Consider the following 57,671-nt stretch of genomic DNA (forward strand, 5'->3'; position numbering starts at 1 on the left):
ATAGTTTCGCCCTATTTATGATACGGTGAACCGTATCATAAGTAGCGGCGTAGTCTGAGTGTGATTGTTATTAGTGATCTGCTTAGTAAAAAGCACCTTCAGTTTCTGGACAATTAGTTCGTTTGTCATCAGTTTCTTTCCGCTTGGTCTTTCAGCCATTGTTCGACCTCCTCGTCATGCGCTGTGGCCTGCCTGAACCTTTTAGGTTAGTTGCTCATGATAGTGGAAGCATATCTTTCATTATTAATGTTGGTAAATATAAGCATAAAATTTTTCAAACACGAGCTGAAGATGGATTTGAGGGCAATGGCTATGATTGGGGTTCATTAGCAGCCGTGTTTCTTGAAGAGAAAATGCTTCACTTAGTTGATATCATACGATTTGACCCAGAAGCTGATATGTTCGCTGATTATACAGACAATAAAGAAGCAATATTTAGTTTAGCAATCACCTTTAAAGAAGCATGTGAAGATGACTCATTAATAAGAGACCTATTTACACGAGCTGTATTAGATTGATTGGAAATATCAAGGTACAACAGTATTCTTTGTTGCATCAAAATGACGTTCGCCATCTCTATGAAAAAGGCATTGCTACACTATAAGCAAAATGAAAGCCTATACAGTGAAAAAGTTTCTTAGAAAACGATTACTAGATTAAATAGCTTATTAGTCCTCAACAAGTAGCTGTATGTATTAGAAACTTAAGATATAAAGGGGGATTTATTATGAATATTGTTGTTGCGGAACATTGGAATCTTGAAAAGCATGAACTGCCCGGCGTTAATAGCATCATCTTTCCAAATGGCACTGTAACAATCTTAAGTTGTTACAGCACATATAACCCCAACACAAATGAAAGTAAATTTTATTGCTCTCCCTTGTGTGACACAACCATTGAAAGCATATCAAAGTATAATTTTGAATGTTGGACGATCGTTGATGAATGGGTCAGTATTGATTATCAAGATGGGAAAATCTGTGGCGGTGATGGTCAAATGGGAAATGAAGGATTTATTGCTTGTATGGATGCTGAAGACTGGTTGGTATGGGGAATATTTTTTGAAAATTCAAACCCTATAAAAAGCTTAGAAATTAAAGATAAAATCCTAATCGCTATTAATGAACATACCGAATTACAAATTGAAATCAACTTAGAAAACATCACCCAAATTAAAATGACTTCCATTAAACCAAATACGAGCCAATGAATTGATAGTTCCATGAAACACAATACGGCGAGGTGACGGACTTCTCGCTGTAGAGTTTCTGCACGGCTTCCCAGACATTCTGCTAGATAATCGCTTCATGTTCACCTTTCTCAATAATGGGATTTGAATTGGTTTCTTTCCGCCATTTTCGCCCCAATTTTCACGGACATTATATCTAAGGCAGCAGAGTATTTTGCGGACATGATAAATAAAGGGCAACACTTTAGCGAATGTAGGCATTTATGATTTGTTACCTGTTAAGGAGCGAAACCGAATGGATAATGAACGTATTAAACAAGGGCTATACAGTCTTTCTATTGCGACAAATGCAAGTGAAGTTGTTGAAGCTTGGGTAATGATGGGGGAGTCAACGGAAGATAAGTCATCAATTATCTCTTTAGACAACTATCACAAAAGTGTATACCCTACTGAGTTGAATAAATTAATCAACAATATCGATAGCCACTTCATTCCTTACTTTGAGACCGACAAGCTATACTTTATTGATGACGAGTTATTGATTGAAACTGTTAAAAACGGGGAAAAGGACACCACATTTGGTCTTGACTACTCAATAATGCTGGACACAAATTATGCCAGCTAAATACATAATTTTGTAAGTAGGGATTATTCAACTTTAAATAATGAGATATTTACTTCAATTGACCTGCTCATTAGGAATGGTTTTAATTATGATCATATTTTTTATATGATAGAAAACTATAAAAATTCGTTTGTAAATATAGAAGGTGAGGATGAAAAGACCAAAAGAGATAAAAAGGCCAAGTTATACCTTAATTTAGTCAGCCTCGAACTTTTCAAAAGCATTAATAGAGAAGAATATATTAAAACAGGAAAGTTGCAATATGGGATTACAGAAAATGAAGCACAATTGCAAGCCGATCAAATCTTTAATGGAATTTTCAATTCTGCTTATGCACAAGAGTTGATGGATTATTACTTAAGAATACAGAGGTATATGGTACTATTCATAATAGGGTTAATGCAGATTAAGTTCGAATCAAAAACAACTGTACACAAGAAAGTCCAGAAGCTCTTTGAGTTTGCAACTAATATTGTCGGTATATATTTTGATAGAGAGTTTGTTATTGCTCATAAGTATTTCACTACACAAAACGATGTTAAAATGCTTAATAAAATCAATAAAGGAATGAGTCCCAAAAAGGTGCTTCAAATTATTGAAAATATAGCCTGGGATTTCTCTGTACCTAGGATTATGGAGCGACAGCTGTTACACGGTGGAAATGGACGTTATTTCATTCCATTTTTCCTAAGTAATGATCAAAACTTAAGAGAGTTATTACGACTTTTTAAAGTCAAAGGAATTATGTACAGTAAGTCAGATGACTTTTTTATTCCATTTACTAAAATCATTACTCAAGAATATTTTGACGCTCATAACTACAATGTTGAAACTTACTTTACGGAAGAAGCACTTACCCGTAGGGCAGCAACATATGAGCGTAACAAAGATAGCCTTCCGCAAGTTATCGAAAGAGAATTTAAAAAGTTGACAGAAATAATGGGTTTATAAGTTATAAGTACTGTACGCAGTTAGCGTCACACGGCGGTGAATAGTGGATTTGGTCATCCGCGGACCCCCTGTCTGATTTGTGGACAGGGGGTCAACATGCCCGCAAAAATTTTGAAAATGGCCCACCTTGATCTTGAATAGTCAGCCTTTTTGCTGTGATAGAAAAAACCTACCGTTACAGCTAGCGCGGTGAACCTTATCATAAGTAGGGCGGAGTTGTTTACATTAACAATAAAAATTAATCTATATCTACTCGATAATAGTATCGAATTTGACGATTATGCTTTTCCTTAGATAATAACCCGCATCGATGAATCTGTCCGCTTAATTTAGCAGTTTTGCTGTCGGACTCATGTTTTACTTTAGATTAACTTGATATTTCTCTTATAACTATGTTACTATTTAATCGACAGACAGTCGGTCTATGCAGTAGGAGGTGCAAAAATGAGAGTTGTAAAAGAAGCAGATGAACGCAGGAACGAGATCCTTGATGCGGCGGACGAGCTTTTCGCTCAGAAAGGCTTTGACGGCACAAGCACAAACGATATTCTCGAGAAGGTCGGAATTGCGCGAGGAACGCTATATTATCACTTCAAATCGAAGGAGGAAATTCTGGATTCGCTCATAGAGCGGTATAATGTCCGTCTTTTATGCGCAGCCCAGGAAGTGGCTTCTGATAAGAGCATCCCCATAGTTGAGCGGATTATTCGTGTTGTTATGGCACTGAACATAAGCGGCGGAAGCAGCGAGGAAATTATGGATCACATTCATAAGCCGCAAAACGCGCTGATGCATCAAAAAATACAAAAGGTCATTATCAATGGCGTTCCGCCGATATTGACGGAAATCATCCTTGAAGGCATTGAGCAAGGAATGTTTAATACGCCGTTCCCGTATGAATGCATGGAAATGGTTGTGATCTATGCGACTACTGTTTTTGATGATGACATGATTACGATGACGAACGAGGAACGCTTTTCACGAATGGTTGCTTTTATAAGCAATGTAGAAAGGCTGCTTGGCGCTGAAAGCGGCAGTCTAATGGAAACCTTGAAGATGTTTGGAGTAGAGGATGAAGAGGCATGAACAGGGGTGTCTTATGTATAACAGAATAATTCGCAATGATATTTCTAAAAGCAAGCTGATCACGTTGACCACCATGATATTTATTGCCGCTGCAGCTATGCTTGTTTCACTTGCGGCGATTCTTATTGTGAATCTATCAGGCGCGATAGATACGCTTATGAAGCGGGCGGAAACTCCGCATTTTTTGCAGATGCATACAGGGGAAATAGATACGTCAAGGTTAACGGAATTTGCCCAAAAGAACAGTTCTGTCGATAAATTTCAAGTGCTGGAATTTCTCAATATTGATGGCGCGCAGATTAAATTAGGCGATAGCTCGCTGGCAGATAATGTTCAAGATAATGGATTTAGCGTCCAAAGTGAAAAGTTCGACTTTCTTCTTGATCTTGATGGAAGCATCATAAGCGTATCCGACGGCGAGCTTTATGTGCCCGTTCATTATATGAACGATGCTAAGCTCGGCGACAAGGCCGTAATAAGCGGCAAGGAATTGACCATTGCGGGATTTCTGCGCGATTCGCAAATGAATTCTATGCTGTCCTCCTCCAAGCGGTTTCTTGTTAGCGCAAATGATTACGCAGAAATGAAAAGCTTAGGAAACACAGAGTATTTGATCGAATTCAGATTAAAGGATTTGTCTGCGTTAGGGGCATTCGAAGCAGCCTATACCGCTGCAGGGCTTGAAGCGAACGGACCAACCATAACCTTTCCGCTGTTCAAAATGCTTAACGCTATTTCTGACGGAATGATGATTGGGGTTATTTTGCTGGTAAGCGTGCTGGTCGTTGCAATCGCTTTTCTGTGCATACGTTTCACGCTCCTTGCGAAAATAGAAGACGATTATCGTGAAATTGGCGTAATGAAGGCAATAGGGCTGCGTGTTTCTGACATTAAGAAGATGTATATTGCCAAATATGCAGTGATTGCGGCGGCAGGCAGTATAACAGGCTTTGCACTTTCATTTCTTTTCAAAGGTATGCTTCTCGAAAATATCCGGCTTTATATGGGGGAAAGCGACCATTCTTCTTTTGCGTCACTTTTCGGAATGCTCGGTGTATTGCTAATATTTATTGCCATCATTGCTTACGTAAGTGGAGTGCTTAGGCGGTTTAGCAAAATATCCGCTGCTGAAGCTTTACGCTTTGGCGTTTCACCCGAAAAAACGGCGGGAGCAACGTATTTGCGTTTAAGTGAGAACAGGCTGCTTAATACGAATGTTTTTCTGGGAATAAAAGATGTTCTCGCTAGGAAAAAGCTTTACGCTACTATGCTTTTGGTATTAATACTTTCATCCTTTATTATGATTGTTCCGCAAAACCTGTACAACACGATTTCCTCAAAAAGCTTTATCGAATATATGGGGATTGGAAGCTATGATATGCGCATTGATCTTCAGCAGACGGATCGTATGCCCGAAAAAGCCGCTGAAATCATACAGCGTATGAAAAGCGACAGTTCCATTTCAAAGTATGCTGTACTTACAACAAAAACGTTCAGAGTAAAGGCGGAGAACGGCATACAAAAAAGTATTAAAGTTGAGCTTGGCGATCATTCAGTGTTCCCTATAGCCTATTCACATGGCAGAGCTCCCGCTGCAGAAAATGAAATCGCGCTGTCAACGTTGAACGCAGACGAGCTGGGCAAAACGACCGGTGAGCACCTTACTCTTATAATCGACGGGGAGGAAAAAGTTTTCTCAGTAAGCGGTATTTATTCCGACATCACGAATGGCGGCAAAACTGCAAAAGCTGTTTTTAACGACAACTCGGCAAATATGCTATGGTTCGTTATTTGCGCGGAGCTTGCGAATAAAGCGCTTGTTGACGAAAAAACGGCTGAGTATGCGGATAGATTTACTTTTGCAAAGGTGTCAGACATTGAGCAATTTATTGCGCAGACGTTTGGCTCGACAATAGACGCTGTCAAAAAGGCCTCCTCTGCCGCTATTGCTGTTGCGCTGATCATATCGGTATTAGTTAGTGTATTGTTCATGAAAATGCTTGTTGCTAAGGACAGATATTCGATAGCTGTTTTGAAGGCACTCGGTTTTAGAAATGGGGATATTCATGCGCAATATATGGCACGCTCGATATTTGTTCTCATTATCGGTATTGTACTCGGCACGCTTCTAGCAAACACGCTTGGAGAAAAGCTTGCGGGCACAGTCATCTCCTCCTTTGGCGCTTCGACGTTTCAGTTTGCGGTTAATCCACTTGCGGCGTATGTGTTTAGTCCGCTGATGCTAATAGGCTCAGTGCTTATCGCAACCATAATCGGCACATCGGGGGCGGGACAAGTCAAAATTTCCGAACATATGAAGGAGTAGGCACATGAAGAAGGTAATTATCGGTGATCGGATCGTAAAATCTGTCGGGGAAGGAAGTGACAAGCGCAATATCCTCGACGGTGTGAACGTTGAAATAAAGGAGGGTGAGTTCGTTGCGGTTATGGGACCCTCTGGCTCAGGGAAATCGACGCTGATGTTGGCACTAAGCGGGGCGGATCGCATTGATGGCGGAAAGGTTGTTTTTAATGGTAGAGATTTATCATCGGTTGGGGAGAATGAGCTTGCCGATATACGCAGAACTAAAATCGGATTTGTCTTCCAACAGCCGACCATGCTGAGAAATTTGAATATTCTTGATAACATTATTCTTCCTTCGATCCGGGATAACAGAAAAAACGTTGCAAAAATAACAGAAAAAGCAAGAGCGCTTATGAAAAGGACAGGCATTGCTGAGCTTGAAAAACGCGACATAACACAGGTATCAGGAGGCCAGCTGCAGCGTGCAGGATTATGCAGGGCGCTTATGAACAGTCCGGCAATCATTTTCGGAGATGAGCCTACAGGTGCGCTCAATTCAAAATCAGCGCAAGAAATTATGGAGCTATTAGGGGAGATCAATACGGACGGTACAGCGGTTATGCTTGTCACTCATGACGCCAAGGTTGCCGCAAGGGCGGATCGTATTATGTTTATGCGGGACGGAACAATTGTGAGTGATTTGAAGCTTCCAAGGTATGACGGGACGAATATGAATGGCAGGATGGAGAAGGTTTCGGTGAAAATGAGGGAAGTAGGCATATAGAAAGCCGATAGACCGTTCAAAAACCCACTTCCGTTAAGGAGTGGGTTTATATGGATTTAATTATTATTAGAAATAGTTGGTGAGAGAGAATTTGAAATGTCACTATATGGAAGGGATATGGTGAAGATAAAAGTTCCATCCGTATGTGTCAGTTTTAATGTCCCCCCATGCATTTCAATAATGTTTCTTGCAATAGATAGACCCAATCCAGCACCAGATTGGATGCCTTCACTGCTCCGTGAAAAGTCAACTTTATAGAAACGCTCAAAAAGCTTAAGTTCTTGTTCTTGCGAGAGTGGTTGCCCTTGATTTTCAACTTCAATGTAATAACGCAGCTCGTCGGATCTTAGTAAAACAGAAATCCATCCCGGCTTAACGGAATACTTAAGGGCATTCATGAGAAGATTATCGATAGCTCTGGCAAACTTACCACTATCTATTAAGGATATGACAGGGGTATGGCCTATCCTTTTAACAACTTGGATGCTGTTTTCTTGAGCAAGCGGTTCAAATTCAAACAGCATCTGATCTAGAAGTTGATGAATATCAACCATATTTAAGCTTAATTGGATGTTGGAATTCGAAAGGCGCGTATATTCAAATAAATCATCCAACATTTTTTTTAAGTGAATCGCTTTATTATACGAATTATGCACAAATCGTTCATACTCGGCTTGATTCTGAAATGTATTCGTTCTTAAAAGATCCAAATAACCTATTAGGCTTGTGAGCGGTGTTCGCAAATCATGAGATACGCCTGTTATAAGGTTGATCTTCGATTTTTCCAAGGCGCGCTCTTTCAGCATTTGTTTCTCTAACTTTTCGGTCATTACGTTTATACCAAGGGCTACTTTTCCAAGCTCATCCTCCCGATGAATACGTACCCTATAGTCAATATGACCTTCTGAAATAATCTTAAGCCCTTTCTCTAAAAGGATAAGGTCCTTAATAAAATTTCGCGTCAACATAAAAAAAGATAGAATGAAGACTAGCACGTATACTGCGGAGTTAAGATATGGAACGTACGAGTAATTTACGAATTGACTAATTAATCTAGAGAAAAATATTAAAAAAACAAATGAAATCAATAAACTTAACCCGAAATTCCATAACATATCGGCCCGAATACTCTTTTTCCTTTTTATAAGGTTAGACAGTTTACGTTTCAATTTTATAACCAACTCCCCATACCGTTTTAATGTATCGTGGGTCTCTTGGATTTTCCTCAAGTTTTTCACGCAAATTCCTAATATGAACCATCACCGTATTATCTGAATATCCAAAAGGCTCTTTCCATACGCTTTCGTAAATTTTCTCAGCACTGAATACTTGTCCGGGGTGGCTGGCTAACAGCTCTAAAATAGAAAATTCCAATCGAGTAAGCGAAACTTCATTGCTTTTCAACGTTACGCTATGTTTTGCGATGTCGATCATGAGATCTTGAATACGTATTGTAGAGTCACTTTCTTCATTAATGGTGAAAGTCTGTCGACGCAATTGTGCCTTTACTCGGGCGAGCAATTCTAACGGATTAAAGGGTTTCGTAATATAATCATCGGCTCCAGTAGTGAGCCCTATGATTTTGTCAATATCCTCTTCTTTTGCAGAGAGCATAATAATGGGAATGGTTGATGTCTCCCTGATTTTCAGGCATGTTTTTATACCGTCCATTTTAGGCATCATAACATCTAAAATAATAAGTTGGACTGAGTTCGACTTTAACATGTCTAATGCTTCCTGACCGTCGGCAGCTTCTAATACCCGATATCCCTCATTACGCAAGTATACATGAATAACATCGCGTATCTCCGAATCATCATCTACAATGAGCACTGTATACAATTAAATTCTGCTCCTTTCTATACGGTGTAAGTAACAAAAGTTAGCATCCCTACTATACCAAGCCATGTGGTAAAGAAGAGAGAAGGAATCAATCACAATGTGCAGAAATTAATAAGCCTATCGTATTCATTTTAAATCCTCTTCTTTTTTCCGGCATAAATAAACAAAAGCAGGAGGAAAATTAAGCGGCACCAAATCGATTTTTTCAATAACAAACTTTCTGGATAAGTGTTTTTTCATTTGTAGGGAATACTGAAAGGCAATAAAATAACCTCCTGGCTTTAAAGCCTCGTTAACTTGATTAATCAAGCTTTCCCGTAAGTCGTCCTCAAAATTAAAAAAGGGCAATCCGCTTATCACACAATCCAGTTGTTGAATACCTTTGTGTTTCATTACTTTAGTCAAATGTAAAGCATTGGAATGACAAGAGAAGTCCGGGTAAATGGTTTGTAGGTGGTTCTTCATCCGATCATCCATCTCGAACAATAACACCTTTGCCTCTCCTTCTACTCGCGATTGGATTAAATTTGTGATTGCTCCTGTTCCGGATCCCAGCTCTGCAAGTGCTGTAACTTTATTCCAAGGCACAGATCGAACCATTTTTTCTGCCAGAAATCGTGAACTTGGTGTAACACTACCAACACGCTTGGGGTTTTTCATAAACGTTTGCATGAACATAACTCTCTGATTAAAAGACAATTGGCTCTCCTCCAATGTTTTTATTATCTTCATTCTCTTACTGGTTCATTCAACAGAGCTGACTTGAGAAATTCAGATTCATACCTTTTGGTTGTAATTAAAATGCCTACAGCTATTATCAAGAAGGTGATCGATCTAGTATCAAGTAAATGTAAACCTGCTAAAATATAATCTCCAAAAAAAATTTACCGAAAGCAAAAAACATGGCGGTCCAAACACAAGCGCTGGAATATGAAATCAAACAAAATTTCCTGAACGTGATACCGCTTAGACCAATAAAGACAGGGACAATATATCGAACAACGGGAAATAAGATTCCTAGGAACATTGCGATATTTCCATACTGTTTATAAAATTTGTCTGCTTCTTGAAAATGACCATTGTTACGGTATTTTCTTTTCAACTTTTCTCCAAAAATTTTGCCTACAAAAAAGGTACATGTAATAGCCGTTAATAAGCCGGCGAGAATATGAGTGTATATCATCCACGGATTTAAAATACCGCTGTTACTCAAAATGCTGCCCGTTAATATAGTTATTTCATTAGGAACGGGAATTCCGAATGGGCCTAGGCAGAAAGCTAAAAAAAATATTAGATACCCGTAGTGATCGACTAGCTGTATGATGGAATGGCTGATCATAATTTAACCTCCTTGTTGATGTCGATGGCACTATATTAAGTAATAAATCTAAGGAACCAACGGAGATATTTCTAAAGAAAATCTAAAGAACAATATTTAATATTGAAACTAAACTCCGTGTAAAGCCGGCTTCTCAAGCTAAAGTTCAATCAGAGGGAAGGATGCCAGTGCACCAAAATTCATATTACTCTATAGGACAGGCGGCCAAGATTTGCAATATTTCCATCCAGACGCTGCGATATTATGACAAGATTGGCCTTATGAAGCCTAGTGAAATTGATAAAAGCTCAGGCTATCGGTATTATTCCAATCTGGATATCCTGCATATTAAAATCGTTCAAGATATGAAATCGCTCGATTTTTCACTTGAGGAAATCCGCCATGCCTTACAAAGCGGGAGTCTGAACCGAATCAAAGGGTTGATGAAAGCCAAACATGAGGAAGCACTACAGGAATTACGTCGGCTGGAGCGCATTACGACTTCCATTGAACAAAGAATCACGCAAATTGACTCTCTATTGGAGATGAATAGGGGTACAAAGGATTCCGAAGTTCTTATCGAGTTGAAAGAACTTGAAGATCGTTATGTCGCTTATGACCGGAAGCGGTCCGTTTGTGGAATGGAGACGATGGTGCTGAAGTTTACCGAGCTGTTTGGAACGATCTATGAAAACGGAATGACCCAAAACGGATATATGATGACCATCTACCATGAGAATATTATGACGTTCGATCGGAACGATACCGATCTTGAAGTTGCTATTCCCATCAAGAGGGTCGAGACAAACCACAACTTCACACGCGTGATACCAGGGGGGACTTATATTACGGCAATGTACACCGGGATTCCTACGGAACAAACGTACAAATGCATTTATGGGAAATTGCTGGAATGGATGACCAAAAACGGCTACTGTGAGGGTGGTCCGGCAGTGGAGCAATATTTAGTTGATATGACACAGATGGCGAAGCAAGAAGATTATTTGATCGAGCTTCAAGTGCCTGTTAGTCAAAGAGATTGACCCTATAGCTGCTATAGGGTTTATTGTATTTGGCAGGCAGACATGAGAGGGGAGAATACCATGCATGTAATATTGGGAACGGGGCCATTAGGAAGGTCCATCATGAGAGAGCTTGTCGAACAGGGAGAGCCCGTAAAAATGGTTAGCTATAGCGGGAAGGCCGCACTGCCTTCTGGTGTGCTGCACGAGAAAGCCGATCTCTTGGATGAAAAGCAAGCTGTACACATCATGCAAGACGCCACGGTCATCTATCACTGTGCTCAGCCGGCATATCATCAATGGGGAAAGCTGTTCATGCGAATGCAGGATAACATCATATCTGGTGCGATGGCTGCTGGGGGAAAGCTGGTTGTGGCCGAGAACCTGTATATGTATGGGCTGGTCAAGGGAAGTATGCACGAACAATTGCCCCATGCGGCAACGACCAGAAAAGGTGTTCTCCGGTCCGAAATGTCCCGCAACCTGCTGAAGCTGCATCAGGATGGCTTGCTTCAGGTCGTCATCGGAAGAGGGTCCGATTTCTTCGGATCAGGTGTTCTTGGTTCTGCGGTTGGGGAGCGCTTCTTTAAACCAATTATAGCGGGAAAGCCTTGTACGGTGTTTGGCGATCCAGACAAGTTGCATACCTATACGTACATCCACGATTTCGGTAAGGCGCTTATCGCATTGGGAGGTCAGGAGGATGCCTATGGTCAAGCCTGGCATGTACCCAATGCAGACGCCGTTACGACGAGGCAGTTTGCCGAAATGGCTTATCGTGCTGCCGGATTTCCGGCATCCATTCGCACAATGGGCAAGGGCATGCTCCGCATAGGAGGATTGTTTATTCCAGAGGCACGAGAAACGATTGAGATGACGTATCAATTCGAGCATGATTTTGTCGTGGATAGCAGCAAATTCAGCGCGAAATTCAAGCTTCCTGCCACGCCGCTGGAGTATGCGATTGCCCAAACGTTGGAATGGTTTCAATCCGAAAAATCCTAAAGCGTTGGCATATATTCGAAGTATCGATCAACTCTGGCAGACAACGCATTCACGAGTCGGGCATATTGTTTCAATTAAAGGGCTTATCCTAATCTGATGCCGCTTCCCGGCGGTTTAACAATTGCCGGGAAGCGGTATTTTTGTTGCGCGCATATATTGACAATGATTATTATTATCAATAATGTGAAATAGACGAGAGTCCACTTGTACTCTTTCAGGAATCCCGCAAACTACTATTGAAATGAGGTATGCAACGTGAAAATAGACGTCAATCAGCTAGCAGAGCATTTTGCGCGCATTCCTTTTCAAGTAGAAGGAATATATCGATATGCCAAACATCCAGGTGTGCCTGACGCTGACTATACAGATACAGTTCCCGGCTTTGTATTTCCTCTTACTGGAAAGGTTCAGTTTCAATTTGATGGCACGCCTTATATCCTCACGCCAGGTAAAGTGGTGCATGGGGGCGCCAAAATGAAGCTTGCTCAAAAAATGTTTGGCAACACCAACTGGGAATACATTCTTGTGTTATACCGGATATGCAACTCAGAGCTAGAAGAGTCAAGCTTATCTCATCAGCATTTTGAATTATTAACGGGGCAATCCCCTCGTCTGATCGAGCTCATTAAGCGTCTTTGGCATGTGTATAATCAGCCTGGAGGCATTTCCAAGTTTCAGACCGAGATGCTGTTTCGCGATGTACTGAATGAAGCCTTATTATGTGTAGTGAATAGACAGAACAGCCGTGAATCCCATACTTTATTCGAACGAGTATCGAAATATATTCATGAGCATTATGATCAGAGCCTTACCATAGATTCGCTTGCAGAACAAAATAATGTGAATCGAAATCGACTTTCTTATGTATTTAGAAGACATGCAGGTATGGGACCAGCGGAATATGTATTAAAATATCGTATCAACCTGGCCCAAGAAATGCTGTTTGCAAGTGATGCGTCTGTACAGCAAATTGCAGAAACGGTTGGCATAGCGGATCCCTATTATTTTAGCAGAGTGTTCAAAAAACAATTTGGGATCTCCCCTACTCAATATCGAGAGCAGTTCATTAATAATCCATGTGAAGTTCAACAGGCATCCATTCTCATCTAAAAACGACTTTATTATACTAGTGGCAAAGGTATTAAAACATATTGCTGGAGGAACGTCGTATGCCCAAAATGAAAGGCCTGCTGCTCGCAATGCTACTGCTAGCAGGCATACTAGCAGGCTGTAGTGGCACACCTGCTGAACATAAAGGCTCAACAACAGAAGGCGCACCTGCATCATCAGCTAACGCAGAGGCGGAGTGGCCAAGAACATTTAAGGATGCTCTAGGCAAAGAGATTGTGATCAAGGAAAAACCGGAGAAAATAGCCTCGCTATGGTATTTTTACCCAGAAATCTTAGTTGCATTAGGCGAGCCGCCTGCTGCTTCTACTGAAAAAGAGTTTTTGTCTTCTTTATCTTATTTAAAGGGAAAGATGGATTCAGCAGAAGAATTAGGAGATAAGGTATCCCCTAGCATTGAAAAGATTCTATCTATTGAGCCTGATTATATCCTGGCAACCGAATATCATGACAAAAATTACGATTCACTCGAAAAAATAGCACCCGTCATTACGTTAAATACCAAGGATATTTATGAAGATTGGCAATATGGGCTCCGTACTGTAGCCAAGATTATTGGCAAAGAAGACGAAGCCGAACAAGTCATTGATAAGATGATGAGCGACATTGCAACTGGACGTGAAGCCCTAACATCGATTCAGGGAGAGTCAGTCGCCCTTATCATTTCTTGGGATGGAAAAACGTTCAATGTTCTAGGTGAAGGCAACCCTGTCTATACTCTTGCCTTTGATAAAGAAAAAGGACTAGGACTTACACCAGACGATACCTTTGTAGGGACGAATAATGAATTTACGGCGTTTGAAGGAATGTCCACGGTACAAGCAGACCATATTTTCCTTATTGGCGACATTACCAAACAGGAAACGCTAATGAATGAACTCACACAAAGTAAGGTCTGGAATAATCTGAATGCCGTAAAGAAAGGCAATGTCTATTCCATGGATACTTCCGCGATTACGGGCGGCCCATTAGCAATGGAATACGCTTTGCAAAACATAACGAGCGCCCTGCGCTAGTTCTTACAAGTTCTTATAAGTAGAGCAACCTGCCATATAAAACAAACCAGCATCATGAAGGCAAAAATGAGGAGGGATTACGATGGACTATCAAGCGATTAATTTGAGTGAGAAGCTGTCTCAATTCAACGAGCTCTGGTCTCCGAAAGTTGTTGGCGAAATTCACAACTTTCAATTCAAGCTGGTGAAAATTGAAGGGGAATTCATGTGGCATGAGCATCAAGGCGCCGATAAAGTATTTATGGTGCTCGAGGGAGAGATGTTCATTGCATTTCGTGATGGTCAGGTCAAGATTTCCAAGGGCGAAATGTTTATTGTCCCAGGGGAAGCTGATCATAAGCCTTTCGCTGAAAAGGAATGCCATATCATGCTGGTGGAGCCTAAAAGTGCAGCAGCCAATGGCGGTACGGCGTCCGAGTAAGCAGCAGCCAATGCTGCTCACATCTAGTATTGATGACTAATAAGCACTCTATCGGATAACGAACCTTTGATTCATTAAAAATACCTTCAGGCATGCAGCCGTATCTTACGACATGGCAGCATGCTCTTGAAGGTGTTTTATTTTATTGTTATATTCCCGGAAGTTGTTTTGATCTCTACTTTAAATGAGCCATCCCCGGTCTTACCCTCTGTCTTACGTTTACTTTGCTTGCTATCATCTAAAGGAATATTTACAGATCTTTTGCCGCTGCCAGACTCCAAAAGCCAGTTAGCATTAGACTCCTTGTCCTCCAGATTCACAACAACGTTGCCACTTTTGACTGAGACATGAATATCATGATTGATATTAGGATAGTCAAGCGTTACATTACCACTTTTTCCAATAATACTGAGTTTTTGTGATTGCAGATTTTTTACATTTGCGTTGCCAGAAGAACCGTCAATGGTTACCTTTCCCTCATAAGTATTTGGTAAGCGAACGGATAACTCAGGCATTTTTCCGATGTTAATAATATTTCTCAGATCACTTTTTAACCGAATATTGATTTGATCGCCCTCTTCATCAACTATAATTCCTGGTCCATTGATATTGAGCCAGGAAGCTTCAAACGAATCAATATCTGCTGATTCTACGATTAATGATGTGCTGCCATGATCAATATTGAGACTTTCTATTCCCGCAATTGACATTGTTTGCGAATCTGCATCACTAGAACACGCACTCATAAGTAGAATGCCCACCAATAGTAAACAAACGTAATATTTTTTCATTTTCCCACCTCTTCATGATAGTAAAACTGATTATATAAGGTTACGTAACGTCACTTACAAGTACTTTTTTTCTGATTCTTAATAGATGAATTAACACTTGAAAGTGACGTTACGTCATTTCGTATAATGGAGCCAATGATTAAGCTCCTCATGCGTGAAGTTCATTTATTCAGTGCAGGGGAGGAGACATTACACCAAGGGGATGTTAGCTATGAAACAAGGAGATATCATTATTTATGCATGTGTCATTATAGGAGCAGGGATTGGACTTATGCTGGATCAAGCATTTCCCGGCGTACTAGTTGGTCTGGGCTTAGGATATTTAATCAAAGTAGGTATCTATAAAGACAAAGATAAGTAATATTAATGTTCTCAATCGATGGAGGTGAATGTGTGTGATCCATATTCATGAAGTTGCGAAACTAACGAAGATAACGGTTAGAACCCTAAGGTACTATGATCAGATCGGATTATTGACAGCCACTTCAAAAACAGAAGGGGGGCATCGTTTATATTCGGAGGAGGATATGAAAAAGCTTCAACAGATTCAATTTTTAAAAGGGATGGGTTACCGCTTGCAAGATATTAAAGAGATGTTGTGTGACGCTAAATGGAATTGGCCAATTAGTTTGAAAAGTCAACTAGTATATATCATGGAAGAGCAAGAAAGGTTAGGAAGTATAGAGTCCTCTCTAAGAGAATTGATAAATAGTATTGCAATAGAAGGTGGAGATGACCATCTAGCCATCCAGAAACTTATCCAATTATCGAATCAAAATAAAACAAAATTGCGAACCTTCAGAGAGAATATGTTCAATGACAAACAACTAGAGCTGTGGACAAGGCTTCCGAAAATGAAGGGAAAAGATCCTGATTCTCTGGAATGGATTGCTCTGCTAGGCCAGATAAAACGTCATATGAAGGATGATCCAGCATCGTTAAGAGTACAGAACATTATCCGGCGCATGCTAGAAAAGCAAATGGAAGAATTCGAAGGTGAAGACGAGTTTATTAATAAATTATGGGAGTTAAGAAAGTCTCCAAGCCAATCGGAGAAGCTTGGACTTTACCCAATCGAACAAGAGGTATTAGAGTTCATGGAGCGAGCCTATGAAATCTACATGTCTTCCGAGCACAATGGTTCCACCCAGCAAGGAGGAGTATTATGAGTGCTGAGCTGCTTCTTTCTGTAGGGGGGTTAGCCTTATTAGATATGCTTAGTCCTACAACTTTGGGCGTCACAATTTATCTATTATTAACGGAAAAAGAACAATTGAGTTCGCGTTTAATGACCTATTTATTAACAGTCGCAGCATTTTATTTTTTAGTAGGTATTGCTTTTATGTTAGGCCTAGATGTTTTACTTGTTGTTTTCTCCTCCATTTTTCAAAATCGAATCGTAAGTTGGGCTATGTTTGTCATTGGAATGCTGCTGTTTATCGCTAGTTTTTATTATCCTAAGAGTAAACGATCTGATTTGCCAAGGCCGAAGACAAAAAGTAAGATGTCCATGATTGCGCTGGGGTTTACGACGTCATTAATTGAAGTAGGGACGGCATTTCCTTATTTTGTGGCGATTGGCCTTATGTCTACCTCACATTTAGCCGTTTATCAGTGGCTGCCAATATTAGCTGGTTATAATATTATGATGGTACTTCCGCCATTCATCGTGTTTATCTTGCATTTATTATGTGGGAGAGTCATGCAAAGACCCTTGGAAAGGCTTCGAATCAAGCTTTCGAAGCACTCGGGATCGGCGATTTCATGGATAATGAGTATTGTGGGGCTGATTTTGATTTTTAATAGTTTGGACTATTTGTAGAGAATCTTTAGTATGCAGCTTTGTATCTTAATACAAGCCGTCGCCAGATAAATTAGCTTCATATAAACAGGATAGAAGGAAGGAGTTGCTATGGCAGCTCCTTTCGCATTTCGACGAAAGGCATAGGCTCGTTAAGCCGAACCGCATCTTAAGTATCAGTGAACTCTGATGAATAAATTTGGTATAATGTCGACACGAAGCAGAGGCGTGAATTTACCCTAACATAAGGATGATTGGGATATGAAAATATTATTAGTCGAAGATGATAAGACGATCGCGTCGGGTCTGGAATATTCACTGCAGCAGGATGGTTATGCAACGGTTCTGTGCCATGATGTCTCCTCAGCCCACAAGGTGCTTGCTGAAGGCATCGATCAATTCGCTTTATGCTTATTCGACCTACAGCTTCCGGATGGAAGCGGGTATGAATTGTGCAAGATGGTGAAAGAGCGGAGAGACATTCCGGTCATCTTCCTAACGGTAATCGACGATGAAGTCAATGTTGTGATGGGGCTAGACATGGGAGCCGACGATTACATTACCAAACCGTTTCGGGTTCGGGAGCTGCTCTCCCGGATCAAATCCGTCTTGCGGAGATATCAGAAGCCGTCTCAGGCTAGAGCTGTCATCGATATTGACCATGTTCGAATCCATACGCTGGAAGGAAAGGTGCATAAAAACGGCGTCGAAATCCCTCTGACCGCCTTGGAATATCGTTTATTGCTGATCTTCGGCAATCATGTTGGACAGGTTTTGACGAGGAATCAGCTCTTAGAGCAAATTTGGGACGCAGCCGGCGAATTCGTGAACGACAATACGTTAACCGTGTATATCAAAAGGCTGAGGGAAAAGCTGGAGGATGACCCATCACAGCCGACTTTGATCAAAACAGTACGGGGTTTAGGCTATAAGGTTGGTGATTAAATGCTGCGCAATCGGGAAATTCAACTTTTACTGCTCGTTATGGTCACAATCAGCTTAACGGCGGTCGTCGTCGCTGCTTTTATGTCGCCTGCAACGATAGCGATCGTTTTCCTTCTATCTGTACTGCTTATTGGCAGCAGTTTATTATTCACCAGATGGAGATACCGCGAACTGGCGAAGCTGTCTGTTTACTTGCGAGACATTAGCAGCGGCAATGACTCTCTTGACGTCCGTGATAATCAAGAAGGCGAACTTAGTATTTTAAAGAATGATATATATAAAGTGACGCTCATGCTATCGGAGCACCGGTCGCTTCTGCAGCGGGATAAAGTTCAATTGACGGATGCCATCTCCGATATTTCACATCAGCTCAAAACGCCGCTCACCTCAATGACAGTGATGGCGGATTTGTTAAGCGCCCCGGACCTGCCTCCGGATAAAAGAACGGAGTTCACCCATCATATTCGCATCCAGCTTGAACGGATTGATTGGCTTGTTTCTTCCTTACTAAAGCTATCGAAAATGGATGCGAAAACCATCCCATTCAAAAAAGATCAAATACGTGTTAAAGAGCTTATTCATAAGGCGATAGAGCCGGTTATGATTCCGATGGATATTAAGGGACAGACGTTTTCCATCTTGGGTGATGACGAGGTCTCTTTTGTCGGTGACTTCAATTGGACGGTCGAAGCAATTATCAATCTGTTGAAAAACGGTGTGGAACACACGCCTGAAGGCGGAGCAATCGCCATCACATTTTTCGAAAACGCGTTATTTACGGAAATCATCATTGCTGACAATGGAGGAGGCATTCCGAAGGCGGATTTGCCTTATATTTTCAAACGTTTCTACAAAGGAAAGAATGCTAGCGAAGGGAGCATTGGCATAGGGCTTGCAATGGCTCACAGCATTATTTCCAGCCAGAACGGCGTGATCGATGTGACAAGCGATAGCGGGAAGGGGACGCAGTTCCGGATTAAATTTTATAAGCATGTCATTTAACAGCACGCCGTATGTGACTGAATTGTCACCTCCATCGTCACGGGAAAGTCATTTTACATAGATAAAATGATAGTCATCAGATGATCGATGGAGGTAAGACCATGCAATTGAAGCAGCACCGAAAAATGATGTTGGCGATAACTATATCCTATACCCTTTTGATTCTATATTTTTTGTTTTTTGCTTTTGGGAGGTTAGACAGGGCAGGTCATACCACCGAGTACACCTTTATGTTCGTGCCGGACGATTTTTTTAGGGTTCCAAGCCTATCTGATCTGCTACATCCTACGGTGATGGATGCTGTAGGTATTGGGAACATCGCGGCCTTCATTCCTTTTGGCATCTTGATTCCACTGTTGTATCGAACCCGTTTTGTTCGCTTCATGGCTTTGTTCATCCTATCCATTCTTGTGCTGGAGACGACTCAGGCCTTAACGTTTCTGGGGAGCTTCGACATGAATGATGTCATACAGAACGCATCGGGCGCGGCCATCGGATTCGGGGCATACAAGCTTGGCTTCCGTACGAACAACGACTGGAGAAATATTGCTGCTGCAGGCATTGCCAGTGTTTTCCTCATGCTTGGGGTATGGGGAGTCTTTGGGATGGCCAGCCAAGTGTTCACCAAAGAAATGGGTCCTTTTGTAGCGATAAACGATTGGAACGATAGCAGCGGTAGTCCATCCGCAGGAACCAAACTGTACCGTTTCAAGATTGGGGGTCAAGACGTGGAACCCCAATATAATGTGTATAGTGCCGAAGGCAAAAGCAAGGAGACGTACACGTATACGTTAGGCAGCAAGAAGGAATTGTACCTTTTCTTGAATTATGGGATTCCCGATCAAAAGGATGGCCATGGAAGCATCAGGGTTACTGTCGATGGGCATGAGTTCCTGTCCGTAACTGCAGAAGCCGGGCGCCATGAAGCAGATATGAGCTTCATTTTTCTCCCGCAGGCCAATGAGCTTGCGATAACCATTGAGGGGAATGTAACCCTATGGGATGTTGGATTTAAAGAGATGGTCTATACCTGGAATTGAGCATAAAGGGAAGGAGGTATGACGATGGAAATCTTAAGAATCGATCATCTGTCTAAAATATATGGCAAAGGCGAATCCGCAGTGAAGGCGCTTGATGATGTTTCCTTTTCGGTTCAAAAAGGCGAATTCGTGGCGATTATCGGGCCATCTGGTTCGGGAAAATCGACGCTCATGCATATGCTTGGCGGTGTGGATAGGCCAACAAGTGGAAAAGTATTTGTTGATCATACAGACATATATAACCTGAATGAAACGCAGCTTGCGATATTTAGGCGCAGGCAGATCGGCCTGATTTATCAGTTCTATAATCTGATTCCAGTTCTGACGGTTGAAGAGAATATCACGCTTCCCTTGCTGCTTGATGAACATAAGGTGGACAAGAAGCACCTTGATGATATCGTAACAACATTACATCTACAAAATCGCTTAAATCATTTGCCGAATCAGCTTTCCGGGGGACAGCAGCAGCGGGTTTCAATCGGCAGAGCGCTGGTTAGCAATCCTGCCATTATGCTGGCCGACGAGCCGACAGGTAATTTGGACAGCAAGAATAGTGGAGAAATTATCGACCTGTTTAAAATGTTTAATCGAACCTATAACCAGACGTTGATCATCATTACACATGATGAACGGATTGCGTTGCAAGCGGATCGAGTGATTGCGATTGAAGATGGGAGGATTGCCAAAGACGAGGTGATCCGCCGATGAATATTGTCAATAAACTAACGATAAGACATTTGAAACAGAACAAAAGACGGACGCTTGTTACTATTATTGGCGTCATTATATCCGTTGCGATGGTGATGGCTGTTGCAACTCTTGGCATCTCTTTTATGGATGTAATGCAAAGACAGTCGATCGCAGACAACGGAGAATGGCATGTTCTTTATAAAGATGTGAACAAAGCTCAGCTTGAAGCGGTTAAAGCAGATGATGCAACACAAACGGTAGTAATCTCAAGGGATCGAGGCTACGCTTCTTTAGAAGGGGGACGCAATCCCAATAAGCCCTATTTATTTATCAGGGAGTATAATACACAAGGCTTTGAACTGTTTCCGATTGAACTAAGTCAGGGAAGATTTCCGCAAGCAAGCAATGAGGTCGTTATTTCGGAGGAAATTGCAAAGAGTGCTAAAGTGGATTACAAGATTGGTGATTCTTTCACACTTGAAGTTGGTGAGAGGTTTTCAGAAGACAAAGAGGATATACAGCGAGCACTTACACAGAATGATCCCTTGCGAGACGGGGATAATCAGAATGGGGAAATCTTAAAGAATACCTGGTCAGCAAGTTACACGGTAGTAGGCGTCATCAAGCGTCCGGCATGGGAACAGACATGGGCTCCTGGTTATACCATCCTATCTTATTTTGATGAAAGTATGATTGGTGCTAGTGACAAGGTAAATGCAGCGGTTGTCTTAAACAAAGTCAAAAGTACCTTATATACGCATGCTGGAGATTTAGCTAAGGCCAATACAATTGATCCAGAGTCTGTTGCATTTAACAATAGTTTATTGCGTTATTACGGTATAACGAATAATGATGGCTTGCGCAGGACGCTTTATTCCTTGACTGCAATCATTATGACGGTCATTGTTATTGGCTCCGTTTCGTTGATCTACAATGCATTTGCGATTTCCGTTTCGGAACGTTCACGTCATTTAGGTATGCTTTCAAGTGTGGGGGCGACCAGAAGGCAAAAGCGAAACTCGGTATTTTTTGAGGGAATGGTCATCGGTGTAATCTCTATTCCTATTGGAATCATCAGTGGCCTTGTGGGAATTGGCATCACCTTTATGTTCATGAATGCCATGATTCAGGGGGCATTATGGACCGATGTGAAGCTGAAGCTTATTGTCACGCCGCTATCGCTCTTGATTACTTGTCTTGTATCGATGCTGACGATTTTCATTTCGACGTATTTCCCTGCGATCAAGGCATCCAAGGTATCCGCGATGGACGCGATTCGCCAGACTGCCGACGTTAAGCTTACCGTCAAAGCTGTGAAAACGTCAAAGTTCATTCGCAAGCTATTCGGACTCGAAGCGGAAATCGGATTGAAAAACTTAAAAAGAAATAAACGGAGATATCATGCCATCGTATTTTCGCTCGTTATCAGCATCGTGTTGTTTCTGACAGTGTCGTTCTTTACAGCCGGCATGACACAATCGCTGGAACTGTCACAGAAAGGCGTTAATTACGATATTGAAGTGTCATACAGCAATGGAAAGAGAATAGACGACCAGTTGATGCAAGCGATTGTATCTCTGAATGACGTCACGGCGTACAACGTGATTCAAGAGTTCTATATGAACGCTTGGGTCGATGAAGCGTTCATTGCCGATGAATTGCAAGACAGGGTTCAGAAGGATAAGTCTTTACTTCAAGACGGGAAGTATTCTTACGATATTAAGATTCATGCTGTAGACGATTCGAGTCTTCAAGCCTACGCTAAAGCCGTTGGCGCAGATTACGAACAGCTTATGAATCTGGATCAACCGGCTGCAATCGTGATGGATAGGATTCAATACAAAGATAAGGAAACAGGAAAATATGTTCAGACAAAGGCCATCTATACGAGTGTTGGTCAACGTATCGAGTTAACCCATTCCTATAAAGAGAATGACGAAGAAACGAAAGGTAATAAAGTGATCATTGCTGCGTTGACGGATCAGGCCCCTATGGGCATGAACGCGACAGGAGTAGGCGGGCTGAATATAATCATGCCGAAGCGCGTTATGAATCGACTTGCAGACGACGAGGATCTGATTAACGCTTCAACGTATCTCCATTTGAAAAGCACGGAACCGATGAGAACGCAGCAGGAGATTGATGAGTTGCATGAGATCAATCTGAATGTGAACAATGTCTATCAATCCAGAAGAAGCGAAGAACAACAGATTGTATTGATGTCTGTCTTTTCTTACGGCTTTATCCTATTAATCTCTGCGGTTTCCATTGCAAATATTTTCAATACCATCTCGACAGGCTTAGCTCTTCGCAAAAGGGAATTCGCGATGCTGAAATCCGTTGGCATGACACCAAAAGGCTTTGCAAAAATGATGAACTATGAAAGTATTTTTTATGGGGTCAAGTCTTTGTTGTTTGGACTGCCTGTTAGTCTCGTCGTGATGGTTTTGATCTATAACGCATTTTCAAACAAATTCAGCTATGGGTTCACCCTTCCTTGGATGAGCATGGTGTCTGTCATTGTCGCCGTATTTGTCATAGTCGGTTCTGCGATTGCTTATTCCGGGGCGAAAGTAAAAAAGGAAAACATTATCGATGCATTAAAGCAAGAGAATATTTGATAAAGCAATTAGAATATGAATATGGCTTCTCTCCTTTGCATATGGAGAAAGGCTATTATTTGAAACATAGAAAAGAGGGTAGAGATGCCTACGATACTGGTTGCTGATGATGATGCGAATATTCGCGAACTGGTCTGTTTATTTCTACGCAACGACGGCTTCACGACAGTGGAAGCTTCAGACGGCAAGGAAGCGCTAGACGTCTATGCTTCAACGCATGTTGATCTGGTCGTTCTCGATATTATGATGCCGGTTATGGATGGCTGGACGTTATGCAAGGAGCTCAGACGAGCCAATCCGGATCTTCCTTTGCTTATGCTGACTGCGAAGGGCGAGACATGGGAGAAGGTAAAGGGCTTCGAGCTTGGCACGGACGATTACTTGACGAAGCCCTTCGATCCGTTGGAGCTCACGGTACGTGTGAAGGCGCTGCTGAAGCGATACCGAATTGGCTCGACGCAGACGATCCAGTTAGGAAGCGTCACCCTTGATCGGCAGAGCTACAAGGTCACAAGAGGGACAGATTCAATCACACTGCCACTGAAGGAGTTTGAATTGCTGTACAAGCTTGCTGGAACACCCGGACAAGTCTATACGCGCGAGCAGCTAATCGATCAGATCTGGGGAATGGATTACGCTGGAGATAATCGAACGATTGATGTTCATATTAAGCGCCTGCGCGAACGGTTCGCGACTGCTCCCGACTTCCGCATCGAGACGGTGCGAGGGCTTGGCTACCGGCTTGAGGCTTACGAATGATTCGATCGTTGTATACACGAGTCGTCCTGATCTTCCTGGTCTCGGTCATTGGGGGCACGCTCCTTTCTTTTTTTATATCCACATGGCTATTTAAAGAAAAATTGCACGAGAACATGCAGCTTCCTTTGTTGTACTTCGGGCAGGACGTTGCCCGGGTATACGAGACGCTTCCGCTCAAGGAAGCGGACAAGTTCGTAAGTGAAATGAGTCAGCTCCATTCCTATCATATCCGGATATACGATGAGACAGGCCAGTTTCAGTCATACGGATCGCTTAATGGGCACACGCCTGCTGCCGTGACGATGGAACAGGTGAGACAGGTGTTGGCTGGGGAAGTGGTTCATGTTAATCGGACAGGTCTAGCTACCACTCTATTAGGGCTGTCATTTTCAACGGAGACAGGTACGAAGGCGATGTTCATCGAACCGATTGATCTGCCTTCCGCCTCTTTTATTACAAAATGGATATGGAACTTTACCATTTATTCGTTAACAGCAGGAAGCCTAGTGATTCTGGGGGCTGCGATATTCCTGGTCAAGCCGATTCAGAAGCTGACAAAGGCCACGAAGCGAATAGCAGGTGGAGATTTCGACGTCAAGCTGAACATTAAGCAGAAGGGCGAGCTGGGTACCTTGGCGCGAAGCTTTGAAGATATGACGCATGACCTGCAGCAGCTGGAGCAAATGCGAAGGGACTTTGTATCCAATGTATCTCATGAGATTCAGTCGCCGCTGACCTCGATATCCGGCTATGCCATGGCTCTTAAAAAAGTAAATCTTGCTGAATCAGAGCGAAGCCGTTATCTCGATATCATCATCGCTGAAGCAGATCGGATGTCCAAGATGAGCGATAGCCTGCTTAAGCTCAGCTTGCTTGAATCACAGTCACAGCAGCTGCGGTTGGACACGTTCAGCCTTGACGAACAGATTAGACGGGTTATCGTTGCTATCCAGCCGCAATGGTCGGCGCGCAACATTCGCTTCGAACTCGACTTGAAGACCGTTCAAGTAAAGGCTGATTTTGATTTATTAAGCCAAGTTTGGACAAACATCATTGGCAACAGCATCAAATTTTCCAAAAATGACAGCGTGATTCGCATCAGCCTCATGCAAGATGCAAAAAATGCAACAGTCCACATCTCCGATACGGGTATTGGAATCTCCCTCGAAGACCAGCAGCGCATCTTCGAGCGATTCTTCAAAGCCGATCGCTCCCATAGTCGAAAGTATGGCGGCAGCGGTATGGGACTTGCCATCGTCAAGCAGATCATATCGCTTCATCAAGGTGACATCCGAGTGGAGAGCGAGCTCGGCAAGGGAACCACTTTCATGGTCACCTTGCCCATTACAACGCCATCGCCGACAGGGTAATGGGCAGGGAGCTGTGCGATTCGTTTGGGTGAATAGCAATCCTCCAGCTATCCATATGTTGAATACAACGTGCAATCTGCTCCTAGACGTATGGTGCTGCAATTTTTTTTTGCTTGTTCATACTCCGTTCATATGACCGTCACAGGGAGTCCATCTTCGTCATATAAGCTTGCCTTAACAGCTGATTAAGACAGCTGCAAAGCCGACGGAGATAGGAGAGGATATGAGTGGAACAAAGAGAAGCAATAAATAAAGGATTAAGTCCGAGAATGAAAAAAACACTACGTGTGATACTTATAGCCATAGCAGGCATAGTTATTGCAATCGGACTTTTTTTAACCATTGTGTTTATCGTAAATATGATTAGCAGCCAAGCAGAGCAAGCAAAAATTGAACCTTATGGGCAGCTTGTATCGGTAGATGGGAAAAAGATGAATGTTGCGATTCAAGGAAATGGCGAGGAAACCGTTGTGCTTCTCCCTGGTTATGGTACGGCGGCACCAGCTCTGGACTTTAAGCTTCTCGTGGATGAGTTATCTCCCTATTATAAAGTTGTCGCAATCGAGCCCTTCGGTTATGGCTTGAGCGATGAGACCGATAAAGAGCGGAGCACGGATAATATCGTAAGTGAAATCCATGAAGCTCTGCAGCAGCTTCAGATTGATCGTTACATCTTGATGGGCCATTCCATAGCAGGCATTTACGGGATCAACTATGTGAACCAATATCCGAATGAAGTGCGTGCATTTGTTGGCATTGATAGCAGTGTCCCGACACAGCCCGGCATGGATGTGGAGTTCCCATTGAAGACATTCGAGTTTCTCAAAAAATCGGGTCTTCTCAGATTGGGCATTAACGTAAGCGGCGACCCTTACGCTGCCTTACCCTTTGATGAGCATACAAAAGAGCAAATGATCATGCTGATGAAAAAAAACGCGAACAGTGACACGATGTTAAATGAAATGAAACATATTTCTGCTAATTTCAAAGGAGCGCAGCATCTAACATTCCCTAACAAGCTTCCTGTTCTTTTATTTATTGAAGACAGTAATACAAGTGTTGCAGGATGGGAAGCCTTGCATGAAGAGCAGGTGAAAGATGCTGAGTACGGGAAAGTCATAAAGCTGGAGGGAGATCATTATCTGCATCATACGCAATCCAAGGCCATTGCAGACAGCTTTCGGGCATTTATGCAAGAAATAAAATAAGCGCAATATGTCCATCAATCGGAGTCTAATATCAATGGACTTTGCTCCGAAAAATTGAATAAGCCGTTATTAGCCGTAGGATGAAAGTCCCTACGGCTAAAGTGCTTTCGGAATGAGTATGTTTGTGAAATGAAACAGATTCAGAGAAGGTCATCCTCCAGAACCACGAACTTATGGGATATGCGCTGCTTTATGATATATTCAAATAAAGGAGAGCCTAGCCCTTAACCACAATCAACACAAAGGAAGTGAAATCATGAATCTGGAAACGGTCATGCAAGAGCTTGAAGCGCTCGGCAAGGAACGCACGAAGAAGATATACCTATCGAATGGCGCTCATGAACCAGTGTTTGGTGTAGCAACAGGCCAGATGAAGCCGATCTATAGAAAAATAAAACACAATCAGCCATTAGCGGAAGAGCTCTACGCTACGGGGAATTACGACGCGATGTACTTTGCCGGCGTGATTGCAGATCCTAAAGCAATGGCTGCCGATGATTTTGAACGATGGATCGATCAGGCATATTTTTACATGCTGTCCGATTATGTGGTCGCGGTTACTCTGGCCGAAACGGATATCGGACAAGAGATCTCCGATAAGTGGATTGCTAGCGATATCGAGCTGAGAATGTCGGCTGGCTGGAGCTGCTATTGCTGGATGCTGGGCAATCGCCCCGATAGCGAATTTCCTGAAGCGAAGATCGCGAGAATGCTGGAGCTCGTTAAAGATACGATTCAAGATGCTCCTGAACGTGCGAAGCATGCGATGAATAATTTTATATATACGGTGGGAGTATCCTACCAGCCCCTTCATGATAAAGCGGTCGAGATCGCGAGGGAAGTCGGTCCAGTGGAGGTTAATCGTGATAAGGGTAAAAGCAAGTTCCTGGATGCATCCGCTGCTATTCAAAAGGCTGTAGAAAAAGGGCAGCTTGGCTTCAAACGGAGATACGTAAGATGCTAGTGGTGAAACTTTGATAAAAGTATCTTCTCGTAAGGCTGTCGACACATGACAGCCTTATTTGCATTGAATAAACAGCTATCATGAAATGCTGGGCAAACACTTTCCAAAATACAGGCCCGAAAATAGATGTACTCCGGACAAGTGTTCACTATAATGGAAATAACAGCTATGTTAAAGCGCTTTACTGGATATGAACATAAGTGGTACTTGAAAATGAGATCAGGCAATTCTCAATCATTAAACCTATTATATCCGAACGAGGTGTCGAACAATGAATTTGCCGCAGGTTTGGAAGAAGCGCCTTATGCATATCACGCCAAATGTAGTCATCTTGTTCTCAGCGATCTCTCTTTCTAGTAATATGGTCAAATCCGTCAGCAGCTCGCAAGGTCTCATCCTTACTCTTACTTTCGCTGGTTTCATCTTTGCCTCGATATTGTTCAGAACGCTCTCGCTCAAATACGCGCTCGCCGCTATCGCTTTTTTCGCATTCTTCAACGCGCTGCCGGAGCTATCGTTTGATAGGTTGGTCAGCGTCATGTATTTATCGCTGATTCTTCTCGCTTTTTTACTGCCATCACCGCTACCGATATTTCTTGCCGCAGGCTATTTTCTTTATTTCATTTCATCTTATTGGCCCCAAGAGTCGATGGAGATGATTCGCACGATCGTGATCGGCATTATTGTCAATACGATCCTCTACGCACTACTGGCATTCTACTTACGGAACTTGAAGCAAGAGAATGCGGTCAATGTGGAGTTAAATGAACAGCTTAACCAAGCGTTAGGCAAGCTGCAACATATTGCTTACTACGATACACTCACCAAGTTGCCAAACCGTGAATTGCTCAAGCAGCGGATGATTGAGGAGTTGACCGAAGAAGCACCTACAGCCGTTCTTTTCCTTGACCTTGACCACTTCAAGAATGTTAATGACATGCTAGGCCACAGCGCGGGAGACCGGCTGCTGCAGGATGTTGCAAGCCTTCTGAGTAAGACGGTAGGCCAATCGTGTTTCATTTCCCGCTATGCGGGGGATGAATTTGTGCTGCTCATGCGCTACCAGCAGCAGAAGGACATCGAAGCGGTGGTGGAACAACTCATTCATGCCTTCCGGACACCGTTTCAGATGGATCAAAAGCAGATCTATGCGACGCTGAGCGTTGGCATAAGCCTTTATCCCGAAGATGCTAGCGATGCCGACACGTTAATCCAGTACGCCGATAAGGCGATGTACAGTGTCAAGAGTGGTGATAAAAATGGATTTCGTTTCTTTTATGCCATTAAGAGCGAGGAACTGCTGCGTCAAGTTAAGCTGGAGAATGATCTCCGGAGTGCAGTGAGTAAGAGAGAATTAGCCGTTCATTATCAGCCGTTAGTGGAGATGAGCACGGGGAAAATTCGAGGTTTGGAGGCGCTGCTGCGCTGGACGCATCCAGAACTGGGACCGATCTCTCCATCTGTCTTCATCCCTTTGGCTGAGCAGACTGGAGTCATTGTTGAACTTGGTGAATGGGTTCTTAACGAGGCATGTAGGCAGGTGCGGACTTGGCAGCGAGCTGGAAATCCCGATCTGGCGTTAGCCGTAAACATTTCGATCCGTCAGTTTAGGTCTCCTCAATTTGCTTCGAAGGTGATAAGCATTTTGGAAAATACAGATTTTGAACCTACTCTTCTGGAACTGGAGATTACGGAAAGTATGGTGCAGAACTTGAATGAATCGGTCATGATTCTCGGTGAACTCAAGCGCCAAGGCGTGAAGATCTCAATTGACGACTTCGGAACGGGTTACTCTTCCCTCAGCGTGTTAAGGCATTTGCCTGTCGATCTCCTTAAGATTGATCGTTCGTTTACGCGGGAACTGACAACGGCTATCCCTGCTGCTTCGATCGTCAAGCTTATCATTGATATCGGCCACAGTATGAATCTACAAGTCATCTGCGAAGGCATCGAGAACCCGCAGCAGTTTAAAATGCTCCAGCAATACGGCTGCGAGATTGGGCAAGGTTATTACTTTTATCGTCCATCCTCTGCAGAAGAGATCGAAATTCTACTTCACCGCAGGACTCCTGCTTGATATCTGAAATATTGCGGCAGCAATTTGCTAATATACCGGAGAAATAGAGTAGAAACCTTATCGCGTGGCAAACTCCTCCTCGATGATTTGCTGCAGCAATCGTGTAGAAGATTCAGCATGGTAGTTGTGCCGACGAGATTGTAATAGACCAATTGGCATCGGGGGCAGCTGTAACTCGACATCCACTCTTTGGACTCCCGGAATTAAAGGAGTAGACTCCAGTACGACACCGACTGCAAGCGTTTCTTGGATGAAATAAGGGATGGCCGATATCTGATTAACCGTATTAAGCAGAGGCGGGGAGTTCTTATAGCGAGATAGAGTTTTGGTGAACGGTAAATGATACAAGCATGAGCTGCCCCCTGCTGTGATTGGATATTGTAAGATCTCCTGGACGGGTACACGACTTCTATGACTCAACGGATGATTGTGATCTGTTATGAGAATCGTATTCTCTTGGTCCATGGGTTCGAAGTACAAATCCGCTGGATCGGATGGTTCACCACAGATGGCGAAGTCCAAGTCATCTTGCAGAAGGGATTTGGCTAAGAAGTCGGTATTTCCGGTTATAACTTGGCAAGCAATGCGCGGCTTATGCTGTTGAAATTTGCGTACAGAATGAGAAATTATGTTATTTGCTAGAGACTCGATTACACCGATGCGCAATTGGCCGATCTCGTCATGCTGCAACGCTCTGGCAAGCTCTGTGATACTGCTCCAATGCTGAATCAAGCCATCTACTTCTGCCGCAAATATTCGCCCGGCACTTGTTAGTTCGACGTCCCAGCCTCTTTTAAACAGTTGTACGCCCAGCTCTCTTTCTAATCGCTGAATCTGATTCGTTATGGTGGATTGAGCATAATTTAGCTTCTCCGCTGCTCGAGAGAAGGTCCCTTCTTGAAGGATGGTTTGAAAAGCAGTTAGTTCCTTTAGATCCATATGCGGCTCCTTAATCGAATAAATCGATAGAGATTATGATTTTATTCCATTATACAAATCAAAGCACGAGGATTACAATGAGGGCATCTTAAGTAAGGAGTGATCGGGATGCCTTTTATTCGAGTTAGTTATTTGGAATCACAATACGAAGTCCGTCAGTTGAACGTAATCAGTAAAGCAATCATGGAGACATTAATTCAGCATTTCCATGTGCCGGAGGACGATTGGTTCCAAGTGTTCCACGCCCATAAGCAAGAAGAGTTCTATTACAGCAGTCATTATCTGAATGTTGAACGAAGCGAAGGGCTGCTGTTCATTCACATTACGTGCAAGTCCGGGAGAACGGTTGAACAGAAGACATGCTTTTATGAGACGCTAGCAACGACATTGTCCAAGGCTCTTCCCATGAGGAAAGAAGATGTGTTCATCGTACTGGCTGAAAACGAATATGCAGATTGGTCGTTCGGAAATGGAGCTGCCCAAATGCTTCATAGAACGATAGGGGAGGCGTAATTGATGGCGCATCTTCAAATCCAATCGAGTGCAAAAGAAAGGTACGGCGATATGGCTCCAACATTCGTCCGTTACACAGAAGATGTTCTATTTGGGGATGTGTGGAGAAGAGAGCAATTATCCTTGCGAGATCGCAGCATGATAACAGTTGCGGCTTTAGTGGCAGGAGGAATGATCGAGCAGCTCCCCTTTCACCTTCGATTAGCCATGGAGAATGGAGTAGATCAAGAGGAACTCGTGGAGGCCATCACGCATCTCGCCTTCTATGCTGGGTGGCCGCGTGCTGCTTCCGCGCTCTCAGCAGCTAAGGATATCTTTGAAAAGGAAATAGAGAGACAAAATCAATCATGAAATAAGGTAGATGAGTAAGTAACCCTCCTAGTCATTAAGGAGGGTTATGTTTGTTTAGGAAATACAGGGCTCCGTTACTTGCTGCCTAATCTTCACCAATCTGAAGCCATTGCTCCAGCTTCACCGCGACCCCATCCTCGTCATTGCTTGATGTCGTACCCGAAGCAATGGATGCCAGTTCAGGTATCGCGTTATGCATCGCAATGGCATGTCGACAATACTGGAACATCGCAAGGTCGTTATAGTCATCTCCGAATGCGCCGATCTCCTCGCTAGTGAAGCCATGCCTGCGTGCAACCTCTTCAACGCCGGACGCCTTGCTGATTGCTCGTGGCGACAGCTCCACACATGGAGCGCTGGACAATCGATATACATTCAGCTCATCATGAAAGGATTCGGCCAAATTATCGATATCATAGGTATGCGGCAGCAGTATCTTGGATGGCTGCAGCTCCGACATGGACTGTTCCGATAAGATAATCGGGTCTAATTGATCAGCAGGACCTAAGAAATAGGCTTTCTCCTCTCTATTAAGCAGGCGATTGGCATGCCAGCGATCATCCACCTCCCAGATGCACACACCTTCCGCATGATGATTCAGCACATGCTGATGGAGCCGATAAGCAGTGGCGTTAGCGATTGGCTGATCGACACGCCAATCTTCTTCGGCATTCACCACAATCGTCCCATTGTTATAAATAAAGTAATGAGCGATTGCCAATTGTGGAAATAGCGGGAGCACAAGCCGCGGAGGTCTTCCTGTCGCGATGATAATGATGCCGCCGCTATCGCGGTATGCGCGAAGCGCCTGTTCCGTGCGCGCCGACAAGGTCCCGTCCGAGCGCAGCAGCGTCCCGTCCATATCAAAGGCTGTCGCCTTGGGCCTCCCCCCTGTTGCATGAATGGTCATTTATATTCCCCCTATTATTTCCCAGTTTGGTGCGGCATCGATCTGCAGCAAATGCTGTGAGCCGGCGTATTTCTCCAGCAGCCGCACAAGCGGTTCCTCTAATCGGTATATTCGCTTCATCCTGCGCAGCATGGGGTACATCGAAGCCTGATCAGCCAAGTAGTCTGTCATCACAATGGTAAAAGCATCGTCATGTCGTACTGCGTGCCCCTTATAGTGACAGGCTTGAATACGCGATCCTATCGGCCTAGATGCATCGATTGTGTACTGAATGCCCTCGAACATGATGAATTGGTATAGAAGCAGATGCGGCTTAAGCCAATCCGCCTCTGGCTCCTGAGTTGCCTCGTTATACCAAGAAGCGCTGACTTCGAGAGCAGCCAAGAGTTCAGTTCCCTTGATTTGAAAAATGCTAAGCGCATCCATATAGGGAAATATCCGTTGGATATCCCCCCGCGTCAGTTGTCCTGAAGATAGCTTGAACGGCTTCTCGCCCGCATAAGCTGCAGCCGATAACTGTGCACGGCTCTCCTGCAGCTGCACTTCATGCATCCACTGTACAATGGGATGCTCTCTGAGGGGCAAGTCGCGCCAGTCATGGAGCTCCAAGCTTGAATCACACTGGCATAATACTTGAGCAAGTGCGGCTTCAGCGCTGCTGCGAATCTTCAGCGCTTCGGTTAACACTGCCGCAGATTCCTCGTGCCCAGTGATGTCTACGATTCGGCCTTCTGCAGCCATGCGTTCTGTCTCTTCTTCTGTAACGAAGGTGAGCGTCACTTCGCCAATATCCGTTCCGTGCGAGCCGGGCTGCAGGATGAGCGTTTTCCCCTCACGGCGCACGAAGCGGTCATGCTGATGGCCAGTCAGCAGGACATCAATGCCTTCCACCTCGCGCGCGATGCGGAGCGCAGCATTTTCCTCATCCCGTACGCCTTCTTGCTCTACTCCGCCGTGGTAACATACAACGACCGCATCCACGCTGGAGCGAACTTGAGCAAGGATTGTTCGGATTGTGGCAACCTCATCATGCCATTCCCAGCCTGTCACCCGATCCGGGTATTGCTTGGCTGGAATGCGTGTTGTTACGCCGATAAATGCGATTCGCCTTGTGCCGAATTGGACAATATGATAAGCCTCTGCTAGGCCATTGCCTGAACAATGGCGCACGTTCGCGGCCAGCCAGACGCAAGAGGATGAAGCGATGACACCTTGCAAATAAGGCATACCGTAGTCAAAATCATGGTTGCCAGGAACAGTCATGTCCACTCCGCTGGTCCGAAGCAGGTCACCGATCATCTTTGCCCCGTATTGTTCTTCATGGAGCGCAACATGACTAGCCAGCGGCGTGCCTTGCAGGAGATCGCCGTTGTCGATCATCCATACATGCTTGCGAGTGCTTCTCAGGTTGGACGCATATTGGGCGGCGCAAGCAAGGGACCCGCCTGATTGGCCGTCTTCGCGTGTCCAATGTCCGTGTATATCACTGGTATACAGTAACGTAATGGTATTTTCATTATGGCGCATGATGTTCTTGCTCCAGCATCTTCCACTCGATTGACCATAGCTCGGATTGACTGGTCGATACGGCACAGGCGCCTGCTTCATACAGCTTTCCAACTTCCTCCGGCAGTGTAATGAGTCCGCTTGCGATGATCGGCACATCGTATTGCTCGGACAGCTCGCGCACGTTCTTCGGCAGATTGCCCGGGGCTATATTAATCGCGTCCGGCTGCAAGTCGTTGATTACCTTGCCGCTAAGCTCAAGGGAATAGCTGTCGAGCAGGAACATCGTCAATATGCCATACACGCCAAGTCTCTTTGCTTCCTTTACCACATGGGCCTTGTTGCTTACAAGGCCACAGACTTGGACTTCATTCAGCAGGAATTGAACCGCCTCCTTGTCCTGGGACAATCCGCGGATCATATCGAAATAGACAAATAGACGCATGCCGTTTTTTTCGACTTGCTTGCTGTATGCCTTTAATTCACTCAACGATGAGCGAACCAAAAAGATATTACGCACGCCCATGCGTTCTGCTCTTACCATATCGAGTTCCGTCTTAACTGCCGCAATAACCGTAAAGGGGCTGAATAGATGATGTAATTTCATTAGGCCACTCTCCCATCGATTGATTGAATACGCAGCACGGCGAACATCGCCGCAGTAAATACAAGGAACAAACTCGTTACCACCATAAAGGCATGGCCAAATGAGAAGGAATGCTGCATGGCACCAATCAGCCAGGTGGAACAAGCGCCACCTGCAAAGCCGCCAGCAAAGAACAAGCCCATGCGTGAGGCTGCGAGCTCGTCCCAATATTGGACAGCGAGCGCCGTCATCGTAGGGAAGATCATCGCGATCGCCATTAGAAATGCGGCATATCCGAATGCCCCAAGGAGGCCCGGGACCAAGCTCGCCCATACTAAGCACAAGATGGCAACCGTCACGCATCGGATGAGAGTGCCGCTGTAGCCCCATCGCCTCACACTGCGGCTGACGCCAAGCCGCAGCACCGTGAAGCCGGCAAATGCGATGGTGTACAGCAGCGTGGCGAAGGCAGGCTCAAGGCCATATTGCTGGAGAAGCAAGGGGCGATACCACACGGTAAGGCCAACCTCAGCTCCAACATAGCAGAAGTACAGAACTAAGAAGCAGACAAACGGCAGAATGGAACTGCGGCTCATACTCGGCTCTACGGGTGCCTCGCAGTTGGTTCGCGCTGCAGGCTTGTCCTGCTTGGGCTTGTGCCCCTCGCTTGGCCAAGCAGGTCGGCTTCCAGCAACGGCGAGCAGTACGCCGAATATGGCAAAAGCGAGCCAGATCAGCGGCCATGTTACAGCTGTCTGAGCAGGAGACTTCCCGCTTACGAACCATTCAAGCGCAAGCGGCCCAACAATAAAGCCGCAGCCCATCATAAAGTGCAGCCGTCCAAGCAATTGCCCCGCTCGCTCAGGCGAAGCGAGCGGAAGCGCTACATTGCACACCATGCCAACGATTCCATTGGCATAACCGATTAGAAGGAACAATCCGCACCATGCAGCTGCGGAAGAAGCGGACAGCAGTGCCAACAGGGCCATTCCTGCCGCAAAAATCACTTGATGTATACGAAAGGCTCTCTGCCATCCCCACCATGCTGTTACACGGCCGGCGAGCACGTTGGCTCCCAGCAATCCAGCGGAGCTAAACGCAAAGATCAGCCCGCTTGTTTTCGCGTCAAACTGGTATTGATCGAAGAAGAAGTCCGGCAAGAAGCCTTTCATGGACTCCATCATTCCTGTAACCAGCATCGATAAGCCTGTTAGAAGAGGCAGCGCCCAACCAATCTCAGCTGGACGCCTCACCTGTTACCACCCCAGAATCTTTTCGATCTCGGCGGCAGCCTTGTCGAGCGCTTCATCGCCTGACATATCGCCTGCGAATGAGCCTTGAATATGATCCAGCAGGATTCGAGTGGCGCGTGTGCCCGCCTCGCCCGGCCAGTTGAACCAAGGCACAATATCCTGCGCTTGCTTATAAGTAGCGGCAGCCATCGGGTTTGCCTTCAGATAATCGGCCATCAGCTCTTCACGAGCACTGTCGCGCACTGTCATATAGCCCATCTTCTCTGCCAATAGCGCGGAGCTCTCTGGTGAAGTCGCATATTTAACGAAATCCCATGCGGCGGCTTCTTTTTCATCATTGCCTTGGAACACGTACAGGCCAGCTCCGCCAGCAGGCAAGCGGCGAGTCGTTTGTCCTCCCTCCCAAGTTGGCAGCAGCATAATGCCCAGATTAAAGGAAGAGTTTTTCGATAAATTGGCTAGATTGCCGGTTGTGGCTACCAGCATGGACAGATTCCCGCTTTGGAACGCTTCCGCTGCCTGCGTGCCGTTCATTTTTGGAATCGACTTATCCTTTTGCATCATATCCAGCCAGTAACGAAGCACCTCTTTGCCGGCAGCGTCATTGAATTGAACATCTTGATCCTTAATAGAAGCATAGCTGCCGCCTTTCGTCTCAAGAAGGGTCTGGAACATCCACGTATCAAAGTCCATCTGAAAATAAATGCCTCCACGGCCTGACTCTGAGGCTGCAAGCTGCTGTGCCCAGTCGCGCACCTGCTCCCAGCTCTTCGGCTGCTCCACGACCGGGATGCCTGCCTTCTCAAAGTGATCCAGATTGACATAGATGAGAGGGGTGCTGACGAGAAACGGCAGAGCATACTGGTGGCCTTCTGCATCTTGGCCGAGCTTCAGCATTTCAGCTGTGTAGTCTGCAGTTGAATACCCTTCTTTGTCTATAAAGGTTTGCAAGGGGCGAATCGGCATTCTAGTGGACATAAACTCCCCGTTGGCATAGCTGCCGATTGCTACTTCTGGAAGCTGCTTGGACACGGCTAGTGTTTGAAGCTTCTCCAACAGTCCGTCATAGAAGCCTTGAGCCTGCTCGGCCTTGACGATGACCTTGTCTTGGGACGCGTTATAGCGATCGACCATCTCTTGAATCGCCTCGCCTTGCGATCCGCCAAATACATGCATAAACTTGATCTCGATCGCGTCCGCCGTCTTGTCTCCTGTATCGGAAGCGGCTTCTGTGCCTGCTGGTGAAGCCGAAGCGGGTTCACTATTGCTGGAATGGGTATTTCCTTGTCCACAGCCAACCAAGAGCCACATTAGTGCTGCTATTAGCATGATATTCAGGCTGATACGTTTCTTCATCTCTAATTCCTCCTGCAGGTTTTATTTAATTCCGCTTTGCAATGAGCTTTCTGTAAAGTAGCGCTGCGCCAGTGTGTATATCCCGATAACCGGCAGCACGGATAAAGTGGCCGCAGCCATTGTCGGCACCCATTCAATGTAGCTGTCGTTACGGAAGTGCACGATCGCCACCGGCAGCGTCATTTTCATTTCATCGCTCAAAATAAGAAACGGCCAATAATAATCATTCCAGTTGTTCACGAATTGAATCAGTCCGACTCCAAACAAGGCAGGACCAGAGGCCCGTAGATAAATATGGTACAGCGTTTGGACGGAATGGCAGCCATCTACTCTTGAGGCCTCCTCCAGCTCTCGTGGAATAGCCATAAAGAATTGGCGGAGTACAAAAATGGCGTACGCGCTTGCGATATGCGGTATGATCACCCCCTTGTACGAATTGACCCAATCAAAGGAGTTGACGACCAAATACACCGGCAGCATAATGGCCTGCGGAGGTACCATCATCGTGCATAGGACGAAGAAAAATAAGGCTTCGCGACCTCTGAATTGGTATCTGGCGAAGGCGTACGCTGCTAAGACACCAAGGATCAGCTGCCCTCCTGTCAACACGCTCGTCAACAGCACGCTGTTCATAAACCAGCGGGCGATTGGCGCCTGCTCAAGCACCTGCTTGTACCCCTCAAGACTGAAGCTTGTCGGGATAAGCAGCGCCACTCGCTTGAACGGATCAGCGCTCGGGGAGAAGGATACTGTTAGCATCCAGATGAATGGCATTAACACCGCTAATACCGATAACAGCAGAAAAACATTCAACAGCAGACGACTACGTAACTTCATGATGCCACCCCCCTACACCCATTGCGTGCGCTTTTGCATCCAGCGCACCTGAATAACGGTCAATCCCAGAACAATGACAAACAAGATCGTCGCCGCTGCGCTGGCTGTACCTGTGTTAAAAAACTGGAATGCCTCCTGCCATATAAAGAAAGCCCAGACGTTCGTCGAGTTGTTGGGACCTCCGAGCGTCATAATGTGAACAGTGGCGAATATCTGCAAGGAATGAAGAAGTGTGATCGTCCAGACGAACATATGCACAGGCATAAGCAGCGGGAACGTCATGTGGCGGAAGGACTGCCAGCCGCTCGCTCCATCAATCGCTGCTGCTTCCTTCACTTCATTGTTCAATTGCTTCAAGCCAGAAATATATAAGACGACATTGTAGCCAAAGGACATCCACACGCCTACAATGGCTAGCGCGAACATCGCCAGCTTCGTATCCTGCAGCCATGCCTGCTCGCCAATTCCGAATAAGCCAAGCCATTCGTTGAACAGACCTTTTTGGGGCGAGAACATGAGCGAGAACACAAGTCCCGCAACAGAGACACTGATGACGACGGGAACAAAAAAGAGTACCCGATACATGGATCGCAGCTTGCCTGCCCGCTCAATGGCGAGTGCGTAAACCAAGCCGAGTGCAGCAGATGGCGGCACAGTTAGCGCCATGTACAGCAGCGTGTTGCGAATGACTTTCCAGAACAGTGGATTGCTAAGCACCTCTTGGTAGTTGCTTAAGCCCACAAACTGCTTCTTATCAAGCAGCAGGTCCCACTCCATAAAGCTGATATAGAGTGAGAAGAATAACGGAAATACAAAAAATATGGCGTACAGCACCAATACGGGAGATAAGTACAAGTAGGGCTGCCATGGAATTCGTCTCATCCTATGCCTCCTCTTAAGCTGAAATGAACGCAACAAAGCCCGTGACTCCCCCTATGGTTCCATCAGTAATGGAGAAGGGGAATCACGGGCATTCTCTGCAATTGAGCCCATTGGCTAGAAATATTTAATTGCTTGTTGCCTTTACTTTAACTCGGCACTGTTAAGAGAGTATTTGCTTCATATGTAAAATTCGTAAAGGTTATACTTCACCATCCTATATGCTTGATATCCCTGACAGCTCTACTACATCAAAGTCCCCTCTGCCGCCAAGTGGACAGAAGGGACTATTTTTTTACTCATTTTGCATATGAAAAGAATGCGTTCCGTACACGATTACAATTCAAAGTGAAAGTTGGATTCAAATCTTCATATACGGCAGCGAGACGCCTTATTCAGGCGCGACCAGTTCAACCTTTATGCGATCAGGGTCTTCAAAAAATAGAGCGTAATAATGGTCGCCGCCTGCGAACGGATGCTTATCTTTATAAAGCATGTTCATGCCTTTAGAACGGACCTTCTCGGTCAGCTCGTCCACTTGTGCTCTGGAAGAAGCATGGAAGGCTAAATGATTCAGTCCTACCCGGCAGCGATGGTACGGAACATCCAAGTATTTTTCTTTAGCTTGCACAAATACAAGATAGGTGTCCCCTAATTTCCAACTGAATCCTTCTTCCCATTCCTGATACAGCGTGTAGCCCAGTTCTGACAAGAACCAGCCCCAGAAATCGTTTGAGCGCTTGAGGTCAGAGACATAAATCTCTACATGATGCAATAATCCCAATGAAGTCATCCCTTCCTGTTTTTTACTATTATCATACCTCAATTTGCTTTAAAAACGTGCAGTTATTTCTGCTGTTAGATTAGCGATGTCCCCTTTGTAAGCATCAACAACCTTACCTTCTGTAATATTCCAATCGCGTTCAAGCAGGGAGATGATCTCCTGAAGCATCTCGATAGCCTTATTATAAGTTTCCTTGAATGCTGTAGATATGGCACATCGCTTCCAAGGAATCCGTATACTTGGGATGCGGCTGCAGTTCATAGCCTTTGCTGTAATATTGTACGGCTTCGTCGTACCTGCAAAGCTTGGCCATGCAATCTCCCCTGGAGGTCCATGCAGCCCAATCATCCGGATACAAGTCCGTCATCTGCTCCCACAGCAATAAGGCTTGAGCATGGTTGCCTTCTTCCTTGCATATAAGGCCGTCATATAACGGATATAAGTAGCTTGCATGAATTTGATTCAATTTCTCTAGTATTTCTTTTGCTTCCGTGCATCTGCCATCTGCTATGAGATAATTCAAAAGCCATACATAAGCAGGCCAGTAATCGGGATGATTCTGCACAAAGTTCACGTAATACGCGATGAGCTTATGGTGATTGGAATAATTCCAATCGAATAGGACTCCTTTCTCTGCATCGCGCAGTGCATTATGATTTCTTTTCGAATGAGGAACCTGTCTAATTGCATCTTTGGCATAATGAACAGCATATTCACGATGCTCATCAGAACGATGCATGTGAAGCTCCGCTAACAGCGTAAGACTGTAAGACTTTCTCTCCTCATCGTCTAATTTTCCTTTAAGAAACTGCTCCGCGTAGTGAAAATCATCCTCGGAGATCACATGTTCTTGATGAATCATATTTTCAATCCGTTCGAGATGGGTGTCATCCGTAAGGGCAAACAGCTCATCAATGGTAACACCCAAGATCACAGATAATTGAGGGAGAAATTGAATATCAGGCAGAGTTACGCGATTCTCCCATTTGGATACTGCCTGTGATGATAGATTAAGCTTTGCCGCAAGCTCCTCCTGCGTCATTCCTTTTTGTAAACGCAGCCATCTAATTTTCTTCCCTAGTTCAATATTCATAAGGTTGACCTCCCATGTGTATCCTCTTGACTAGTCAACTGCATTATAACGTTATAGCTAAAATACCCTCAATGACCGCCTTGTTACATGAATGAGCTTATCTGTTACAAGCGCAGGTATATCTGCGTTCTTGATTGTCCTGCCACGGGAGGTTTTATGCTGGTAGAGATGACAGCGAGAACCGTATATGAGGGGGCCCTATTCATGAGATCAATGGAAATGTTGTCTGCGTTTATCAATATCGTGCTGCTAGGCTGGCTAATACTTGCTAGAACAAAATCGCGACGGGCGATGCTTATCGGATTGGCCATCTCGGCTATAGCCGTGTTGTTCCACGGAATTATGGAAGGCATGCGCTGGCAGATGGTTCCCATCTATCTGATAACGATCATTCCCATCGTTATACTGGGGGTACAATCGATATTTGAGCCGAAAGAGCGAACGGGGAAGGGATCACGAATACGTCGGATCCTTGCTTTGTCGTTGGCGTTCCTGTATGGGATCATCGCCGTGGCGCTGCCTATCGTGCTTCCGGTCTTTACCTTTGAGAAGCCGGCAGGGCCTTATTCCATCGGTACCGTAACCTATGATTGGATAGATGAGCAGCGTGAAGAGACATTTACAGCGGAGGCCGGCGACAAGCGCGAGCTAATGGTGCAAATCTGGTATCCTGCTGAGCTGCAGGCAAGCGGAAAACGAGAACATTATTTGAGTGATGCAGGTCCATTTGCAGAGGGTTACAGCAAGCTCTTGAATATGCCGAAGGCATTGTTTACGACCTTTGAGCATGTCAGGACACACGCTGTCGAGCACGCAGCGATTGCCACCCGGGAGCCCGCGTATCCGGTGCTCCTGTTCTCCCATGGGTTCAGTGGACATAAGAACCAGAACACCTTCCAGATCGAGCAGCTGGTAAGCGAGGGCTATATCGTCGTAGGCATCGATCACACTTACAGCAGTATGGCATCTGTGTTCGCAGATGGCCGCGTAGCTTGGTTGGTGCCGCAGGATACAGATTCAGCAGACTATTTGGATCAAGCCAATGAAGGATGGGTGGAGGATGTAAAGTTCGTGCTTCATCAATTGGAGCAGCTTGCTAATCATGATCCTGAAGAGCGCTTTACGGGGAGGCTTGATATGGAGAAGGTGGGGATGTTTGGCCATTCCTTCGGCGGGGCAACAAGCACACAGATGCTCATGCGCGATGACAGAATTAAAGCAGCCATTAACATGGATGGCATCCTTTATGGCAAGCAGCGGGTTCCCGAGGGAGGACTAAAGAAGCCATTTCTATTAATGAGTGCAGATCATTCTCTACAGATCGCTCAAACGATCCCGGATCGGCAGCAAGCTGAGATGATCGAACGCATGCTGACTCGATATGAGCACGTGGCAGATGGCGGTAACTATTGGCTCATCATAAATAACATGGATCATACGGGCTTTAGTGATTTTTACCTGATTTCACCGCTGATTGAACGGATGGCAGGCATTCATCTACAACAGGCTCACCGTATCATTAACGACTATTCGTTGGACTTCTTTAATCATTACTTAAAACAGCAGCCCTTGCAGCTATTGAATCAGGTCGGCGAACATCCCGATTACACCTTGAAAAAGGGCTGAGTGGTGCAGCTATTGGAATCGTTGAGGGCGCTGTGCTCCTTGCCCTTTGCCCTCAATGATCGCATGATGGACTTATTGGTGTTGAAGCCTCCATTGGACACCGCGGTACAAGAGGAGACTTCCTTTGTACAGCTGGCGGTATTGCGGACTAATGATGGCGCATAGCGCATTGCAGCGCTCAAGGCGTGTCGTGCGGGTACTCTCTATATATTGGGCATAAGCGTGGAAAAACGATTCCTTAGGGCGCGATTGCTTGGAGTTCGCATGCAGTAGAGCCATTTCATCAATTATACTTTGGACAGCCTTGCTCCCCGCTGTGTATCGCTGCTTCAAGGCAAGATTCAACCGACTCTGCACATCCTCTATCTTTTTGATCCATAGAGATGCATGATAACGAGGCTGATTTGTAATAGAAGAGAATTGCAGCTCGACCTTTTTAAGATCCGCGATAAACTGCGGATCGCTCATCAGCGTCTGCAGTTCCAGCCACGCAGCAGTCTGCTTGGCGGTTGTTCTAGGTTGATGAACAACATACTTGTTGAAAAAATAAAGAACCGGATCTCTCCATTCCACCGGGATATCCTTGAATAAATGTGATTCCTCTACCTTCTCCGATATATATTGTTCGCGCTGCTCGGCACTGACCGTTCTTGTATGCACGAGCTTAACAAGATAGCGCAATGCATCTCCGCCTTGTTCCTTTGCCTGGTGTAATAAAGCCATCATATTCGTCAGTGTGCGGACTTGCAGCTCAAGTGATTGGATATGTTCATCAATCGCTGCATCCACAGGAACCTCTCCATAGATGATATGTCTAATATCATCTATGCCAAAGTCCATATAGCGCAGTGCTGCCGTAAGTTCTAGAAGCCTGATATCCTCTGCCGTATACAAGCGGTGGCCGCCCTCTGTATATCTGGAGGGCTTTACCAGTCCAATCTCGTCATAGTAGCGGACTGTTTTAATGGTGGAGCCTATCCTTTTGGCGGCTTCCCCTATGGAAAAGACGGTCTCTTCAGCTATACAGTCCATAGGTGAATGGTTCATAGAAGTGTTATGTGAATGCAATGCCGTCACCTCCATTACATCATGATATAATCTCCTGTCGCGGGAGATTCAATGGTGAACCACGGCTAATCAGCATGGAGCAGTTTCTTTCCCCATTCACAGAGCGGCTCCAGCACACTCTGCAGCGACCAGCCTTTGTCCGTCAGTTCATAGACGACCTTGGGCGGGACCTCGGGGAAGACGGTACGGAGAATAAGGCCATCCGCTTCGAGTTCCTTCAGCTGCTGAGTGAGCATCTTCTGCGTGACGGGCGAGAGCCTTCTCAGCAATTCTCCATTGCGCAATTCCCCATGCTCTGCAAGCATGCACAGGATGCCGGTTTTCCATTTGCCGCCGATGCGGTCAAGTGCCGCTTCGGATGGGTTGTGATATGTTTTCTTCGACGCTGTGCGGTCGATACCTGAGCTATTATTCTCGCGTGTCAAGCCAAACCCTCCTTCAACGTACCCATTTGGTAACGATATGACGAAAAAGTGCGTACTTTTCTGATTCGATTATATCCTTCATACTCGGATTTGTCTTTACGATACAGAGAACCAGTCGGAGGAGGAAACCACGTATGAAAAAGAAGAAGTGGGGCGTTGGCATTATCGGAGCAGGGGGCTGGGGCGGACTTGCACATGCTCCAGCTCTGAAGGTGCTGGAGGCTTATGAGGCAAAGGCGGTGACTGGAACACGCCTGGAAAGTGCACAGAGGGCGGCTGAGCTTCTTGGCGTCGAGCGGTATTATATCGATGCATCTGAGATGGCAAGACAGTCTGACATAGACATCGCAGCTGTCACGGTGAAGGTGCCGGAGCACGATCGATTGATCCGTGCTGTGCTTGAGGCAGGCAAGCATGTGTACTGCGAATGGCCGCTTGCAAGGACTACAGCGGAAGCGGAGGAGCTTCTCGTGCTAGCGAAGGAGCGAGGCGTGCAGCATATTGTCGGTCTGCAAGCGCGCGCCAATTCGAACGTTCGCTACATGCGGGAGCTGGTGGCGGATGGCCATATCGGCCAAGTCCTAGCGGTGAATATTGCCGTTACACTCCCGGTATTCCCCACGACGAATGGCGTAGTGGATCAGGCACATGTGTATTTGCTGGATGCCTCCAACGGAGCTAACCAATTGACCGTTGGAGCGGCACATATTTTTGACGCCGTCGAATATATGATGGCGCCATTTATTGAAGTATCGGCGGCGCTTGCCGTACAGTACCCGGATGTAACGGTGCTTGAGACAGGGGAGACCGTGCAGGCGGATGCACCGGATCATGTGCTCATCTCCGGCAAATTGGAGGGAGGGGCGCTCGTAGCGGCCCAAATTGTTAACGGCGGTGCCCTTGGCTTTACGCTGCGAGTGATTGGAACAAACGGGGAATTGGTGATCACACCTCGGGACGGACTGATGTTCCAGATGGATCGACTAAACCTGAGCTATGTCAGCCCTTCAGGCGAGGCTGAAATTCTCGAAGCACCGGAGCCTGATGTATCGCTCGTATCATGGGATACGCTGCCTGGTCCGGGATATCATGTCGCTCATCAATACATCGCTTTGTCAAAGCAGCTTGCGGGAGAGACAGCGGAGCTTCCTGACTTTGCCCAAGCCGTTCGGCTGCATCGGCTGATGGATGCCATACGCCAAGCTTCCCAGACAGGCATACGACAAGCTGTGGAATAATCGGCTGGATGAGGCACAAACCACGAGCACCGCGGCTATCATGATAGCCTGCTTAACATCAAGGAATATTTGAAATCCTTATCCTTTATATCCATTAATGAAGCTAGAGAATGAGCAAAGGCTAATCCTTTGTTCATTCTTTTTTTGATTTCGTCATAAAAAACAAAAATCTGCTAGGGCGTAATGTCTGTATAATTATAGAAAACGAGATCTTTTGGGAGATTGATCAGGAGAGGAAATGGACTTGCTAAATCATGCAACAAAGCAACGCTTGAAGAAAGGCCATGTCTTATTGCTGCTTGCGTTATTGATTGTGATATTAGCTGGATTGAGGCTGTTATGGATGGAGTCCTTTCGCGATCAAAAGCAGGCTGAAATTCAGAACGGAGAGCTGGATCTGCGTGCTTGGAGTGCGGAAGAGGGAGATATTCTGCTGCTGGATGGCGAGTGGGAGTTCTATCCTTCGCAGTGGCTGATACAAGATGGACAGATGCTGACATCATTGGAACAGAAGCCAGTGCTCATTCAGGTCCCGGATGGCTGGAATGAAGCCATGCGTCCTGAAGCACCGACTCCATATGGATTCGGGTCCTATCGTCTGCGGCTATATGTCGATCCAAATAAGGATATGAATTACAGCATTCGAGTGCCCAGCGTGCGAACATCCTCCGCATTGTATGTAAATGGGCGTTTGCTGGCTGCTTCTGGACAAGTTGCGGCATCAAAGAATTCATACATCGCCAGAAATTTGCCTTATGCTACGACGGTTACGGCAGATGACGAAGGGATTATAGATCTGGTCATTCAGGCAGCGAATTATGTGGATAGTCGAAGCAGCGGTATTATCCGCTCGATCAAGTTCGGGTCTGAGGCAGCCATTGCCAAGGAAATGAAATTCTCAGTATCGATGCAGCTCCTTGGCGCGATTATTTTCCTTATTCATGCTGTCTATGCGCTTATTTTATTTTTGCTTGGCAATAGAGAAAAGAGGCTGCTTTATTTTTCGCTGCTGGCATTTTGTACAACCCTGTCCAGTCTATTCAGCAATGATGAGAAGCTGTTTCACCAATTATTCTACATGGGCTATACATGGGACTTTCGGATCTCCAATGTCTCCTTCTTGATCGGAGCCTATGCACTGCTGGAGTGTACGAATCATCGCGAGCTGCGGTATTGGAGCAAGATGTATCCGGTATATCGATTCTGCGTTCTAGGGGCTGCAGGCCTTACGCTGTGTTTGGAACCTGCTCAGGTGATTGCGCTGTTTCCGACTTATTTTGTGTTGGGCTTGGTAGCTGCAGGAGTGACGATGATCACGATGTTTAAGAAAATTATTAAAGACCTCAAGAAGCATGTCTTGCTGCTGTGTTCCATGCTGGCTCTTATCCATCATTTTCTATGGTCGTTATGCTGGCGGGAAATGGGTGTCAGTATAGTCCATTATCCCTTCGATCTCATGATCTCGATGGGCTGCATCGCCTCGGTCTGGTTCAAGGATTATTTCAACATGCATGCGAATACGAAGGAGCTTGCCTCAACTCTGCAAAGAATGAATAATCATAAGGATCAATTTCTGGCAAATACTTCGCATGAGTTCAAAAATCCGCTTCACAGCATGCTGAATATGTCTCAGTCCGTCTTGAAAAGGGAGCGGCATGTGCTGCAGGAGAGAAGTGTCAAAGAGCTGGATACCGTATTATCGGTGGGGCGGAGATTGACCTTTATTTTGAATGATTTGATTGATGTGATGAGCTTGCAGGAGGGCGCGCCTCGACTGGATAAAAAGGCCATACGGATTCAGCCTATTGTGACCGGCGTTATGGATATGCTCCAGTTCAATGCAGAGGTGAAATCAGTACGTATTGCCAATCAGATTCCGGATGAGTTTCCTCCTGTCTTGGCCGATGAGAACCGTGTGATTCAAATCGTATTCAATTTGCTTCACAATGCCGTGAAATACACCAATGAAGGAGAAGCTACCATTAAGGCGTATGTGAGCGAAGGACGGGCTTACATTGCAATTACCGACACCGGAATTGGCATGGATGCTGAGATGCTGAAGCGATTGTTCCTCCCTTATGAGCAAGCCAGTACGAATGAGACAAAGATAGAGGGGGGATTTGGGTTAGGCTTAAGCATAAGCAAGCAGCTGGTAGAGCTGCACGGCGGAGCGCTGGAGGTATCTTCTGCTCCAGAGAAGGGATCGACCTTTACCTTCTCATTAGAGCTGGCAAATGAGCCGGCAGGAGTAAGACATGAGCGACTGCAACCGCTGCAGGCACTCACAGGTCCGTTGAAGCAGCTCGGGGATATCTCGGTCGGCCTGGAGCAATCGGGAGCGGCATCTGCTGCGGCTCCTGTAGCCACTGTCCGAAGGGAGGGGGAGCGCCGTCCATTTATCTTAATTGTGGACGATGACCCGGTTAACCATCAAGTGCTGGAGGCCATTCTGCCGCCTGATGAATATGATCTCACGATGGTCACTGGAGGCAAAGAGGCGCTGGCATTATTGGATGCGAGGGAATGGGATCTCGTCATCACGGATATTATGATGCCGCAGATGTCCGGCTATGAGTTGACACGAAGAATCCGCGAGCAGTATACCTTGACTGAGCTGCCTATTTTGCTCCTTACGGCTAGAAGCCAGCCGAAGGATGTGCAAAGCGGCTTCTTGGCAGGAGCAAATGATTATGTGACCAAGCCGGTGGAGCCTCTAGAAATAAAGTCAAGAATAGAAGCGCTCACCACGATTAAGAAAATGGTCCGGGAACAATTGCAGCTCGAAGCAGCATGGCTGCAGGCGCAGATTCAGCCTCACTTTCTATTCAATACGTTGAATGCGGTAACCGCGCTGAGCGATATTGATCTGGACAAGATGCGCAGCTTGCTGGATGAGTTCAGTCATTATCTCAGAAGTAAATTCAAGTTTCAGCACATGGATGAATTTGTCCCCATCGAAGAAGAGCTAAGCCTAGTGCGCTCTTATGTATATATTGAGAAGGTAAGGTTTGAGGAAAGATTGCAGGTGGTATGGGAAATCGACGACACTAGCGGCATCTCCATTCCCTTTTTATCGATCCAGCCTTTGGTGGAAAATGCAATAAGGCATGGCATCATGAAGCGTGCTCAGGGAGGAACCATTACAATTCGTGTGTCTGTGCTTGAGAACCGTGCCGAGATCATTGTTGAAGATGATGGGGTTGGGATGGATGAGCAGCAATTGCAGCGTATATTGGACAGAAAGGCAGACAACAAGTCAGGAGTGGGCTTGATAAATACGGACCAACGACTGAAGCGAAGCTTCGGTACGGGGCTGCAGATTACAAGCACGCTGGGAGCGGGAACGAAGGTAACCTTCTATGTACGAACTGAATTAAATAAGACCATATAATAAACAAGCGCAAGTGGTTATCAAAATAGTAGATGAGGACTTTCTTGTTAGATAATACGTATGCAGGGCTATGGTGACTCCGTAGCCCTTGTTATATATAAAGGAATAAGGTTAGGAGTGATTAAGATTCCAAGTAAAAAGAAGTTTAGAATGGGTGTTATGTTAGGTGTTTTTTTAGTGATAGCAATTGCATGGGGTGTGAATACATGGAACTCTAATCGAGTGAAGGATATTGGAGAAATGATTGACTTTAATCAGAATGAATTTGTCTCAATGGAATTAAGTTATAGTATTAACGGAACCAATGGAGAATGGTCTACTGAAAGTGCTGAAACAACAAAAGAGTTAATTGACTTTTTGAGTGCATATAAAGTAAAGAAAGATGAAGGCAGTAATTTGTTAGGTGATTATTTAGAAATTCAAATTAATGATACGACATCCAAGCCCTTGTTGATTCATATTACTGAGGACAAAGTACATTATTTAGTAGGGAAGTACTATAAGTTGCTGAATGGACCAATAAATTTAAAGTGGGTTGAGGATTATATCAATAGACATAATGAATGAGTATCTGTGATTTTCCAAGATACTAGAGGGCCTCCACTGGGCCAATGGGGGTACAACTATGGTCATGTCACGAAAGAAGATATCTTGGGATAAGCCAAGTAGGTATCTCATTATTTATAAAACAGGACCAAGATATTTGCGCCTGATCCTGTTGTTTCTGAACTATAATCTTCTTTACTTAAAGATTACCTGCTTCTCTTACTAACCGTCTTCAACTAAATAGATCTACTCCAAACCATGAATTTAAAATATAATAACTAGCCACAGCTAGCAAGACCCCAACTCCTAATGTTCCTAGTGGCCCTCCTATAGCCATCATTTTACTTTCTTTCCTGACACCAAATATAAAAAACAAAATCATTCCAACCACGACACCAATCCCTAACACTGCCCACACAGACAAAGCTATCATCCAACCAAAGAGTATACCCCATCCAGATGAACCGTCCATACAACACCTCTTGATTTCTTTTTATTCTAGGTGCTATTCTTGTTGATTTAATTTTACTCTTCTGATAAAGCAGAAAAACATTCCCTTGAAGACGAAGTCCTATCTATCCAAACATAAAGACCTTTATACTCAATAATTACATTATACCCATCACTCTCCCACTATGAATTAATGTTTAAGCGCGTTAGCTGGTTTAATTACTTTTAAATCAATAATTTCTTCATCTACTTTTGCAGATAGACCTTACGATACGAGATAGCTGCATTAGAGATGGTAGCAGCTGGCCTCTATAAATGCCGCTTTGATCTCTAATTTTGACCACTTAAGGGAAAAGGATATCTAAATCTACAACCATCGCTTAGATTATGGTATGCAAGCATACAGAAGCGAAGGGTGGTTCAAAGCTCTTATGAAAATAGCGATAAAAATCATGGTAGGTATCGTCCTAATGGCAGCAGTTGGATTTGGACTATTAACCTACATGAATAGGCCGATATCCAAAGAGCAGGTGAATGATAAGATTCAGCATCATCTCACCAGCCTTGTCAGGCAGCACGATTCCTTATCCAGTGCCTTGCTGACTATCTATTCCAAGCAAACCGGGTATTTCGAACAATTTGCGGTCGGCACTCAAAATCATGCATCGAATCAGCCTGTTCACACCAATAGCTCATACCATGCCGCCAGCATCGGCAAAACGATGTGTGCTGCAGTGTACGCTATATTGGTTGAAGAAGGGAAAGTCAGCTATGACGATAAGATCGTCTCATGGCTGGACAAAGATCTCCTTAAAGGCTTATTTGTGGTAGATGGAGTGGACTATGCGGATCAAGTAACCATCAGGCAGCTGCTGAGTCATACATCCGGAGTCGGTGATTATTTTGAAGGCCCGGTTACAAGTGGAGCTTCTATGTTGGACATGATCACTTCAAACCCTAATCTAACTTTCTCACCGGAGCAATTGATTGCATTTACGAGGGAACGGCAAGCGCCTGTAGGGAAGCCTGGTCAGCAATTCTATTATTCCGATACGGGATATGTTTTGCTCGGGCTTTTGTTGGAGGAGATTGAAAAGCAGCCTTATGCTAATATTTTGCAGCAGAGGATATTTGAGCCCTTGGGGATGAAGGATAGCTATCTGATGTTCAATCAGGCTGGACCCGCTGATGTGCTGGGCATCTACGTAGAAGGCATTGATCTCAGCGACAAAAATGCCCTATCGGTTGACTGGGCAGGAGGCGGTGTTGTAACAACAATGAAGGATCTGTTGGCATTTATGATCGCTTTGGAGGAGGGAAAGCTTCTGTCGGATGAAGGATATCGACAGATGAGGGAATTTGCCCATCGCTATGACAAGGGGATTTATTACGGGCTGGGCATGATGTACTTTGATTTTAGCGAGCTGTCGGTTCTGTTAAGCTCGATGTCCGATGTATATGGAGCGGTTGGCTCGACAGGAACGTATGCGTTATACGATAGAGAGCATGACACCTTTTATATTGCGAATTTTGGATCGCTTGATTTTGCGGAACAAGGCATAGAAGAACTGGTTAACATTAGAATGATATATGATAGGATGATAGTGGAATAAATAATTCAAGCGTTGTCAGGTAGGAGACACAGGATGATTCAATTATTGTGCTCAGATAAAATGTCTGAAAGATTAAAGCAGGAATTGTCCAAATATTATATTGAAGTGAAGCCTGATAGTCACGTGGTGCTGGTTGAGCAGGGCTACCCTCTTCCGCGTGAGAAGCTGTGCATCGTATTTGATGCGCTTGATTATATGGATGCCGTTAAGCTAGCGGTCTCAGGCATACAGGCTGATATGCCTTTTAGGCATAAGGTTACAGGGCTAAGTGAAAATAAATTTGCGGTCATTGAGCCTGGGGATGTGCGGTATCTCGAAGCTGGCTCGGATGGAATTGCAGCCTATACGATGTCTAACCGATACAGCATGAAGGAAACATTGCAATATTATGAGCATGTATGGGGAGCACAAGGCTTTATTCGCATCAACAAATCACAACTTGTGAACTTGCTGCATGTAAAGGAAATTATCCCTTGGTTTAATTCCAGATATGTACTAAGAATGAACAACCATACGGAGTTAGAGGTATCTAAAGTGTATTCCAAGAGGCTTAGGCGCACACTCAACATATAGGAGAGCACGCAATGGAGAAAATAAATGTTCAAAACATGATAAAATCCTTTTTTCTTGGCCTCTTCATCGGTGTGGTCTTGCAGTTCATCGATCAAGGCGAGGCACTGTTCTCATATCGATTATTAGTGGTATTAGCCAGCGGGAGCATAGGATTCCTCATTGGCTTAATGACAGAATGGCTAACCTCGAAGCTGCCTATTCGCATGGCCAATGCCAAAACCTATTTTTTTGTAAATAACCTGATTGCTTTAGTTTTAACTGCACTGCTGATGAGTGCTGTAATCCTGATAACAAACCGCAATCTGGAGAATAAAGGCGGATTTGTGTCAATAGTCTTGATCGTTCTCGGCATCGTCTGCATCGCCAATCTTCTTGATTATGGATGGTATCGACGAGCTCAACATAAATTAAAGACATTTCAGGCATCGCTAAAAGATAAATAAAGATTGGCGCGACTGTACCCTATAGATGCCAGGCGAAGCCGCTTCAACGCAGGGAATGAACAAAGACCAATTCTTTGTCCATTCCTTTTTGCTGTAAAGGCTTATTTTGTTCTATGACGTTAGGTTAAGGTTTGGAAGAGGAACGATGGAGATGGGTTATTCCAATCGATGATTGATACCAAGCTTCCCAATCTTCTTTATTAGAGGCTTGCACGTATGAGGATAAGGGTGAATGGCAATCGTAAAAGGCTTTTCCACCAAGTACGATATTCAAGTTGGGCAGCTCAAGTATCATGTTCTGGAGCCAACGTTCGATATTGTTAACAAGATCAGGGTCACTAATGGACATGGCAACAATCGAAATGCGTTTATCCTTTATTAATCGATCCAGGTCGTCGTAAGGCGTATTAGGACCCAAATAAATGACCTCTATGCCTTTGGTTCGTAGAAATAAGCTGAACAGCATTAATCCGATATGATGATGCTCGCCTTCAGGGCAGAAGGCCAACGCTGTGGGCTGATTCTCATAAACGGGCAGCACTCTAAAGAAATGCATGATTCTTTGCATGATCAATTGGGATGAGAAATGCTCTTGAGCAGTTGAGATGATGCCTTGCTCCCATTCTTCGCCTAATCGTACCAGAACAGGCGCTAAAATATGATAGAATACGTGCTCAAAATGATAGAGTGAAAAGGCCAAATCAATCGTTTGATGTGAGCAGGACGAATGAATGTCGATCAAATGATGATACAGTGTGTTGGCTAGATCACAGGAATGCTCACGCATCGGGGGTGCCGGGACCTCATTGGCGGAAGTGCGCTGCTGTTGCTGCAGCAAAGAAACGGCTTCGCCTATTTTCTTGTTGTGCTTAGTTATTTGGTTTTTTAACCATTTTAGAGTATGAATATCCGATTCACTGTATAGACGATGGCCCCCTGTACTTCGAATGGGGGAGACGACCTTATATCTGTTCTCCCACGCTCGTATGGTTACAGCAGGAATGTCCAACAGCTTTGAAACCTTTTGAATACTATGCATATCTTGTACACCTCAACCCTATTATACACAATTGGAAATGATGGAATAGTTGATTCTTGTGTTGGTTTGGGCATTCGTGTATAGTTTCGTTATCAAAGTTGTACAAAAACTATACAAACTTTAGGTGGTGTCATCATGAGCGGTATAAGCAGCATCACGGTCAGTAATCCCAAATTAAATGTACATGCCATGCTATCAGCGATTGAACAGAATCTGGCTATTATTGCATTTGATATAGACGGCACGGTCATATGGGCCAATGATCATTTTGCTAAAGCGATGGAATATGAAAAGTCGGAAATGCTGGGGCTTAAGCACAAGCAGTTTTGTGCAGCTGAATATGTGAATAGCCCGGACTACATAAAGCTATGGGAGGACCTAAGAAACGGACGTCCATTCCAAGAAAAAATATTGCGGTTAAACAAACAGCGACAGCCGCGCTGGTTTGAAGCGACTTATATGCCCGTAACCAACGAAGCAGGCCAGGTAGAGGCTGTTCTGAAAATTGCCACAGATATTACCGAGCGAGAACAAATGACAGGGAAGGTTACAGCCGAACTTCAGGAGATGGCAGATGCACTTTTAGGACGTGCCGATGTGGGCATTGAGAGCAGTCACCTCATTGAAGCTGCCATTGAAGAGGTGGTTAAAGAGTCCGATGACAATATGACGGCCTTGCAGTTGATGGAGCGTAAAGCCGATGATGTGCAAAAGACGATGAAGGCCATCCGCAGCATCGCTTCTCAAACCCAAATGCTTGCACTGAATGCAGCCATAGAAGCCGCACATGCTGGAGAATATGGCCGGGGCTTTAACGTGGTTGCGAATGAGGTTCGCAAGCTGGCTAAGCAAACGGAGGAAGCCACTCAAGAAGTAAACGCCACACTTCAAAACATACTGGCTCAAGTCGCCGAACTCTCAAACGGGATTAAACAAACTCAGAAGGTGATCGCAGATACTCAACTGCGCACGAAACAAGCGGTTCAAGAGTTTACAAGCATTGGACAATCTGCACGAGAATTAGACAGCCAAGCTAGAATGCTAGGGGAGATGTTCTAGTTAGTTTGACCCTATCAGGTTACAGCTCGAACAAGATATAATGTTACCTATCATAGAATAAGGGGGATGGAGCCAACGGTGAGGCATGTTAAGGAGATAGGGACGATAATTGAGCAGATGCAAGCTGCAGTAGCGGCGATGTGCGAGCAGAATCCTGACTTTTACGCCAAATACCCGATGAGTCTTACGACCGAAGCCGATAACGACGATATTCGCTTGGTGACTGAGCAGTGGCAGCTGCCAGATGATTATCTATACTTTTTGCAACATTATGTGCCCGACAAGGTGAGCTGGAATACAGATCAGTACATAAGTCTTAACTTATACGGTGCAAGGGAGCTTCCACAGGGCCAATGGGGGTATAACTATAATCCGGTTACCCAAGAGGATATCTTGGATTGGCCAAGCAGCTATCTCGTTATTGCTTCAGATGAAGGCGATCCTTATTGTATGGATTTATCGAGAGGGGATACGGTGATTTATACAGCGGAGCATGGGACAGGCCGATGGGATTTTGACATTGCCTATGACGACCTTGCTTCGTTTCTTCAAAGTGCATTGCTGCCGAGCGGCTTGGAGGAGTGGGAGCTGGAAGAGGATGTGCAGCAGGTTAACTACTGTCAGCTCATGCTTACGGGTGAAGGTCAGGATAAGTTGAAGACAATAATGTTTATCAAAAAAACCTTCTCTTGTGATTATGCGCAGGCGAGAGCTTATCTGGATCAGTTGCCGCTGCTAGTGTATAAAGGTGTGGAGCAGCGAGCCGCAGGCATTGAGGCTCAACTGAAGAGCATTGGTGCGGACTATAAAAGGAGTTAAGGATGACTTCGATCATAAGGAGGAAGCATATATGTATCTCGTATCCGAGCCTAAGCAGTTGACGGAGGCCCAGCACCATATGCTGGAGGGTATAAGAAGCAATCTCTATCCACCGGGCTATCTCCGATTCTTGCAACGATATGGCGAGGGGACTTACAGGGGATGGATGAATGTGCACATGCCTGATGCTGAGGTGCTTAAGCCTTTTCCCGATTATGGGTTATGGGAGCATGACGAAGCTAGTCCGATTACGGAGCAGCAAATTGGAGCGTGCATCGCGATAGGCACAACGGTGGACGGCGACTTTCTCGCCGTGCATCCAAAGACATCTCAATTCATCTGGCTGCCGCGCCATGATGAGGTACTGAAGTCATTATCCATATCGATATCAATGGGAGACGAGGAAGAAGAAGCAGATTGGTATATTGAAGTATTGGAGGACATCTATAATCAGGTATATGGGTCTAACCCTGCTGATCCTTCATACTATGAGCCTTGGACAGATGCGAAGCGTCATCTCTTTCTGCGTTTGCCGCCTGAGCAGGAGCCGCTTACGCTGTCGGAGTTAGCTGACATGTGCCGAGAAGCCTTTCATCCTGATCAGTATATTCAAAATGAATACACCTGCAAGCTGTTCTATCAGCAGCTTGGGGGCTATCTTCGATTTAATATTGCGAACGGGCAGGAAATCGCGCTCATTTATGAGCAGCATGCGCAATCGCTGCTTGATGCAATGGAGCAATGGTTTTTATCACAAGGCTGTGAGAGATATGCTTAGCTCATCTTCGTCTACCTAATGGCGCTGCACGGGTGGGACAACCTAACCGCTGCTACGAGCAGCGTGGACAGTCTGCTTTGAATTAGGCGTGTTCGTGGCTAAAAATCTCTTGTCGATAACGGCTTGATTCTGTTATTGTAATAATGAACGGAGGTTCATTTATGCAGGTATTAAAAGAAGAGGTAAAAGCCGCAATCTTGGCTGCTGCGTGCGATGAATTTATGGAAAAAGGCTATATGCATGCTTCCATGCGCAGCATTGCAAAGCAGGCCCATATCTCGGCAGGCAATCTGTATCGCTATTATCCGAATAAAGAAGAGCTGTTCTATGCGATTACAACACCGGCATACACCCGCATGTTAGCCCTGAATGAGCACGATTCGGGCAAGATCGGCGAGGGCATGGCATTCACGCTGGAGCAAATGATCACACAGATTGGGCATGTGATGGGTGGATTGCTGCTTGATTACCGCAAGGAAATGCTCATTTTGCTTGATGGCAGCGCGGGAACCAAGTATCAAGATGCGAAAGATCAGATTATATCGGTCTTTGCCAAGCATGTGCAGGAACATTTAGAAAGATCAGAACGATATACGGATTGTGAGACGCCATTCACAGGACAACTAGCAGCGCTGGCAGCAAGGCCGCTTTCTGTCAGTTTTTTGGAAGGGCTGTTTGAGATTATGCGATTGTATGAAGATGAGCAGCGCATTCGAGCCTGTACCATGAGGTATATTGATATCTTATTTCAGGGATTTGGGAGACTAGTCTAGAAATTTTTTTGAACTAAAAATGAACAGTTGTTTATTATTAGATCGGAGGAGAGATAAGATGAACACTTGCATTATGACTTCTCACGGCTTAGTGGAGTATCGAATGACAGAGCCAGCGCATGGCCAGGCAGAACGGACGCTGCTCGTCATCAACGGCGGGCATACACACTGCAACTCCGTCCTTCCAGATGAGCCTTACCTGCTGGAGGCCGGCTATCGGCTGGTTGTTCCTACCCGTCCGGGGTATCAAGGAACACCGTCTGCAACAGGCCGAAGGGCGGATGAAGCTGCTGATGCCTTGGCAGCACTGCTGAATGCCCTTCAGATCGAGCAGGCTGACGTCATTGCCCTGTCAGCTGGCGGTCCTACAGGCCTTCAATTGGCAAGCCGGCACCCTGAGCTTGTCCGAAGGCTTGTCCTGCAGTGCGCCATCACCAGCGAGTGGGCGGATGCGAAGCAAAAACGAATTGCCGCTACACTGTTTAGACCCGGTGTTGAGCGTGTGTTCTGGGGGATGTTCCGTGGAATGCTGAACCTTGCCCCTCGCTATACCCTTACACAGCTAATGGGCAGCTTGACTACCTTAGACGCTCAGTCTGTAATCAACTCCTTGGATGACGAGCGATTTGTCCGTATGAAGGAATTTGTGAGAACTCAGCGATCAGGTTCAGGCTTCATGCATGATATTCTTCATCAGAGCGGCGACCTGACTGCTATTAAAGCGCCGACACTGATCCTATTCAGCAAATATGATGGCGTAATTCCGTATCATCATGCTGAGTATGCATTAGAGCAAATCCCTAAGGCAGAGCTCTATGTAACAGAAGCAGAGAGCCATCTGATGTGGTTTAGCCTACACTATG

At 45.1% G+C, this 57,671-nt stretch carries 58 protein-coding genes (1 of these 58 only partly in view); 39 read left to right on the top strand and 19 right to left on the bottom strand.

The window, feature by feature from the left end; genetic code table 11:
* The first annotated feature begins 122 nt into the window (after positions 1 to 122).
* From B9Y93_RS11735 to B9Y93_RS11765, 7 genes are all read left to right on the top strand, one after another.
* Positions 123 to 518 carry an Imm51 family immunity protein gene (locus B9Y93_RS11735; RefSeq protein ID WP_244903382.1) on the top strand — a complete coding sequence of 132 codons (396 nt, stop codon included), beginning with the start codon at positions 123 to 125 and terminating at the stop codon, positions 516 to 518.
* 209 nt (positions 519 to 727) lie between these two features.
* Entirely contained in the window at positions 728 to 1,210 is a 483-nt protein-coding gene (locus tag B9Y93_RS11740; protein WP_085494626.1) for a hypothetical protein, read from the top strand.
* A 274-nt stretch (positions 1,211 to 1,484) separates the two neighbouring features.
* Positions 1,485 to 1,814 (top strand): hypothetical protein, encoded by a 330-nt coding sequence (locus B9Y93_RS11745; protein WP_085494627.1) that lies wholly within the window; start codon positions 1,485 to 1,487, stop codon positions 1,812 to 1,814.
* A 105-nt stretch (positions 1,815 to 1,919) separates the two neighbouring features.
* Positions 1,920 to 2,765 (top strand): hypothetical protein, encoded by an 846-nt coding sequence (locus B9Y93_RS11750; RefSeq protein WP_085494628.1) that lies wholly within the window; start codon positions 1,920 to 1,922, stop codon positions 2,763 to 2,765.
* A gap of 444 nt (positions 2,766 to 3,209) precedes the next feature.
* A complete protein-coding gene (locus tag B9Y93_RS11755) occupies positions 3,210 to 3,851 on the top strand; it encodes a TetR/AcrR family transcriptional regulator (protein ID WP_085494629.1) in 642 nt (213 codons plus the stop codon).
* A gap of 13 nt (positions 3,852 to 3,864) precedes the next feature.
* Positions 3,865 to 6,177, top strand: coding sequence for an ABC transporter permease (locus B9Y93_RS11760; protein WP_085495093.1), 2,313 nt, complete (start codon positions 3,865 to 3,867; stop codon positions 6,175 to 6,177).
* A 4-nt stretch (positions 6,178 to 6,181) separates the two neighbouring features.
* On the top strand, positions 6,182 to 6,940 hold the full coding sequence (locus B9Y93_RS11765; protein ID WP_085494630.1) for an ABC transporter ATP-binding protein: 759 nt from the start codon (positions 6,182 to 6,184) through the stop codon (positions 6,938 to 6,940).
* 56 nt (positions 6,941 to 6,996) lie between these two features.
* Here B9Y93_RS11765 and B9Y93_RS11770 read toward each other — a convergent pair whose 3' ends face one another.
* The 4 genes from B9Y93_RS11770 to B9Y93_RS11785 all read right to left on the bottom strand — a co-directional run bounded on the left by B9Y93_RS11770 (position 6,997) and on the right by B9Y93_RS11785 (position 10,121).
* Positions 6,997 to 8,109 (bottom strand): sensor histidine kinase, encoded by a 1,113-nt coding sequence (locus B9Y93_RS11770; RefSeq protein WP_342351857.1) that lies wholly within the window; start codon positions 8,107 to 8,109, stop codon positions 6,997 to 6,999.
* Entirely contained in the window at positions 8,099 to 8,782 is a 684-nt protein-coding gene (locus B9Y93_RS11775; RefSeq protein WP_085494631.1) for a response regulator transcription factor, read from the bottom strand. The genes B9Y93_RS11770 and B9Y93_RS11775 overlap by 11 nt, the downstream gene beginning before the upstream one ends.
* A gap of 126 nt (positions 8,783 to 8,908) precedes the next feature.
* On the bottom strand, positions 8,909 to 9,460 hold the full coding sequence (locus B9Y93_RS11780) for a class I SAM-dependent methyltransferase (RefSeq protein WP_425320346.1): 552 nt from the start codon (positions 9,458 to 9,460) through the stop codon (positions 8,909 to 8,911).
* A 181-nt stretch (positions 9,461 to 9,641) separates the two neighbouring features.
* A complete protein-coding gene (locus B9Y93_RS11785) occupies positions 9,642 to 10,121 on the bottom strand; it encodes a DedA family protein (RefSeq protein WP_244903383.1) in 480 nt (159 codons plus the stop codon).
* A 167-nt stretch (positions 10,122 to 10,288) separates the two neighbouring features.
* Here B9Y93_RS11785 and B9Y93_RS11790 point away from each other — a divergent pair, with 167 nt between their 5' ends.
* The 5 genes from B9Y93_RS11790 (at position 10,289) to B9Y93_RS11810 (ending at position 14,692) form a co-directional block, all read left to right on the top strand.
* Positions 10,289 to 11,143 carry a MerR family transcriptional regulator gene (locus B9Y93_RS11790; RefSeq protein ID WP_176228910.1) on the top strand — a complete coding sequence of 285 codons (855 nt, stop codon included), beginning with the start codon at positions 10,289 to 10,291 and terminating at the stop codon, positions 11,141 to 11,143.
* Positions 11,144 to 11,203: 60 nt separating this feature from the next.
* The gene (locus B9Y93_RS11795; protein ID WP_085494634.1) at positions 11,204 to 12,127 is read left to right on the top strand and encodes an NAD-dependent epimerase/dehydratase family protein; all 924 of its coding nucleotides are present in this window, start codon (positions 11,204 to 11,206) and stop codon (positions 12,125 to 12,127) included.
* 255 nt (positions 12,128 to 12,382) lie between these two features.
* Positions 12,383 to 13,237 (top strand): helix-turn-helix domain-containing protein, encoded by an 855-nt coding sequence (locus tag B9Y93_RS11800; protein ID WP_085494635.1) that lies wholly within the window; start codon positions 12,383 to 12,385, stop codon positions 13,235 to 13,237.
* 59 nt (positions 13,238 to 13,296) lie between these two features.
* Positions 13,297 to 14,271, top strand: a complete 975-nt coding sequence (locus B9Y93_RS11805; protein WP_085494636.1) for an iron-siderophore ABC transporter substrate-binding protein — start codon at positions 13,297 to 13,299, stop codon at positions 14,269 to 14,271.
* A gap of 82 nt (positions 14,272 to 14,353) precedes the next feature.
* Positions 14,354 to 14,692 carry a cupin domain-containing protein gene (locus B9Y93_RS11810; RefSeq protein WP_085494637.1) on the top strand — a complete coding sequence of 113 codons (339 nt, stop codon included), beginning with the start codon at positions 14,354 to 14,356 and terminating at the stop codon, positions 14,690 to 14,692.
* A 137-nt stretch (positions 14,693 to 14,829) separates the two neighbouring features.
* Here the strand turns inward: B9Y93_RS11810 and B9Y93_RS11815 are convergent, their stop codons facing one another.
* Entirely contained in the window at positions 14,830 to 15,483 is a 654-nt protein-coding gene (locus tag B9Y93_RS11815; protein WP_085494638.1) for a DUF4097 family beta strand repeat-containing protein, read from the bottom strand.
* Between the two features lie 211 nt (positions 15,484 to 15,694).
* Between B9Y93_RS11815 and B9Y93_RS24565 the strand changes: the two genes are divergently transcribed.
* The 13 genes from B9Y93_RS24565 to B9Y93_RS11875 all read left to right on the top strand — a co-directional run bounded on the left by B9Y93_RS24565 (position 15,695) and on the right by B9Y93_RS11875 (position 29,960).
* Positions 15,695 to 15,844, top strand: a complete 150-nt coding sequence (locus B9Y93_RS24565) for a hypothetical protein (RefSeq protein WP_170936487.1) — start codon at positions 15,695 to 15,697, stop codon at positions 15,842 to 15,844.
* A 34-nt stretch (positions 15,845 to 15,878) separates the two neighbouring features.
* Entirely contained in the window at positions 15,879 to 16,652 is a 774-nt protein-coding gene (locus B9Y93_RS11820) for a MerR family transcriptional regulator (RefSeq protein WP_085494639.1), read from the top strand.
* The gene (locus B9Y93_RS11825; RefSeq protein ID WP_085494640.1) at positions 16,649 to 17,305 is read left to right on the top strand and encodes a GAP family protein; all 657 of its coding nucleotides are present in this window, start codon (positions 16,649 to 16,651) and stop codon (positions 17,303 to 17,305) included. Before B9Y93_RS11820 ends, B9Y93_RS11825 begins: the two co-directional genes overlap by 4 nt.
* 240 nt (positions 17,306 to 17,545) lie before the next feature.
* On the top strand, positions 17,546 to 18,229 hold the full coding sequence (locus B9Y93_RS11830; protein ID WP_085494641.1) for a response regulator transcription factor: 684 nt from the start codon (positions 17,546 to 17,548) through the stop codon (positions 18,227 to 18,229).
* A complete protein-coding gene (locus tag B9Y93_RS11835) occupies positions 18,230 to 19,231 on the top strand; it encodes a sensor histidine kinase (protein WP_085494642.1) in 1,002 nt (333 codons plus the stop codon).
* A 101-nt stretch (positions 19,232 to 19,332) separates the two neighbouring features.
* On the top strand, positions 19,333 to 20,271 hold the full coding sequence (locus B9Y93_RS11840) for a VanZ family protein (protein WP_085494643.1): 939 nt from the start codon (positions 19,333 to 19,335) through the stop codon (positions 20,269 to 20,271).
* A 24-nt stretch (positions 20,272 to 20,295) separates the two neighbouring features.
* Complete coding sequence (locus B9Y93_RS11845) at positions 20,296 to 20,979, top strand: ABC transporter ATP-binding protein (RefSeq protein ID WP_085494644.1); 684 nt, start codon at positions 20,296 to 20,298, stop codon at positions 20,977 to 20,979.
* Complete coding sequence (locus tag B9Y93_RS11850; RefSeq protein WP_085494645.1) at positions 20,976 to 23,582, top strand: ABC transporter permease; 2,607 nt, start codon at positions 20,976 to 20,978, stop codon at positions 23,580 to 23,582. The genes B9Y93_RS11845 and B9Y93_RS11850 overlap by 4 nt, the downstream gene beginning before the upstream one ends.
* A gap of 84 nt (positions 23,583 to 23,666) precedes the next feature.
* Positions 23,667 to 24,341 carry a response regulator transcription factor gene (locus B9Y93_RS11855; RefSeq protein WP_085494646.1) on the top strand — a complete coding sequence of 225 codons (675 nt, stop codon included), beginning with the start codon at positions 23,667 to 23,669 and terminating at the stop codon, positions 24,339 to 24,341.
* The gene (locus B9Y93_RS11860; RefSeq protein ID WP_085494647.1) at positions 24,338 to 25,711 is read left to right on the top strand and encodes a sensor histidine kinase; all 1,374 of its coding nucleotides are present in this window, start codon (positions 24,338 to 24,340) and stop codon (positions 25,709 to 25,711) included. The genes B9Y93_RS11855 and B9Y93_RS11860 overlap by 4 nt, the downstream gene beginning before the upstream one ends.
* A 269-nt stretch (positions 25,712 to 25,980) precedes the next feature.
* On the top strand, positions 25,981 to 26,919 hold the full coding sequence (locus B9Y93_RS11865) for an alpha/beta fold hydrolase (RefSeq protein WP_085495096.1): 939 nt from the start codon (positions 25,981 to 25,983) through the stop codon (positions 26,917 to 26,919).
* A gap of 256 nt (positions 26,920 to 27,175) precedes the next feature.
* Positions 27,176 to 27,883: a DNA alkylation repair protein gene (locus tag B9Y93_RS11870; protein WP_085494648.1), complete on the top strand. Its 708-nt coding sequence runs from the start codon at positions 27,176 to 27,178 to the stop codon at positions 27,881 to 27,883.
* 271 nt (positions 27,884 to 28,154) lie between these two features.
* Positions 28,155 to 29,960, top strand: coding sequence for a putative bifunctional diguanylate cyclase/phosphodiesterase (locus tag B9Y93_RS11875; protein ID WP_085494649.1), 1,806 nt, complete (start codon positions 28,155 to 28,157; stop codon positions 29,958 to 29,960).
* A gap of 57 nt (positions 29,961 to 30,017) precedes the next feature.
* Here B9Y93_RS11875 and B9Y93_RS11880 read toward each other — a convergent pair whose 3' ends face one another.
* The gene (locus tag B9Y93_RS11880; protein ID WP_085494650.1) at positions 30,018 to 30,899 is read right to left on the bottom strand and encodes a LysR family transcriptional regulator; all 882 of its coding nucleotides are present in this window, start codon (positions 30,897 to 30,899) and stop codon (positions 30,018 to 30,020) included.
* A 108-nt stretch (positions 30,900 to 31,007) separates the two neighbouring features.
* Here B9Y93_RS11880 and B9Y93_RS11885 point away from each other — a divergent pair, with 108 nt between their 5' ends.
* Together B9Y93_RS11885 and B9Y93_RS11890 are read left to right on the top strand one after the other, a co-directional pair.
* Positions 31,008 to 31,412 carry a tautomerase family protein gene (locus B9Y93_RS11885; RefSeq protein WP_085494651.1) on the top strand — a complete coding sequence of 135 codons (405 nt, stop codon included), beginning with the start codon at positions 31,008 to 31,010 and terminating at the stop codon, positions 31,410 to 31,412.
* Between the two features lie 3 nt (positions 31,413 to 31,415).
* On the top strand, positions 31,416 to 31,763 hold the full coding sequence (locus tag B9Y93_RS11890) for a carboxymuconolactone decarboxylase family protein (protein WP_085494652.1): 348 nt from the start codon (positions 31,416 to 31,418) through the stop codon (positions 31,761 to 31,763).
* A gap of 85 nt (positions 31,764 to 31,848) precedes the next feature.
* Here the strand turns inward: B9Y93_RS11890 and B9Y93_RS11895 are convergent, their stop codons facing one another.
* From B9Y93_RS11895 to B9Y93_RS11935, 9 genes are all read right to left on the bottom strand, one after another.
* On the bottom strand, positions 31,849 to 32,673 hold the full coding sequence (locus B9Y93_RS11895) for a Cof-type HAD-IIB family hydrolase (RefSeq protein ID WP_085494653.1): 825 nt from the start codon (positions 32,671 to 32,673) through the stop codon (positions 31,849 to 31,851).
* The gene (locus B9Y93_RS11900) at positions 32,674 to 34,200 is read right to left on the bottom strand and encodes a bifunctional metallophosphatase/5'-nucleotidase (protein ID WP_176228911.1); all 1,527 of its coding nucleotides are present in this window, start codon (positions 34,198 to 34,200) and stop codon (positions 32,674 to 32,676) included.
* A complete protein-coding gene (locus B9Y93_RS11905) occupies positions 34,190 to 34,786 on the bottom strand; it encodes a glycerol-3-phosphate responsive antiterminator (RefSeq protein WP_085494655.1) in 597 nt (198 codons plus the stop codon). The genes B9Y93_RS11900 and B9Y93_RS11905 overlap by 11 nt, the downstream gene beginning before the upstream one ends.
* Positions 34,786 to 36,018, bottom strand: coding sequence for an MFS transporter (locus tag B9Y93_RS11910; RefSeq protein WP_085494656.1), 1,233 nt, complete (start codon positions 36,016 to 36,018; stop codon positions 34,786 to 34,788). The genes B9Y93_RS11905 and B9Y93_RS11910 overlap by 1 nt, the downstream gene beginning before the upstream one ends.
* Positions 36,019 to 36,021: 3 nt before the next feature.
* Positions 36,022 to 37,374 carry an ABC transporter substrate-binding protein gene (locus B9Y93_RS11915; protein WP_085494657.1) on the bottom strand — a complete coding sequence of 451 codons (1,353 nt, stop codon included), beginning with the start codon at positions 37,372 to 37,374 and terminating at the stop codon, positions 36,022 to 36,024.
* 21 nt (positions 37,375 to 37,395) lie between these two features.
* A complete protein-coding gene (locus tag B9Y93_RS11920; RefSeq protein ID WP_085494658.1) occupies positions 37,396 to 38,211 on the bottom strand; it encodes a carbohydrate ABC transporter permease in 816 nt (271 codons plus the stop codon).
* A 12-nt stretch (positions 38,212 to 38,223) separates the two neighbouring features.
* Complete coding sequence (locus B9Y93_RS11925) at positions 38,224 to 39,093, bottom strand: carbohydrate ABC transporter permease (protein WP_085494659.1); 870 nt, start codon at positions 39,091 to 39,093, stop codon at positions 38,224 to 38,226.
* 388 nt (positions 39,094 to 39,481) lie between these two features.
* Positions 39,482 to 39,883 (bottom strand): VOC family protein, encoded by a 402-nt coding sequence (locus B9Y93_RS11930; protein WP_085494660.1) that lies wholly within the window; start codon positions 39,881 to 39,883, stop codon positions 39,482 to 39,484.
* Between the two features lie 172 nt (positions 39,884 to 40,055).
* Positions 40,056 to 40,967 (bottom strand): helix-turn-helix domain-containing protein, encoded by a 912-nt coding sequence (locus tag B9Y93_RS11935; protein ID WP_085494661.1) that lies wholly within the window; start codon positions 40,965 to 40,967, stop codon positions 40,056 to 40,058.
* 204 nt (positions 40,968 to 41,171) lie between these two features.
* On the opposite strand from B9Y93_RS11935, the gene B9Y93_RS11940 reads away from it, so the two are divergent.
* Positions 41,172 to 42,593: an alpha/beta hydrolase family protein gene (locus tag B9Y93_RS11940; protein WP_085495097.1), complete on the top strand. Its 1,422-nt coding sequence runs from the start codon at positions 41,172 to 41,174 to the stop codon at positions 42,591 to 42,593.
* A 72-nt stretch (positions 42,594 to 42,665) separates the two neighbouring features.
* Here the strand turns inward: B9Y93_RS11940 and B9Y93_RS11945 are convergent, their stop codons facing one another.
* Together B9Y93_RS11945 and B9Y93_RS11950 are read right to left on the bottom strand one after the other, a co-directional pair.
* Positions 42,666 to 43,661 carry a MerR family transcriptional regulator gene (locus B9Y93_RS11945; RefSeq protein WP_240967987.1) on the bottom strand — a complete coding sequence of 332 codons (996 nt, stop codon included), beginning with the start codon at positions 43,659 to 43,661 and terminating at the stop codon, positions 42,666 to 42,668.
* 65 nt (positions 43,662 to 43,726) lie between these two features.
* Entirely contained in the window at positions 43,727 to 44,086 is a 360-nt protein-coding gene (locus tag B9Y93_RS11950; protein ID WP_280522893.1) for a winged helix-turn-helix transcriptional regulator, read from the bottom strand.
* A gap of 134 nt (positions 44,087 to 44,220) precedes the next feature.
* Here B9Y93_RS11950 and B9Y93_RS11955 point away from each other — a divergent pair, with 134 nt between their 5' ends.
* The 3 genes from B9Y93_RS11955 (at position 44,221) to B9Y93_RS11965 (ending at position 49,282) form a co-directional block, all read left to right on the top strand.
* Entirely contained in the window at positions 44,221 to 45,324 is a 1,104-nt protein-coding gene (locus tag B9Y93_RS11955) for a Gfo/Idh/MocA family protein (RefSeq protein WP_085494662.1), read from the top strand.
* Positions 45,325 to 45,562: 238 nt separating this feature from the next.
* Positions 45,563 to 48,715 (top strand): hybrid sensor histidine kinase/response regulator, encoded by a 3,153-nt coding sequence (locus B9Y93_RS11960; protein ID WP_176228912.1) that lies wholly within the window; start codon positions 45,563 to 45,565, stop codon positions 48,713 to 48,715.
* Between the two features lie 117 nt (positions 48,716 to 48,832).
* Positions 48,833 to 49,282 (top strand): hypothetical protein, encoded by a 450-nt coding sequence (locus tag B9Y93_RS11965; protein WP_139829167.1) that lies wholly within the window; start codon positions 48,833 to 48,835, stop codon positions 49,280 to 49,282.
* 211 nt (positions 49,283 to 49,493) lie between these two features.
* On the opposite strand, the gene B9Y93_RS11970 is transcribed toward B9Y93_RS11965, so the two are convergent.
* Entirely contained in the window at positions 49,494 to 49,733 is a 240-nt protein-coding gene (locus B9Y93_RS11970) for a hypothetical protein (protein WP_085494664.1), read from the bottom strand.
* A 409-nt stretch (positions 49,734 to 50,142) separates the two neighbouring features.
* Between B9Y93_RS11970 and B9Y93_RS11975 the strand changes: the two genes are divergently transcribed.
* The 3 genes from B9Y93_RS11975 to B9Y93_RS11985 are packed head-to-tail and all read left to right on the top strand — an operon-like array spanning position 50,143 to position 52,340.
* Positions 50,143 to 51,324, top strand: a complete 1,182-nt coding sequence (locus B9Y93_RS11975) for a serine hydrolase domain-containing protein (protein ID WP_085495105.1) — start codon at positions 50,143 to 50,145, stop codon at positions 51,322 to 51,324.
* 33 nt (positions 51,325 to 51,357) lie between these two features.
* On the top strand, positions 51,358 to 51,897 hold the full coding sequence (locus tag B9Y93_RS11980; protein WP_085494665.1) for a LytTR family DNA-binding domain-containing protein: 540 nt from the start codon (positions 51,358 to 51,360) through the stop codon (positions 51,895 to 51,897).
* 11 nt (positions 51,898 to 51,908) lie between these two features.
* Positions 51,909 to 52,340, top strand: a complete 432-nt coding sequence (locus B9Y93_RS11985) for a hypothetical protein (protein ID WP_085494666.1) — start codon at positions 51,909 to 51,911, stop codon at positions 52,338 to 52,340.
* Positions 52,341 to 52,464: 124 nt separating this feature from the next.
* On the opposite strand, the gene B9Y93_RS11990 is transcribed toward B9Y93_RS11985, so the two are convergent.
* Positions 52,465 to 53,379 (bottom strand): MerR family transcriptional regulator, encoded by a 915-nt coding sequence (locus tag B9Y93_RS11990; RefSeq protein WP_085494667.1) that lies wholly within the window; start codon positions 53,377 to 53,379, stop codon positions 52,465 to 52,467.
* Positions 53,380 to 53,514: 135 nt separating this feature from the next.
* Between B9Y93_RS11990 and B9Y93_RS11995 the strand changes: the two genes are divergently transcribed.
* The 5 genes from B9Y93_RS11995 to B9Y93_RS12015 form a co-directional block, all read left to right on the top strand.
* Entirely contained in the window at positions 53,515 to 54,438 is a 924-nt protein-coding gene (locus B9Y93_RS11995; protein WP_085494668.1) for a methyl-accepting chemotaxis protein, read from the top strand.
* Positions 54,439 to 54,516: 78 nt separating this feature from the next.
* Positions 54,517 to 55,257, top strand: coding sequence for an SMI1/KNR4 family protein (locus B9Y93_RS12000; protein ID WP_244903384.1), 741 nt, complete (start codon positions 54,517 to 54,519; stop codon positions 55,255 to 55,257).
* Positions 55,258 to 55,288: 31 nt separating this feature from the next.
* Positions 55,289 to 56,035: a hypothetical protein gene (locus B9Y93_RS12005; RefSeq protein ID WP_085494669.1), complete on the top strand. Its 747-nt coding sequence runs from the start codon at positions 55,289 to 55,291 to the stop codon at positions 56,033 to 56,035.
* A gap of 161 nt (positions 56,036 to 56,196) precedes the next feature.
* The gene (locus tag B9Y93_RS12010) at positions 56,197 to 56,808 is read left to right on the top strand and encodes a TetR/AcrR family transcriptional regulator (protein WP_176228913.1); all 612 of its coding nucleotides are present in this window, start codon (positions 56,197 to 56,199) and stop codon (positions 56,806 to 56,808) included.
* Between the two features lie 58 nt (positions 56,809 to 56,866).
* Positions 56,867 to 57,671, top strand: partial view of an alpha/beta fold hydrolase gene (locus B9Y93_RS12015; protein ID WP_176228914.1) — the 5' portion only. It continues 44 nt past the right edge of the window; the window shows 805 of its 849 coding nt (coding positions 1-805); it begins with the start codon at positions 56,867 to 56,869; its stop codon lies off the right edge, out of view.

The sequence above is a fragment of the Paenibacillus aquistagni genome (assembly GCF_900177815.1).
GTDB lineage: Bacteria > Bacillota > Bacilli > Paenibacillales > Paenibacillaceae > Paenibacillus_B > Paenibacillus_B aquistagni.

Bases quoted from the DNA above. Each gene is read 5' to 3' on its own strand.
- B9Y93_RS12010 (WP_176228913.1), top strand. From the start codon at position 56,197: ATGCAGGTATTAAAAGAAGAGGTAAAAGCCGCAATCTTGGCTGCTGCG.
- B9Y93_RS11895 (WP_085494653.1), bottom strand. From the start codon at position 32,673: ATGACCATTCATGCAACAGGGGGGAGGCCCAAGGCGACAGCCTTTGAT.
- B9Y93_RS11975 (WP_085495105.1), top strand. From the start codon at position 50,143: ATGAAAATAGCGATAAAAATCATGGTAGGTATCGTCCTAATGGCAGCA.
- B9Y93_RS11850 (WP_085494645.1), top strand. From the start codon at position 20,976: ATGAATATTGTCAATAAACTAACGATAAGACATTTGAAACAGAACAAA.
- B9Y93_RS11750 (WP_085494628.1), top strand. From the start codon at position 1,920: ATGATAGAAAACTATAAAAATTCGTTTGTAAATATAGAAGGTGAGGAT.
- B9Y93_RS12005 (WP_085494669.1), top strand. From the start codon at position 55,289: ATGTATCTCGTATCCGAGCCTAAGCAGTTGACGGAGGCCCAGCACCAT.
- B9Y93_RS11870 (WP_085494648.1), top strand. From the start codon at position 27,176: ATGAATCTGGAAACGGTCATGCAAGAGCTTGAAGCGCTCGGCAAGGAA.
- B9Y93_RS11935 (WP_085494661.1), bottom strand. From the start codon at position 40,967: ATGAATATTGAACTAGGGAAGAAAATTAGATGGCTGCGTTTACAAAAA.
- B9Y93_RS11760 (WP_085495093.1), top strand. From the start codon at position 3,865: ATGTATAACAGAATAATTCGCAATGATATTTCTAAAAGCAAGCTGATC.
- B9Y93_RS11740 (WP_085494626.1), top strand. From the start codon at position 728: ATGAATATTGTTGTTGCGGAACATTGGAATCTTGAAAAGCATGAACTG.
- B9Y93_RS11960 (WP_176228912.1), top strand. From the start codon at position 45,563: ATGGACTTGCTAAATCATGCAACAAAGCAACGCTTGAAGAAAGGCCAT.
- B9Y93_RS11755 (WP_085494629.1), top strand. From the start codon at position 3,210: ATGAGAGTTGTAAAAGAAGCAGATGAACGCAGGAACGAGATCCTTGAT.
- B9Y93_RS11880 (WP_085494650.1), bottom strand. From the start codon at position 30,899: ATGGATCTAAAGGAACTAACTGCTTTTCAAACCATCCTTCAAGAAGGG.
- B9Y93_RS11920 (WP_085494658.1), bottom strand. From the start codon at position 38,211: ATGAAGTTACGTAGTCGTCTGCTGTTGAATGTTTTTCTGCTGTTATCG.
- B9Y93_RS11835 (WP_085494642.1), top strand. From the start codon at position 18,230: ATGCTGCGCAATCGGGAAATTCAACTTTTACTGCTCGTTATGGTCACA.
- B9Y93_RS11785 (WP_244903383.1), bottom strand. From the start codon at position 10,121: ATGATCAGCCATTCCATCATACAGCTAGTCGATCACTACGGGTATCTA.
- B9Y93_RS11795 (WP_085494634.1), top strand. From the start codon at position 11,204: ATGCATGTAATATTGGGAACGGGGCCATTAGGAAGGTCCATCATGAGA.
- B9Y93_RS24565 (WP_170936487.1), top strand. From the start codon at position 15,695: ATGAAACAAGGAGATATCATTATTTATGCATGTGTCATTATAGGAGCA.
- B9Y93_RS11745 (WP_085494627.1), top strand. From the start codon at position 1,485: ATGGATAATGAACGTATTAAACAAGGGCTATACAGTCTTTCTATTGCG.
- B9Y93_RS11825 (WP_085494640.1), top strand. From the start codon at position 16,649: ATGAGTGCTGAGCTGCTTCTTTCTGTAGGGGGGTTAGCCTTATTAGAT.
- B9Y93_RS11780 (WP_425320346.1), bottom strand. From the start codon at position 9,460: ATGTTCATGCAAACGTTTATGAAAAACCCCAAGCGTGTTGGTAGTGTT.
- B9Y93_RS11830 (WP_085494641.1), top strand. From the start codon at position 17,546: ATGAAAATATTATTAGTCGAAGATGATAAGACGATCGCGTCGGGTCTG.
- B9Y93_RS11860 (WP_085494647.1), top strand. From the start codon at position 24,338: ATGATTCGATCGTTGTATACACGAGTCGTCCTGATCTTCCTGGTCTCG.
- B9Y93_RS11885 (WP_085494651.1), top strand. From the start codon at position 31,008: ATGCCTTTTATTCGAGTTAGTTATTTGGAATCACAATACGAAGTCCGT.
- B9Y93_RS11955 (WP_085494662.1), top strand. From the start codon at position 44,221: ATGAAAAAGAAGAAGTGGGGCGTTGGCATTATCGGAGCAGGGGGCTGG.
- B9Y93_RS11915 (WP_085494657.1), bottom strand. From the start codon at position 37,374: ATGAAGAAACGTATCAGCCTGAATATCATGCTAATAGCAGCACTAATG.
- B9Y93_RS11970 (WP_085494664.1), bottom strand. From the start codon at position 49,733: ATGGACGGTTCATCTGGATGGGGTATACTCTTTGGTTGGATGATAGCT.
- B9Y93_RS11930 (WP_085494660.1), bottom strand. From the start codon at position 39,883: ATGACTTCATTGGGATTATTGCATCATGTAGAGATTTATGTCTCTGAC.
- B9Y93_RS11805 (WP_085494636.1), top strand. From the start codon at position 13,297: ATGCCCAAAATGAAAGGCCTGCTGCTCGCAATGCTACTGCTAGCAGGC.
- B9Y93_RS11855 (WP_085494646.1), top strand. From the start codon at position 23,667: ATGCCTACGATACTGGTTGCTGATGATGATGCGAATATTCGCGAACTG.
- B9Y93_RS11875 (WP_085494649.1), top strand. From the start codon at position 28,155: ATGAATTTGCCGCAGGTTTGGAAGAAGCGCCTTATGCATATCACGCCA.
- B9Y93_RS11980 (WP_085494665.1), top strand. From the start codon at position 51,358: ATGATTCAATTATTGTGCTCAGATAAAATGTCTGAAAGATTAAAGCAG.
- B9Y93_RS11890 (WP_085494652.1), top strand. From the start codon at position 31,416: ATGGCGCATCTTCAAATCCAATCGAGTGCAAAAGAAAGGTACGGCGAT.
- B9Y93_RS11810 (WP_085494637.1), top strand. From the start codon at position 14,354: ATGGACTATCAAGCGATTAATTTGAGTGAGAAGCTGTCTCAATTCAAC.
- B9Y93_RS11990 (WP_085494667.1), bottom strand. From the start codon at position 53,379: ATGCATAGTATTCAAAAGGTTTCAAAGCTGTTGGACATTCCTGCTGTA.
- B9Y93_RS11925 (WP_085494659.1), bottom strand. From the start codon at position 39,093: ATGAGACGAATTCCATGGCAGCCCTACTTGTACTTATCTCCCGTATTG.
- B9Y93_RS11900 (WP_176228911.1), bottom strand. From the start codon at position 34,200: ATGCGCCATAATGAAAATACCATTACGTTACTGTATACCAGTGATATA.
- B9Y93_RS11815 (WP_085494638.1), bottom strand. From the start codon at position 15,483: ATGAAAAAATATTACGTTTGTTTACTATTGGTGGGCATTCTACTTATG.
- B9Y93_RS11865 (WP_085495096.1), top strand. From the start codon at position 25,981: ATGAAAAAAACACTACGTGTGATACTTATAGCCATAGCAGGCATAGTT.
- B9Y93_RS11905 (WP_085494655.1), bottom strand. From the start codon at position 34,786: ATGAAATTACATCATCTATTCAGCCCCTTTACGGTTATTGCGGCAGTT.
- B9Y93_RS11845 (WP_085494644.1), top strand. From the start codon at position 20,296: ATGGAAATCTTAAGAATCGATCATCTGTCTAAAATATATGGCAAAGGC.
- B9Y93_RS11940 (WP_085495097.1), top strand. From the start codon at position 41,172: ATGAGATCAATGGAAATGTTGTCTGCGTTTATCAATATCGTGCTGCTA.
- B9Y93_RS11995 (WP_085494668.1), top strand. From the start codon at position 53,515: ATGAGCGGTATAAGCAGCATCACGGTCAGTAATCCCAAATTAAATGTA.
- B9Y93_RS11985 (WP_085494666.1), top strand. From the start codon at position 51,909: ATGGAGAAAATAAATGTTCAAAACATGATAAAATCCTTTTTTCTTGGC.
- B9Y93_RS11765 (WP_085494630.1), top strand. From the start codon at position 6,182: ATGAAGAAGGTAATTATCGGTGATCGGATCGTAAAATCTGTCGGGGAA.
- B9Y93_RS11840 (WP_085494643.1), top strand. From the start codon at position 19,333: ATGCAATTGAAGCAGCACCGAAAAATGATGTTGGCGATAACTATATCC.